55 protein-coding genes (1 of these 55 only partly in view) are annotated in these 55,761 nt (G+C 58.5%); 27 read left to right on the forward strand and 28 right to left on the reverse strand.

Annotation, left to right across the window (positions count from 1 at the left end; translation table 11 throughout):
- Positions 1–20: 20 nt before the first annotated feature.
- Positions 21–719, reverse strand: coding sequence for a ParA family protein (locus tag AC2D8O_RS13225; protein WP_484679317.1), 699 nt, complete (start codon positions 717–719; stop codon positions 21–23).
- Between the two features lie 791 nt (positions 720–1,510).
- On the opposite strand from AC2D8O_RS13225, the gene AC2D8O_RS13230 reads away from it, so the two are divergent.
- The 8 genes from AC2D8O_RS13230 (at position 1,511) to AC2D8O_RS13265 (ending at position 14,499) form a co-directional block, all read left to right on the forward strand.
- Positions 1,511–2,233: a Crp/Fnr family transcriptional regulator gene (locus AC2D8O_RS13230; protein ID WP_484679318.1), complete on the forward strand. Its 723-nt coding sequence runs from the start codon at positions 1,511–1,513 to the stop codon at positions 2,231–2,233.
- Positions 2,234–2,539: 306 nt separating this feature from the next.
- Positions 2,540–5,725: a SusC/RagA family TonB-linked outer membrane protein gene (locus tag AC2D8O_RS13235; protein ID WP_484679319.1), complete on the forward strand. Its 3,186-nt coding sequence runs from the start codon at positions 2,540–2,542 to the stop codon at positions 5,723–5,725.
- 24 nt (positions 5,726–5,749) lie between these two features.
- Positions 5,750–7,570 (forward strand): RagB/SusD family nutrient uptake outer membrane protein, encoded by a 1,821-nt coding sequence (locus AC2D8O_RS13240; protein WP_484679320.1) that lies wholly within the window; start codon positions 5,750–5,752, stop codon positions 7,568–7,570.
- Between the two features lie 75 nt (positions 7,571–7,645).
- Complete coding sequence (locus tag AC2D8O_RS13245; RefSeq protein ID WP_484679321.1) at positions 7,646–8,080, forward strand: DoxX family protein; 435 nt, start codon at positions 7,646–7,648, stop codon at positions 8,078–8,080.
- Between the two features lie 104 nt (positions 8,081–8,184).
- Positions 8,185–8,904, forward strand: coding sequence for a hypothetical protein (locus AC2D8O_RS13250; RefSeq protein ID WP_484679322.1), 720 nt, complete (start codon positions 8,185–8,187; stop codon positions 8,902–8,904).
- Entirely contained in the window at positions 8,901–11,441 is a 2,541-nt protein-coding gene (locus AC2D8O_RS13255) for a heavy metal translocating P-type ATPase (protein ID WP_484679323.1), read from the forward strand. Before AC2D8O_RS13250 ends, AC2D8O_RS13255 begins: the two co-directional genes overlap by 4 nt.
- A gap of 56 nt (positions 11,442–11,497) precedes the next feature.
- Positions 11,498–13,636, forward strand: coding sequence for a hypothetical protein (locus AC2D8O_RS13260; protein WP_484679324.1), 2,139 nt, complete (start codon positions 11,498–11,500; stop codon positions 13,634–13,636).
- Positions 13,633–14,499 carry a hypothetical protein gene (locus AC2D8O_RS13265; RefSeq protein ID WP_484679325.1) on the forward strand — a complete coding sequence of 289 codons (867 nt, stop codon included), beginning with the start codon at positions 13,633–13,635 and terminating at the stop codon, positions 14,497–14,499. Before AC2D8O_RS13260 ends, AC2D8O_RS13265 begins: the two co-directional genes overlap by 4 nt.
- A 293-nt stretch (positions 14,500–14,792) precedes the next feature.
- On the opposite strand, the gene AC2D8O_RS13270 is transcribed toward AC2D8O_RS13265, so the two are convergent.
- From AC2D8O_RS13270 to AC2D8O_RS13305, 8 genes are all read right to left on the reverse strand, one after another.
- Positions 14,793–15,881 (reverse strand): hypothetical protein, encoded by a 1,089-nt coding sequence (locus AC2D8O_RS13270; protein ID WP_484679326.1) that lies wholly within the window; start codon positions 15,879–15,881, stop codon positions 14,793–14,795.
- A gap of 325 nt (positions 15,882–16,206) precedes the next feature.
- Positions 16,207–16,839, reverse strand: coding sequence for an HmuY family protein (locus AC2D8O_RS13275; protein ID WP_484679327.1), 633 nt, complete (start codon positions 16,837–16,839; stop codon positions 16,207–16,209).
- Positions 16,840–16,875: 36 nt separating this feature from the next.
- Entirely contained in the window at positions 16,876–18,987 is a 2,112-nt protein-coding gene (locus tag AC2D8O_RS13280) for a TonB-dependent receptor plug domain-containing protein (RefSeq protein ID WP_484679328.1), read from the reverse strand.
- Between the two features lie 37 nt (positions 18,988–19,024).
- Positions 19,025–20,110, reverse strand: coding sequence for a hemin-degrading factor (locus AC2D8O_RS13285; RefSeq protein WP_484679329.1), 1,086 nt, complete (start codon positions 20,108–20,110; stop codon positions 19,025–19,027).
- An 11-nt stretch (positions 20,111–20,121) separates the two neighbouring features.
- Positions 20,122–20,961, reverse strand: coding sequence for a heme ABC transporter ATP-binding protein (locus tag AC2D8O_RS13290; RefSeq protein WP_484679330.1), 840 nt, complete (start codon positions 20,959–20,961; stop codon positions 20,122–20,124).
- A gap of 5 nt (positions 20,962–20,966) precedes the next feature.
- Entirely contained in the window at positions 20,967–22,034 is a 1,068-nt protein-coding gene (locus AC2D8O_RS13295; RefSeq protein ID WP_484679331.1) for a FecCD family ABC transporter permease, read from the reverse strand.
- A 35-nt stretch (positions 22,035–22,069) separates the two neighbouring features.
- A complete protein-coding gene (locus AC2D8O_RS13300) occupies positions 22,070–22,924 on the reverse strand; it encodes a heme/hemin ABC transporter substrate-binding protein (protein ID WP_484679332.1) in 855 nt (284 codons plus the stop codon).
- A 779-nt stretch (positions 22,925–23,703) separates the two neighbouring features.
- Complete coding sequence (locus tag AC2D8O_RS13305; RefSeq protein WP_484679333.1) at positions 23,704–23,982, reverse strand: hypothetical protein; 279 nt, start codon at positions 23,980–23,982, stop codon at positions 23,704–23,706.
- A gap of 398 nt (positions 23,983–24,380) precedes the next feature.
- Between AC2D8O_RS13305 and hemN the strand changes: the two genes are divergently transcribed.
- The 4 genes from hemN (at position 24,381) to AC2D8O_RS13325 (ending at position 28,568) form a co-directional block, all read left to right on the forward strand.
- Positions 24,381–25,742 carry an oxygen-independent coproporphyrinogen III oxidase gene (gene hemN / locus AC2D8O_RS13310; RefSeq protein WP_484679334.1) on the forward strand — a complete coding sequence of 454 codons (1,362 nt, stop codon included), beginning with the start codon at positions 24,381–24,383 and terminating at the stop codon, positions 25,740–25,742.
- 113 nt (positions 25,743–25,855) lie between these two features.
- Entirely contained in the window at positions 25,856–26,167 is a 312-nt protein-coding gene (locus AC2D8O_RS13315; RefSeq protein WP_484679335.1) for a hypothetical protein, read from the forward strand.
- 72 nt (positions 26,168–26,239) lie between these two features.
- Positions 26,240–28,033 carry a hypothetical protein gene (locus AC2D8O_RS13320; protein WP_484679336.1) on the forward strand — a complete coding sequence of 598 codons (1,794 nt, stop codon included), beginning with the start codon at positions 26,240–26,242 and terminating at the stop codon, positions 28,031–28,033.
- Positions 28,034–28,097: 64 nt separating this feature from the next.
- Positions 28,098–28,568: a hypothetical protein gene (locus AC2D8O_RS13325; protein ID WP_484679337.1), complete on the forward strand. Its 471-nt coding sequence runs from the start codon at positions 28,098–28,100 to the stop codon at positions 28,566–28,568.
- A 60-nt stretch (positions 28,569–28,628) separates the two neighbouring features.
- On the opposite strand, the gene AC2D8O_RS13330 is transcribed toward AC2D8O_RS13325, so the two are convergent.
- From AC2D8O_RS13330 to AC2D8O_RS13340, 3 genes are all read right to left on the reverse strand, one after another.
- Positions 28,629–29,285: a hypothetical protein gene (locus tag AC2D8O_RS13330; protein WP_484679338.1), complete on the reverse strand. Its 657-nt coding sequence runs from the start codon at positions 29,283–29,285 to the stop codon at positions 28,629–28,631.
- Positions 29,286–29,370: 85 nt separating this feature from the next.
- Positions 29,371–30,069, reverse strand: coding sequence for a phosphoribosylformylglycinamidine synthase subunit PurQ (gene purQ, locus AC2D8O_RS13335; protein WP_484679339.1), 699 nt, complete (start codon positions 30,067–30,069; stop codon positions 29,371–29,373).
- 51 nt (positions 30,070–30,120) lie between these two features.
- Positions 30,121–31,290 (reverse strand): OmpA family protein, encoded by a 1,170-nt coding sequence (locus AC2D8O_RS13340; protein ID WP_484679340.1) that lies wholly within the window; start codon positions 31,288–31,290, stop codon positions 30,121–30,123.
- Positions 31,291–31,437: 147 nt separating this feature from the next.
- On the opposite strand from AC2D8O_RS13340, the gene AC2D8O_RS13345 reads away from it, so the two are divergent.
- A complete protein-coding gene (locus tag AC2D8O_RS13345; RefSeq protein ID WP_484679341.1) occupies positions 31,438–31,938 on the forward strand; it encodes a Panacea domain-containing protein in 501 nt (166 codons plus the stop codon).
- Positions 31,935–32,429 carry a hypothetical protein gene (locus AC2D8O_RS13350; RefSeq protein WP_484679342.1) on the forward strand — a complete coding sequence of 165 codons (495 nt, stop codon included), beginning with the start codon at positions 31,935–31,937 and terminating at the stop codon, positions 32,427–32,429. The genes AC2D8O_RS13345 and AC2D8O_RS13350 overlap by 4 nt, the downstream gene beginning before the upstream one ends.
- 6 nt (positions 32,430–32,435) lie before the next feature.
- Here AC2D8O_RS13350 and AC2D8O_RS13355 read toward each other — a convergent pair whose 3' ends face one another.
- Both AC2D8O_RS13355 and AC2D8O_RS13360 read right to left on the reverse strand, forming a co-directional pair.
- Positions 32,436–32,960, reverse strand: coding sequence for a tetratricopeptide repeat protein (locus tag AC2D8O_RS13355; RefSeq protein ID WP_484679343.1), 525 nt, complete (start codon positions 32,958–32,960; stop codon positions 32,436–32,438).
- Between the two features lie 718 nt (positions 32,961–33,678).
- Entirely contained in the window at positions 33,679–35,841 is a 2,163-nt protein-coding gene (locus AC2D8O_RS13360; protein ID WP_484679344.1) for a protein-disulfide reductase DsbD family protein, read from the reverse strand.
- Between the two features lie 213 nt (positions 35,842–36,054).
- On the opposite strand from AC2D8O_RS13360, the gene AC2D8O_RS13365 reads away from it, so the two are divergent.
- The 3 genes from AC2D8O_RS13365 to AC2D8O_RS13375 all read left to right on the forward strand — a co-directional run bounded on the left by AC2D8O_RS13365 (position 36,055) and on the right by AC2D8O_RS13375 (position 40,948).
- Positions 36,055–39,093 carry an IPT/TIG domain-containing protein gene (locus tag AC2D8O_RS13365; RefSeq protein ID WP_484679345.1) on the forward strand — a complete coding sequence of 1,013 codons (3,039 nt, stop codon included), beginning with the start codon at positions 36,055–36,057 and terminating at the stop codon, positions 39,091–39,093.
- Positions 39,094–39,488: 395 nt separating this feature from the next.
- Positions 39,489–40,193, forward strand: a complete 705-nt coding sequence (locus AC2D8O_RS13370; RefSeq protein WP_484679346.1) for an Hpt domain-containing protein — start codon at positions 39,489–39,491, stop codon at positions 40,191–40,193.
- A gap of 23 nt (positions 40,194–40,216) precedes the next feature.
- Positions 40,217–40,948 (forward strand): LytR/AlgR family response regulator transcription factor, encoded by a 732-nt coding sequence (locus AC2D8O_RS13375; protein WP_484679347.1) that lies wholly within the window; start codon positions 40,217–40,219, stop codon positions 40,946–40,948.
- A 182-nt stretch (positions 40,949–41,130) separates the two neighbouring features.
- Here AC2D8O_RS13375 and AC2D8O_RS13380 read toward each other — a convergent pair whose 3' ends face one another.
- From AC2D8O_RS13380 to AC2D8O_RS13400, 5 genes are all read right to left on the reverse strand, one after another.
- Positions 41,131–41,646: a DinB family protein gene (locus tag AC2D8O_RS13380; RefSeq protein ID WP_484679348.1), complete on the reverse strand. Its 516-nt coding sequence runs from the start codon at positions 41,644–41,646 to the stop codon at positions 41,131–41,133.
- 75 nt (positions 41,647–41,721) lie between these two features.
- A complete protein-coding gene (locus AC2D8O_RS13385; protein WP_484679349.1) occupies positions 41,722–42,399 on the reverse strand; it encodes a hypothetical protein in 678 nt (225 codons plus the stop codon).
- A 102-nt stretch (positions 42,400–42,501) separates the two neighbouring features.
- Complete coding sequence (locus tag AC2D8O_RS13390; protein WP_484679350.1) at positions 42,502–43,041, reverse strand: hypothetical protein; 540 nt, start codon at positions 43,039–43,041, stop codon at positions 42,502–42,504.
- Between the two features lie 85 nt (positions 43,042–43,126).
- Entirely contained in the window at positions 43,127–43,624 is a 498-nt protein-coding gene (locus AC2D8O_RS13395; protein WP_484679351.1) for a hypothetical protein, read from the reverse strand.
- Positions 43,625–43,632: 8 nt separating this feature from the next.
- Positions 43,633–43,929 carry a hypothetical protein gene (locus AC2D8O_RS13400; RefSeq protein ID WP_484679352.1) on the reverse strand — a complete coding sequence of 99 codons (297 nt, stop codon included), beginning with the start codon at positions 43,927–43,929 and terminating at the stop codon, positions 43,633–43,635.
- A gap of 45 nt (positions 43,930–43,974) precedes the next feature.
- On the opposite strand from AC2D8O_RS13400, the gene AC2D8O_RS13405 reads away from it, so the two are divergent.
- The 8 genes from AC2D8O_RS13405 to AC2D8O_RS13440 are packed head-to-tail and all read left to right on the forward strand — an operon-like array spanning position 43,975 to position 48,351.
- On the forward strand, positions 43,975–44,457 hold the full coding sequence (locus AC2D8O_RS13405; RefSeq protein ID WP_484679353.1) for a hypothetical protein: 483 nt from the start codon (positions 43,975–43,977) through the stop codon (positions 44,455–44,457).
- Complete coding sequence (locus tag AC2D8O_RS13410; protein WP_484679354.1) at positions 44,454–44,912, forward strand: hypothetical protein; 459 nt, start codon at positions 44,454–44,456, stop codon at positions 44,910–44,912. Before AC2D8O_RS13405 ends, AC2D8O_RS13410 begins: the two co-directional genes overlap by 4 nt.
- Complete coding sequence (locus tag AC2D8O_RS13415) at positions 44,909–45,346, forward strand: hypothetical protein (protein WP_484679355.1); 438 nt, start codon at positions 44,909–44,911, stop codon at positions 45,344–45,346. Before AC2D8O_RS13410 ends, AC2D8O_RS13415 begins: the two co-directional genes overlap by 4 nt.
- Entirely contained in the window at positions 45,343–46,290 is a 948-nt protein-coding gene (locus tag AC2D8O_RS13420; protein WP_484679356.1) for a hypothetical protein, read from the forward strand. The genes AC2D8O_RS13415 and AC2D8O_RS13420 overlap by 4 nt, the downstream gene beginning before the upstream one ends.
- Entirely contained in the window at positions 46,283–46,726 is a 444-nt protein-coding gene (locus AC2D8O_RS13425; protein WP_484679357.1) for a hypothetical protein, read from the forward strand. The genes AC2D8O_RS13420 and AC2D8O_RS13425 overlap by 8 nt, the downstream gene beginning before the upstream one ends.
- On the forward strand, positions 46,723–47,154 hold the full coding sequence (locus AC2D8O_RS13430; RefSeq protein ID WP_484679358.1) for a hypothetical protein: 432 nt from the start codon (positions 46,723–46,725) through the stop codon (positions 47,152–47,154). The genes AC2D8O_RS13425 and AC2D8O_RS13430 overlap by 4 nt, the downstream gene beginning before the upstream one ends.
- Positions 47,155–47,172: 18 nt before the next feature.
- A complete protein-coding gene (locus tag AC2D8O_RS13435) occupies positions 47,173–47,586 on the forward strand; it encodes a hypothetical protein (RefSeq protein WP_484679359.1) in 414 nt (137 codons plus the stop codon).
- A gap of 51 nt (positions 47,587–47,637) precedes the next feature.
- Positions 47,638–48,351, forward strand: coding sequence for a tetratricopeptide repeat protein (locus AC2D8O_RS13440; RefSeq protein WP_484679360.1), 714 nt, complete (start codon positions 47,638–47,640; stop codon positions 48,349–48,351).
- A 598-nt stretch (positions 48,352–48,949) separates the two neighbouring features.
- Here AC2D8O_RS13440 and AC2D8O_RS13445 read toward each other — a convergent pair.
- The 9 genes from AC2D8O_RS13445 to AC2D8O_RS13485 form a co-directional block, all read right to left on the reverse strand.
- Positions 48,950–49,426, reverse strand: coding sequence for a hypothetical protein (locus tag AC2D8O_RS13445; protein ID WP_484679361.1), 477 nt, complete (start codon positions 49,424–49,426; stop codon positions 48,950–48,952).
- A 185-nt stretch (positions 49,427–49,611) separates the two neighbouring features.
- Positions 49,612–49,989: a DUF1493 family protein gene (locus AC2D8O_RS13450; RefSeq protein ID WP_484679362.1), complete on the reverse strand. Its 378-nt coding sequence runs from the start codon at positions 49,987–49,989 to the stop codon at positions 49,612–49,614.
- Between the two features lie 32 nt (positions 49,990–50,021).
- Positions 50,022–50,411: a hypothetical protein gene (locus AC2D8O_RS13455; protein WP_484679363.1), complete on the reverse strand. Its 390-nt coding sequence runs from the start codon at positions 50,409–50,411 to the stop codon at positions 50,022–50,024.
- A 26-nt stretch (positions 50,412–50,437) separates the two neighbouring features.
- A complete protein-coding gene (locus AC2D8O_RS13460; protein ID WP_484679364.1) occupies positions 50,438–50,818 on the reverse strand; it encodes a hypothetical protein in 381 nt (126 codons plus the stop codon).
- Between the two features lie 182 nt (positions 50,819–51,000).
- Positions 51,001–51,288 (reverse strand): hypothetical protein, encoded by a 288-nt coding sequence (locus tag AC2D8O_RS13465; RefSeq protein ID WP_484679365.1) that lies wholly within the window; start codon positions 51,286–51,288, stop codon positions 51,001–51,003.
- 143 nt (positions 51,289–51,431) lie between these two features.
- On the reverse strand, positions 51,432–51,833 hold the full coding sequence (locus AC2D8O_RS13470) for a hypothetical protein (protein ID WP_484679366.1): 402 nt from the start codon (positions 51,831–51,833) through the stop codon (positions 51,432–51,434).
- A gap of 16 nt (positions 51,834–51,849) precedes the next feature.
- Entirely contained in the window at positions 51,850–52,197 is a 348-nt protein-coding gene (locus AC2D8O_RS13475) for a DUF1493 family protein (RefSeq protein WP_484679367.1), read from the reverse strand.
- Between the two features lie 647 nt (positions 52,198–52,844).
- Positions 52,845–53,249: a hypothetical protein gene (locus AC2D8O_RS13480; protein ID WP_484679368.1), complete on the reverse strand. Its 405-nt coding sequence runs from the start codon at positions 53,247–53,249 to the stop codon at positions 52,845–52,847.
- 118 nt (positions 53,250–53,367) lie between these two features.
- Positions 53,368–53,889, reverse strand: a complete 522-nt coding sequence (locus tag AC2D8O_RS13485) for a hypothetical protein (RefSeq protein WP_484679369.1) — start codon at positions 53,887–53,889, stop codon at positions 53,368–53,370.
- Positions 53,890–54,164: 275 nt separating this feature from the next.
- On the opposite strand from AC2D8O_RS13485, the gene AC2D8O_RS13490 reads away from it, so the two are divergent.
- Both AC2D8O_RS13490 and AC2D8O_RS13495 read left to right on the forward strand, forming a co-directional pair.
- Complete coding sequence (locus tag AC2D8O_RS13490; protein ID WP_484679370.1) at positions 54,165–55,082, forward strand: aldo/keto reductase; 918 nt, start codon at positions 54,165–54,167, stop codon at positions 55,080–55,082.
- Positions 55,079–55,761, forward strand: the 5' portion of a protein-coding gene (locus tag AC2D8O_RS13495) for a Gfo/Idh/MocA family oxidoreductase (protein WP_484679371.1). 223 nt of this gene lie beyond the right edge of the window; 683 of the gene's 906 nt are visible here — the first part of the coding sequence; the start codon lies at positions 55,079–55,081; its stop codon lies off the right edge, out of view. The genes AC2D8O_RS13490 and AC2D8O_RS13495 overlap by 4 nt, the downstream gene beginning before the upstream one ends.

Consider the following 55,761-nt stretch of genomic DNA (forward strand, 5'->3'; position numbering starts at 1 on the left):
CTTGGCGGCGGCGGTCTTGCTCATTTCCGGCGGGCGTTAGGGGTGAGTTTGCGGGTCAGTTCTTTTACCAGGGCGTCCAGGTTTTCCTGCGCTTCCTTCTGGTCGGTCAGGGGCTTCAGGGTCGAGAGGTTGCGGTCAAAGGCCACGTAGTTGCGCACCACGGTGGTAAGCACCTGCATGTCCAGGGCTTCGGCCGCGCCTTTGATCTTCTCGTATACGAACTTGTTTTCCGTCTTCTGGGTAAACTTGTTCATCAGCAGAAAGATGTCCATGCCCAGACCGAAGCGCTCCTGCTTGATGCGCCGCAGGTCGGAGATGAACTTGATGAACTCGAGCGTAGAGTTGAAGTCCAGCTTGTTGGCCACAATGGGAATCACCACCACGTCGGCCACCAGGTACAGGTTCAGCAGATTGGCCTGGCCTATCGAGCCGGGCATGTCCAGGAAGATGTAGTCGTACTGGCCGTTGTAGTCTTTCAGCAGCTCCACGGCCTCTTCGGGGCTGGCGCCTACTACAGGAAAGAGGCCCTCGGGTGCTTCGTCGCCGGCCTCCATGAGGTCCATGCGGCGCTGCTTCACCAGGCTCTGCTGGTAGTCGCAGTCAAACACTGCCACTTTGCTTTTGCCGCTGAAGTGCATCAGCGTGGCGGTGAACACCGTCAGGGTGCTCTTGCCGATGCCGCCTTTCTGGTTGGCGAAGGTGATAACGCGCGTATTCATGCAGGTGTGCAGCTATGCAGATGGCAAGGTTCGTAGTTGACAATCAGTACAGGTGTGCATGTGTGCAGCTTTACGGCTTAACAGTTACATAGCTATGCTTGTGCAAGCGTTGGAAGTCAGACAGCTGTTTGCATGTATAGATACATAGCTGTGGGTCTGACAAGTTTTGTAGCTGTGCATTTGGCTGGATACGTGCTTGTATGCTTGTGTAGACAGACAGTCAGGCGGTTGTGCAACTGCCTGTGTGCTTACGCGGCTGCCTATATAGTTACGTGCGTGGCTGATTGTTTAAATAGCGATTTGCTCAGGCAAGTATACAAAGAGATAAACAGTTGCGCAAGCGTGTAAGCAAAAAAATGTGTGCGTGCGCAGATGGTCAGTCAGCAGCCTGCCCAATTGTTCAGTTATGCACGTGCATAGCTTTATATGTGCGTACGCAATTCTCCGCTTGTGCACGCATAAGCGCTTGTACATATAAGCATGCATCCTGGTGCATGGTTATGGCTTTACGCGTGTGCAGATGTGAATGTATGAGCGTGCGTAAGCGCTGAGTATGCACACTTGAATAGCAGCATGCTTTCGCATATTCATACGCTTATGCATATGCAGTTGTGTGGCTTTGAATATGTGCACGTGTGAAGCTGCAACGCCGCTGGTGGGGTAGGCCGCCCTTTTCTCCTTCAGCGCCTTTTTCCTACCGCTCGCCACCCCTTTCTGCACAAATCGGCCTACAAGTAACGACTGTTCCAGCCCTTTCCGTAACTTCATATCACTTTTACTCCTCCCGGACGATGAAACGCATTGCCTTGGCCTGTGAAACCTGCGAGTCGCGCGAGCACTCGCTGTTCTCCTGCTGTCGTCAGGTGGAGCTTGAGACGCTCACCGACAACAAGGCCACTTCCCAGTTCAAGAAGGGACAGGTGATTTACTTCGAGGGCAACAAGCCCCTCGGCCTGTTCTGCGTCAACCAGGGGGCAATCAAGCTCTACAAAACCGGGCCAGACGGCAAGGAGCAGATCCTCCGCATCGCACAGGCTGGCGACTTCCTCGGCTATCACGCGCTCATTGCGCAGGAGGCCTACCACGCTACCGCCGAAGCCCTCGAAGACTCAGTCGCCTGTTTCATCCCCAAAGAGGTGTTCATCGAAATGCTCGATCGCCAGCCCGAGCTCTCCCGCATGATGCTCCGCACCCTGGCACACGACCTGGCCATCGCCGACGAGCAGCTGCTCAACATGGCCCAGAAGTCGGTGCGCGAGCGCATGGCCGAAACCCTCCTGCTGCTCTTCGATACCCTCTCCAAGCGCCCCCACAGCAAGCAGACCGCCGACAGCAACGTCATCCCCGTGCAGTTGCCCCGCGAAGACATCGCCAACCTCGCAGGCACCAGCACCGAAACCGCCATCCGCTTCCTCAGCGAGTTCAAGGAAGACGGTCTCATCGACCTCCAGGGCAAGCAGATCCGCATTCTCAAGCCCGAGGCCCTGCGCAAGGTGGCCCGCGCCAACGCATAGCAATACTACCTTATATATAGGTTAACATCGGGTAGGGGAGTAGCCCCCCTCCGTTCCCGCCGCCAGCAGGCCCCTCCTACGAGGGGCCTGCTGCTGTTTAAATTCTGTATGAACTAGCCAATCCTGGCTTTCGATTTTTACGATTCGTTAACAGTATGACGGCTTTTCGATACATATTTTAAGATTTTGGCTGTTCAAAAGCGCCTTTTTTCAATAGTCAACAACCTGAGTGTTAAATTTTGCCGTGTTTTAACCTAATAAATCATAATATTTCCTAATATTGATGTTATCAAAATCCCTTTTCACATGAAGCAGTCTTTGATTCTCTGTTTGATGCTTCTGGCCGCCGGTAACCTTGTGCATGCACAGGGCGACGTGCGTTCCAGGGGTACGCAGGGTGACGCACAAGCTGCGCCTGCTGCCCGGACAGTCACCGGGAAAGTCACCGACAAGGATGGTAATGCACTCGTAGGTGCTACTGTTTCCGTTGTGTCGCGTGTCACAGGCCAGGTTGTTGGCGGCACCTACACCGACCAGGATGGTAACTTCTCCGTCTCAGTCACCGATCCGGGCAACCGCGTCGTTCGCATTTCCTATGTGAACTTCGCCACCCGCGATATCCCCGCTACCAGCGACGCTTCGGCGTTCTCTGTAACCCTGCAGGAATCCGCCGTGAACCTCCAGGAAGTAGTCGTAGTTGGTTACGGTACCGTAGCCAAGCGTGACCTCTCCAGCTCTGTTGCCCGCGTGGAAGGTGCTTCCATCGCCAACGTACTGGTAGGCTCGCCTGACCAGGCCCTCCAGGGTCGTGCCTCTGGTGTGCAGGTACAGCAGAACTCCGGTTTCCTTGGCTCCACTCCTACCATTCGTGTACGTGGTGTCAACTCCGTTACCCAGGGCACTTACCCGCTCATCGTAATCGATGGTATGCAGGTACCCGCCGGTAACAACTCCGGTGTTGCACTCTCCAACATCCTATCTTCCCTCAACGCCGACGACATCGAGTCAGTAGAAGTACTGAAGGACGGTGCTGCCACCGCTATCTACGGTTCGCAGGCTGCCAACGGTGTTATCGTGTACACCACCAAGCGTGGTAAGGCTGGCAAGGTGCAGGTTAACTACAACGCCCAGTTCGGCTGGTCGTCGGTTTTCCGCAAGTTCGAAGTGCTGAATGCCCGCGACTTCATGACCCTCATCAACGAGGAGCGTGCAAACAGCGGTCTGGGTGCTGCTGCATTCCCCCTGCCCATCGATCCAGGTAACCCCAGCGGTCCTATCTACGACACCGACTGGCAGTCGTACATCTTCCGCACGGGCTTCCAGCAGGCGCACACCCTCTCCATCTCGGGTGGCAACGACAAGACCCAGTACTACCTGTCGCTGGGCGCCCAGCTGCAGCAGGGCCATATCCAGGCCAACGACCAGAACCGCTACAACCTGCGTCTGAACATCGACCACAAGGTGAACAAGTTCGCCAAGGTCGGTACGTCGCTGATGTACGCCAACTGGGAGACCACTGGTCTGACCTCTGGTGCAAACAGCCTGAGCGGCAACACCTATGCTGCCCTCAGCCAAATCCCGAACGTACCTGCCTTCTTCGCTGACGGCCGTTACAACATCACCCCCAACGGTGGTTCGCTCGGCACTGGTAATAACCTCCTGGGTCATGCTACCAACGCCTCGCACATTGTATACGTACTCCGTAACAATACCTTCCTGGCCCGCAACAACCGTGCTCAGGGCAACATGTACCTGGAAATCGAGCCCCTTCAGGAGCTTGGCCTCACCATCCGCTCGCAGTTCAACTTCGACCTGGTGAACACCGAGGACTTCCAGTACCTGAACCCCTTCCACGGTGACGGTCGTGGCTCGCAGGGTATCGTATTCCAACAGTACGTTCCCTTCTACCGCTGGATCTGGCAGAACTATGCCAACCTGAACCGCACCATCGCTGAAGACCACAACATCAGCCTGACGGTGGGTATGGAATATCAGCGCGAACAAGGCCGTTCGTTCTTCGCCCAGGGTGCACAGCTGGCTGACCCCTTCTTCAACCAGAACCTTGTTTCCGGTACCTTCATTACGCCTACCGCTGGTGGTGGCTCTACGCCCGATGGCCGTGATGGCTACTTCGGCCGTGTCAACTACAACTACAAGCAGCGCTACTACTTCGGTGCTTCCGTACGCTACGACCGTCTGGCCTACCTGGCCCCGGATGTTCGTGGTGGCTGGTTCCCCGGCTTCTCGGCTGCATGGCGCGTGTCGGAAGAATCTTTCTGGCAGAACAGCACCATCCTCAGCAAGGTATCGAGCCTGAAGCTGCGTGGTAGCTGGGCTACGGTAGGTAACACTGCCTTCGGCAGCTCATTCCCTTACCTGTCTGTGTACAGCCCGGCTCAGTACGGCTCGCAGCCTGGTATCGGTCTCGGTCAGATTGGTAACCCCGGTCTGCTGTGGGAGAAGTCTACCAAGATTGACTTCGGTGTGGAAATGGGTCTCTTCGATGACCGTCTGTCCATCGAATTCGATTTCTATCGTAACAACCTCGACGACCTGATCTTCGCCGTTCCCTATCCTCCGAGCTTCGGTATCCCCGGCAACGCCATCACCCAGAACATTGGCAAGGCTTACACCCAGGGTATCGAACTCCAGATCCGTTCGGTGAACATCAGCAAGCCCACCAGCCGTTTTGAGTGGACCACCGACTTCAACATCTCTACCCAGAATGCTGTTGTAACCGCACTGCCCTTCGGTCGTGACATCATCGGTGCCAACACCATCCTCCGCGAAGGTGTAGCTCAGAACACCCTCTGGGGCTACCAGTGGTACGGTGTGAACCCTGCCAACGGTTTCCCCGTATTCCAGAAGGGCGATGGCCGTCTGGTTCAGGGCAGCCCCTTCACTGGCCAGTGGTCGCTTTTCAACCCCGAGAACCCCGCTCTGTTCACCAGCAACCCTGCACTCGCTCTTTCGGCTACTGCCGACAAGCGTGAGCTCGGCACCACGCTGCCCAAGTTCTTCGGTGGTATCCGCAACAACGTGACCTGGCGCGACTTCGACTTCGAAGTGTTCTTCACCTTCGCCGGTGGTCACAAAATCTGGAACGGTACACGTGCCAACAACCTGACCAACCAGTTCACCAACCGCCTGACGGAACAGCTCGACCGCTGGACTCCTACCAACACGAGCGGTCAGGTACCGATACTGGCTTCTGGTTCGCAGGACTTCGTGAACCGCCCCGCTGAAACCAACAGCCGTTTTGTTGAATCTGGCGACTTCCTCCGTCTGCAACTGCTCTCGCTGGGTTATACCCTCAAGCAGCCCTTCCTCGAGAAGGCTGGTGTAACAGGCATCCGTTTCTATGTTCAGGGCCAGAACCTCCTGGTAATTACTCCTTACCGCGGTATCGATCCTGACCTGGGTGCTGGTATTGACTACAACGTGAACCCCCTTGCCCGGACCTTCCTGGTAGGTGCTAGCGTTACTTTCTAATCCAACTTTTGCAGGTAAATCATCATGAAACGCACAGTTTCTCTTTACAATACACTGACCCGCACGCTCAAGGGTCTCGCCCTTACTGCGGGCCTTGGCGTGGCGGTTGCCAGCTGCAACGTGGTGGATCTCGAACCCGTGAACACCATTGGTGAGCCCAGCGCCTTCGCCACGGCTGCCCGTGTCGATGCTGCTGCTGCCGGCCTCTACGATGCCGCCCAGACTGGCCTTTACGACGGTGGTCCCCGTGGCTATCCCTTCGGCTCGGCTTACTCCCTGCTGAATGATGCCCGCGGCGAGGACATGATCAACACCCAGCAGTTCTTCCTCATCGTAGGCGAGAACACCCAGACCGCTGCCAGCCCCAACTGTCTGTGGTACTGGAACAACTGCTACCGTGTAATCAACCGTTGCAACGTCTTCATCAAGGGCCTGGCTACTGCCACCTCGATTGACGCCGCCACCAAGGAAGCTTACGAAGGCGAGGCCCGCTTCCTGCGTGCACTCAGCCACTCGGAGCTGGCGATCCAGTTCTGCCGTCCCTACGGCGATACCCCCGGTGCTACGCACCCTGGTGTACCCTACCGTACGGTGGCTATTGACAACCTTGCCGCTACCGATGCTGCCTATGCAGTGGGCCGTGGCACTGTTGCCGAGCTGTATACCAACATGATTGCGGACCTTGACTACGCCATCGACAAACTGCCGGTAGCAGGTTCCGCCCTGCGCGCAGGTTCCAAGGCTGTAACGCGTGCTACCAAGCAGGCGGCTATCGCCCTGAAAATCCGTCTGCAGATGCACATGCGTGATTGGGCTGGCGCACTTGCTACGGCCAACATCACCGGTGCTCGCCTGGTAGCTCCTGGTACTTCCCCCGCTACCCTGGCGCAGGCCCCCGACTTCACTACGCGTGTTGCTCCGTCTATCGTTACTGTTTTCTCTACCGATACGGACATTGAGAACATGTTCTCCATCGAGAACAACGCTCAGGACAACTCGGGTGTAAACGGTTCGGTATCTGCCTTCTACAGCACTAACGAAGCGCCGCTCAACGGTCGTGGCATTCTGGCTATCTCGCCTGAGTTCTACAACGATGCCCGTTGGCTCGGCTGCGACGTTCGCCGCACCCAACTGACCCACATCGCGGGTCACCCCGGTGCCGGTGGTCGTGCTGCACTGATCCGCAAGTACTCCAACGCAGTAGATCGCTCTGACTTCGTGCCCATCATCCGCTTCACCGAGGTACTCCTCAACATTGCGGAAGCCGAAATCCGGAACTCGGATCCCACCTACGCTGGTGCTCCCGATGCCCGTGCGCTCGCGCTGCTGAACACCGTTCGTAACCGCAACATTGCCGATGCCAGCCAGCACTTCACTGCGGCCAGCTTCGCCACCAACAAAGAACTCCTCGCGGCAATCCTCTTCGAGCGCCGTATCGAGTTCATCGGTGAAGGCAAGCGTTGGGGCGACATCCACCGCCTGGCGTTGGATGCCGAAGCGGATCTTGCTGGTGGTGGTGACAACGACCGTTCTACCTACAACGTATCGTCTACTTTCGGTCCTTCCGGTATTCCTGAAAAGTGGCGTCCATCACAGATGGTGGCTAACCCAGTTACTGTTGCCAGCGTTACCTACAACAACGGCTACTTTGCTGCGTCCAGCAGTGCTACCTGCGCGGTTGATCTTTCTCAGACCGCTCCGAAGCCCCCTGTGACCAACCCCACCTCTCGTGCACCGTACCTCACCCCCCAGCCGTACAACGACTTCCGTTTCCTCTGGGGTATCCCACCCACCGAGCTGACCGCCAACCCAACGCTGGCCAACGCTCAGAACCCTGGGTACTGAGAACACGGATCACAGAGCAGTTTCGGCTGACTCTGCCTGAAACCACAGCCGCCGGATTTTCCGGCGGCTTTTTTTATGCCCGCACCTCTCCTTGGGGAACACCAGCCGCCTCGCCCCGTGTTGTCGCTTCTGACAACCACCCACTCCCGTACCAACCGCATGACCACTTATTTCCTCTACCTCATGGCTGGGGCCTACATCCTGCTGGGGATCAATCACTTTGTGATGCCCAAGCTGTACCATCGGATGATTCCGCCCTATTTGCCCAATCCCCGCCTGTTGAATCTGCTGGCTGGCGCCGCCGAGGTAGTGCTGGGTGCGGGTCTGCTCTTCGACGCTACACGCTCGGTGGCAGCACTGGGCATTGTGCTCATGCTGGTGGCGTTCATGCCCGTCCACATCTACATGCTGCAAGACCGCAATGTCATTCCCTTTGCGCCCGGCTGGGCCCTGTGGCTCCGCCTTTTCTTCCAGCTGGCACTCATCTACGCGGCGTATATCTACATATAAAAGACCCGCTGGCTGATGAAAATCAGCTTTCCGCATGTGCGCCTCTCATAGGGTAGGGGGCGCAGGCGCAATACGTTTGTAGTGTACCTCAGTGCCCAAACGCCATGCGCAAGCTCCTGCTCTATTCGGCAGCCCCCGTGTTGCCTCAGCTGCTCAGGCAGGTGGCTGCCCAATGGGCCATGCTGGAACCCGGTCTGAGTGTAGACCTGCTGCTGCCCCAGCAGAACGATAAACCCCTGGTTTACAACCGACTGGAAGAGACCAGTCAGCGACTGCCCGGACAGAGCGTGCTTACCCGCTTTGCCCCCAGCCGTCTGCCACGCCTGCTGGAGCAGCAGACCACCTTCTGCGACCTCCTCGTTGCCACCCGCACCGATGTTCTGACCGAACTGCTGCCCCTGCTGCTTGAGCGTGCCGCTGCCGTCAGGGCCCCACTTTACATCCCCAGCGACGACATCCCCCCTGCATTGGCGCAGCGCGTGGTGTTGCTGGCCGATGCTGCCTCGCTCAGGGCCCTTCTGCGCTTCCGCACCGTCCTCATCCGGGAAGCCGAGGTGGTGGTGCTGGGCATGGGTGAGCACGAAGGCGCCGCCGAAAAGGCCCTCATGAGCTACGTGAAGGCTTATGTGCCTGCGCCAGCCTATTACAGTGCTCCCTGCACGGCCCAGGAAATCCGCCGCATGCTCATCAGTCCCGGCCTGCTGGCGGGCACCCTTGACCCAGACCTGCCCGGCGGCGAAGCCCTGCTCGAGCTTCTCAGTTCACAGGCCCAGCCCGCCGGACTTTCGTATCTTCTTCTTCCCAAACACGCACGCGGGGTATGAACAACTCCTCCTCCTTCACGCCCGCCGCACCGACAGCCACCCTGCCAACCGACGCTCACGACGACACCCCTGCCGCCCCTGCGCCCACTGGCTGTTACCACTGCGGTCAACCCCTTCCGGCTCCGGCCCTCATACGTCACGCCGATGGCCATGCCTTCTGCTGCGACGGCTGCCAGACCGTCTACACCCTGCTCGCCGACAACGGCCTCTGTGCCTACTACACCCAGGATGAAACCCCCGGCACCCCTCAGCCCGATGAAGTGCCCGCCGATGCCGCCTTCGCCTGGCTCGACGACGAGGCCCTTACCGCCAGTCTGCTCCTCTACCGCGACGCCAGCCGCGCCCGCATCGCTCTGCACATCCCCGGCATGCACTGCCGTTCGTGCATCTGGCTGCTCGAGCATCTCCACCGCCTCAACCCCCACATTCTCCGCTCGGAGGTGGACTTTGGCCGCAAACGCCTGACGCTCGACTACGCTCCCCAGTACCTGCGTCTCTCCACGCTGGTGGCGCTGCTGCATCGCATCGGGTACGCGCCGCTGCTCAACCTCGAGGCCTTGCAGGGCGGGGCAGGCAAGCGCACCCTCGATCCTGCCGCCCGCACCCTCTGGCTGCGCCTCGGCGTGGCGGGCTTTGGTCTGGGCAACCTCATGCTCCTGGCCTTCCCCGACTACCTTGCCCCCGGCGAGGTAGACCGCGGCCTGCATAGCCTCTTCGCCTGGCTCTCGCTCGTGATGGGCACGGGCGTGTACGTATACGCCGGGTGGGACTACCTCGCCAACGCCGTCCGCGGCCTGCGCTTCCGCTACTTCACCATTGACCAGCCGCTGGCCCTGGGCATGACGTCCATGTTCGTCCGCTCGGTCTATGAGGTGGTTACGGGCACGGGCGTCGGCTACTTCGACTCCCTGGCCGGCCTCATCTTCTTCCTGCTGCTGGGCAAGGTATTGCAGCGCAGCACCTGGGAGGCCCTCGCCTTCGACCGCGACTACCGCGCCTACTTCCCACTCTCTGCCGCCCGGCTCACCACCGACGCCACCGGCCACGACCACGAGCAGCGGGTGCCTGTCACGCAGATCGAGAAAGGCCAGCGCATCGTCGTCCGCACCGGCGAGCTCATCCCTGCCGACGCCTTTCTGGTGGAAGGGCAGGCCCTTGTGGACAACACCTTCCTCACCGGCGAAAGCGCCCCCGTGGCCTATCAGCCCGGTGATCTCCTTTATGCCGGAGGCCGCCAGACCGCCGGTCGCATCGTGCTGCTGGTAGAGCGCGCCGTCAACAACAGCCGCCTCACCAGCCTCTGGAACCACCCCAGCTTCGACAAGGCCCACACTGCCCGGCCCCTGCAAACCCGCATCGACCGCATTTCGGCGGTCTTCACCGTGGTGGTGGTGGTCATTGCCGTGCTCAGCGCCGCTTTCTGGGTGTGGCAGGGCGACACCGCCCGCGCCGCCGATGCCTTCACGGCCATGCTCATCATCGCCTGCCCCTGCGCTTTGGCTTTTGCCGCGCCCTTCACCTTCGGCCACCTGCAACGCCTGCTGGGCCGCGAGGGCCTCTATGCCCGCAATCCCGATGCCGTGGAGCGCCTCGGCGACGTAGACACCCTCGTCTTCGACAAAACCGGCACCCTCACCGACAACTCACCCGCTGCGCCTGACGCCGCCCGCCCGCAGCCGGTGGCGCTGACTGCCGGTGGCGAAACCGCCCTGCCCGCGCTGGTGTCCATCGCCAGCCAGAGCGCCCACCCCCTGAGTCAGCAGCTGGCCCAGTACTGGCCCCAGCACCGCCTGCCCGTCAGCCACCTCACCGAACAGCCCGGCAAGGGGCTGGAAGCCACCGTCCTCACCCCCGAAGGTCCCGTTACCTACCGCCTGGGCAGCGCCGTCTGGTGCGGCCTCGCGGAAGAACAGGGTGGGGCAGGGGCTGTGGTGGGTGCCCGCCACACGCCCGAAGGCTGGCTGCCGCTGCTCCGCTTCGAGACGCCCCAGCACTGGCGCACGGCCCTGGCCGACTGGCTGCCGGGTCTGCGCCCTCAGTATCAGCTGCACCTGGTGTCGGGCGACAGCCCGACCGACGTGCCCCGACTGGTACAGTGGATGGGCAGCGAAACCCACCTGCGGTTCCGCGCCCAGCCCGAGGACAAACGCCAGTACCTCGAAGCCCTGCAACAGCGCGGCCACCGCGTAGCCATGATCGGCGACGGCCTCAACGACGCCGGGGCCCTGCAACAGGCCGACTGTGGCATTGCCGTCACTGCGCAGGCCGGGCTGTTCACGCCCGCCTCCGACGCCATCCTCGACGCCCGGGCGCTGCCGCGCCTGCCGCGTCTGCTGCAACTGGCCCGCAGCGGCAAAGCCATTCTGTGGACGTGCTTTGCCGTCTCATTGCTCTACAACCTCACCGGCACGGTCTTCGCTGTCCAGGGAGACCTGCAGCCGGTGGTGGCTGCCTGCCTGATGCCCTTCAGCAGCATCGGCAGCATCCTGCTGGCCCGCGCCCTCACCAGCGCCGCTGGGAAGAGGGTGCTGGGGTAGGGGGGCTATAGAGATGCCTATATTTGTTAGAGAGGGGTAAACTTTTATATTGCATTATGTATCGAGACCTAGCAGACCTGTACGCCAGATATGGCTTCAAGAAAATAGTAGATGTAGATGATTACATGATGTTTACTATTAAATCAGGGATGTTCCATGGTACACACATCGTTAAAAAGAAGCCTGAAGCTGTAATCGATCAAGTTAAAAAGGGAATCAGTGAATTAGGGCATGCGTGTGATGTTAAGTATTATACTACAATTAGTGAAGCTCATTCTGAATTATTTAAAGGTAGTTTTGATATTGAGAATACAATTACTGAAAATCGGCGAAAGATAACAGATTTTGTTACTAATCGAACAAAATCATTGGGAACAGACTATGAATATATAAACGTGCCGTATCATAATACGCAATTAAAGCATAATGAAAAATATAATCTTATTTATGAAGTAGAAGAAATCATTAAAAAAGATAAGCCTCAACTGGTAATTTTAGAAGCTGCTGCAGGTTATGGTAAAACATGTACGGCATTTGAAATTCTGAATTCATTGATAAAAACTAATAATGAGAAAATTATTTTGCTAACCGAGTTATCTAAAAATAGGACGGCAACCAAATTTCGTTACATTTTACTTGATATTATAGATGATGAATTACCTAAAACAAATTATGAACTTGTTGTTGAGGAAATAAAGCAAGGAAATATAATCCTTATTATTGATGGGTTTGATGAGCTTTTATCTCGAGGCAGGACGCTTAAAAAGCAAGATGAATCGAATGATGATGATGAATATTTTGAGGACGTTAAAGGTTTACTCGAATCAATTGCGCTATTATTAGAAAATAAAGCGAAGATAATAATAACGACAAGAAAATCAGCAATGTTTCTTGATGGGGAGTTTTATAGTTGGGTTGAAAGGTATGAAAATACTTTTGATCTAGTGCAATTTACTCTTCAATCACCCGATATGAAGATTTGGCTTGGGAGTGAGAAAAATAACATCTTGGAATCTGAAAATTCTGAAACGACTTTATTTAGCAGTCCTGTATTGCTTGCTTTTCTTCGATCATTATCTATTGAAGAGTTTAGAAACCTAATTCAGTCGCCGCATAAAATTATAGATGACTATCTCCGAAGAATTATGAATAGAGAAATGTCAAGGCAAAACTTGACATTAAATCCAGAGGAGCAATTTAGGATACTACAAAATCTTGCTTTGTCTTTCAATGAATTCAATCAATCGGCATTTGATAGGATAGATATTATAGACTTTATTAAGGGTTATAATTCTGAGTTATTGAGGAATTGTATTGAAAGATATACCACTGACATACCAAGTATAGAAGAAATTTGTGATAACCTCTCAAACCATGCTTTACTTGATAGATCTGAGCACAATCTTAAGATTGGATTTATTAATGATTTGATTTATGGAATATGTCTAGGTGAGGGAATTATAAATATTGAAAAAGATAGCGAAAAGTATGTGAGTAACTATTTTTTAAATGTTGGTTCAATTGAAAAAACCCTGGCCGCTTTTAAATTGTTTGATGAAGTAAAAAGAGAGCGATTGCGTAGTAAAATAATTGATATTTATGACTTATTAGATGCAGATTTGAAAATACTCTTTGAAGCTAGTCTATCAAGGGTTGTTGCTGATGAATATGAGGATGTATCTTTTGAACAAATTAAGCTCAACAATACTTTAATTGACTCTAGTATAAATAGATCAACGTTTGTCAATTGTCATTTTAACTCTTGCATAATTAATAATGACAAAATGTGCGAAGTGTCTTTTATAAATTGTAAATTCAATCACTCAAGTTTTGTAAATTACTCGGTATTTGCTGACATCTTGTTCTTTGATTGTGAGTTTATTAATAGCGAGGAGATAGAGAATTATGCGGCTAGTTACTTTACATCAATTGACGAGCAACCTATAAATATTGAATTGGAATCACCTTACAGAAAAAAGATATTAAAACGTTTGTGGCCGCTTGGCAAACTCTCACCGTATCCATACAGACCAATTAATGCTATAATGTTAGGATTTGCTGATAACGAAAAGGATCTTGTTTATTCGGAATTGTTGAATTTGGCAAAGTCAGGTATTATAGAAGAAATTAATACTGATCTGTATAAGATTAGTAGAAACCATCTTAGTATTGTAAAATCCATCCTTGGGAAATGAGTTCTGTTTTAATGCCGATCGTCACTTTAATTGAAGGAAAACTTCAATCTCGTGGGATATTGTATAGAATATTTCATCGAGTCAAAGGTAAAAAATCGATAGAAGATAAAATAGAAAAGAAAAATTATTCATTACACAATAAGTTGGTTACCGATTATTATGGAATACGTATTATTTGCTATTTCAATGATGATGTTAGGATCGTTCGTGAAATGATTGAATCTATGTTTAATATTTTAGAGTCAACAATTGATGATTATAATTCAGCTACATTTCAGCCTCAGCGTCTTAATTTAGTTTGTTGTATTGATAATGTTGATCATTTTAAATCAGAAGTATTTGGCAGGCTTAATTCAAAAACATTAGCACAATTTATACAACCATCTTTTGAAGTGCAAATTAGGACAACATTGTCCGAAGGCTGGCATGAAATTGAACACGACCTTAGATACAAGGTTCCTTCGCACTGGGATAACCTTAATGAAGCATCTAGAATGTTGAACGGTATTCTTGCCTCGTTAGAGGTGGCTGACATGACTTTGATTAGTTTATTTGAATCAATTAGTCATACGTCTTATAAAAATAAGAAATGGCCTGCTATGATGTTATTTAAGTTTAGAATAAGGCTTCTTGACTCTAATATATCTAGTGAAATAATTAGTGTGTTAGACCAAAGGCCTGAATTTTCAAAATCTATAATTAAACTCGATAGAGGTGATGTTTTGAAGTCACTTGAATTTTTTAAACATCCTTTAACTATCAATAATTTATTCTATCATATTAATCATACATTTATACATGATGATTTGATAAAAAAAATCACTCCTAGCTATTTTTTTTTGGTTGGACAAGATAACAAGTAATAGTTCATTGGCTTGTAGCCACTAATCATAACGGACTTATTCCCCTTCCCCCGTTCGCTGGCGTACACCGCTGTCCGCTTCCGCACAGGGGCAACTGCCTCCACGCGCCCGCCAGGCCTGTTTTTCGCCTTTGGCATTCCCCTTGTGCAGGCGTCTGCTCTCACACTCCCTGTCTTACCTTATGGTGCGCAACCTTTTCTTCCTCGCCGGGCGGCTCTACGCCGTCCAAAGGTAGATTTCTCGCTGCGCTGGTGCTTGCTCGAAATGACGTGAAAGGACAAGCCTCCCCTCTCTCACTCCTGCACGCGCCATTGCTGGGCGCACTCGGGGAAAGGGTCGCCGAAGCCGATGAGGGCGGCTTTCTCCAGCGACGGCGGCGGGCAGGCGTCAAGCCCCTGGCCGTCGGCGCGAAGCAGCAGGTATTTCAAGCGCGTCAGGCGGGGCAGCCAGCCAAACCCGTCGCCCTCCATCATGTGGATTGACAGCTGCTCCAGCTGCACCAGATCACCCAGCCACGCCGGAAAGTCATCGCCTCGCTGCCAGCCGATGGACAGGCTGCGCAGGGCCTTCAGATTCAGGGGCAGGCGCTCCCAGTCTCCTCCCTTGCGGCAGTCCAGTACGCCCACTGACAGCGTTTCCAGCAGCGGGAAGCGGCCGAAGTCGGCAGGGGGCTGCACGCCGCTGAGGTCGAGCCAGCGCAGGGTGGGGGGCAGCAGGGGCCACAGTCCGGCTACCGACAGCGGCGCGTCGTCGCTGCACACCAGCCGCAGAGAATCAAGGGTTTGCAGCTGCACCTCCCAGTCGGCCGGGCGCACATCCAGCTTCAGGCTCAGGTAGCCGAGCCGCACGTTGGGTGCGCGCAGACTCAGGCGGCGGAGGGCGGTGCCGGCGGGGTAGAGCTCCAGGCGTTTCAGGGCAGGCATGTGGCCCACGAGTTGGCCCAGCGCCAGGCTGGGAGGTACGGCTGTGGGCGCCAGCAGCACGATGAAAGTCTGTATCTGGGGCAGCGCGACGGGCTGCTGTGCCAGCGGCAGCTCGCTGTTGATATGCAGAAGGCGGCAATGCTGGAGGCCCCGGTGCAGGGGGCGCAGGTCCAGTGAATCGGTGGGGGCGGCACCATCGGCGGCTTCTACGCGGAGGTAGCATTCGGTGCGGTCGGGGGCGGAGGTCAGCACGGAGTCGGCCTGGCGCAGCTGTTCGCGCCAGTTGCCCGCGGTGTACGACAGCGTCAGCTCGATCTTCCGGTAGCGGTCGGGATAGGGGTCGGCGCCGTCCAGTTCGTCATGGCCCTCGGTCACCTGATGGTGGTAGAGGTAGAATTTGCGGGTCTGGGCTGCGAGCAGTGCGGGCAACAGCAGCAGGGTCAGGAACAGGAGGCGCATGCCCTGAAGCTAGGCAAAGACCGGCAGGGGGGTGGTGCCGTGCAGACCGGGGCGGGCAAATTACCGCAGGCGGGGTAGCAGCCGCCAGAAGGCGCTTCAACAAAAAGCCCACGGGAAACCCCGCGGGCATGTATAGGAACAGAGGTGTTCAAACCCCTGCAAGGAAAATCCCCGACGGAATCGGGGAGTGCAAACATAACCAGAACCACCGACACAGGTGCCGGAATGGGCTACGGGCTGGCGGTGGATGTTGAGTGCTGCCCAAACGCCGCACGCCCTGCGGTGCGGCAGGGCGTGCTACTTACAGGGCAGGGAAAGTGATGGGTCAGTTGAGGCGGCGGGTGCCGTTGGTGTTTACCACGTAGCGGAAGGTGTAGTAGCGCGCGGCATCGGCGGCGGTGGGGGTGGCAGGCGCGTTCTGGTAGTAGCTGGTGATGCTCACTTTGGCGTAGCCACTGCCGTCGCCCAGCTTCACGACGATGGTGCGGCCGGGGGTCGGGTTGATGGTGGTGGTAGTGGGGTTGTAGGTGTACCAGCCATTGCCGCTGCCGGTGGGGATGGCGTAGTTGTTGGTGGCGACGTCGGAGCGGAGCTCGGCATCGGCGGGGGCCTCGGTTACGGCCTCAAACGCCTGTGTCACCACGAGGGCACGTCCGCTGCCGGGGCCGCTGATGCCACTGTTCACGCGGATGGTGGTTGACTTGAAGGCGAGGTCCCATTTGTTGGAGTTGGAGTCGCTCTGGGGCAGGAGCTGGCCCGTGCGCAGGCTGAAGTAGCGCCAGGGTTCGTAGCCGGTTGCGGGTGAGCCGGGTGCACCAGGATCGGCGGGCGCGTGGAGGTTGGTGTAGGTTTTCACTTCCAGTGCGGGGGTGGGGGTGTCGTCGCTGCTGTTGTTGCAGCCAAGAACCAGGCCAGCCGAAACCAGCAGCAGAAGCGCAGTGCGAATGGGAGAAAACATGTCTGTTGGGGTTTGAAAAGGGTGTTTGGGAATGTGTCAGGGGTTGAGGCGGGGCAGTTGCACCTGCACCGTGAGGTACCACAGCCTGCCGGGGAGGGCGGGCATGTTGGTGGGGTCGGTGTAGCCGAGGGCGTTGTCGAGTCCGGCCAGCAGGGTGAGCCAGCGGCCGAAGGTGTGGCCCACGTTGGCATCGAGGGTAGCATAGCCGGGGGCCAGCTGGTCGTAGTCGTCGAGGATGGCGTTGCCGTTGGTATCGCCCAGACCAAAGCTGCTGCGGTATATGCCCCGCAGGGTGCCCTGCCACCGCTGATTGGGGCTGTTGTAGGTGAGGCGCAGGTTGGCGGTATGGCTGCTGCGGTTTGCCAGGCCGCGGTATTCGCTGGCCTTGAGGGGCACATCGACGCCCTGGCTGTTGCGGCGGTAATACTGGCGGTTGGCAATGCCTTCCAGTACGGCTTCATCGCCCGTCTGCAAAAACTGATATCCGGCTTTGAGCGTCAGGCCCTTGAGGGGTGTCTGCCAGGCGGCGTCCACCTCGGTGCCCCAGGTGAAGATGCGGCTGAGGTTGCGGTAGCTGAATACGCTCTGCTCGTTGGTCTGGCGGGCAATGGCGTACGTCTCGATGAGGTTCTGGATGCGGTTGTAGAAGAGGTTGGCTGACAGGCGAAGGGTAGGGGTAGGCTGTAGGGTGGCCCCCAGATTGAAGGCCCACGACGACTCGGGGCGCAGGGGCTGGCCCAATGTGGTGGTGTCGACAAAATAGCCTGAGATACGGCCTGCGGCGGCAAGGGCGCGGAGGCGTTCTGCGGCCTGTGCGGTGCCAAAAACGGCGTAGCCAACAGCGCTGTTGCTGAAGTTGAGGTAGAGCTGGCGGAAGTCGGGTGCCTTGAAACCCGCGCTGACAGAAGCCGTGAGGCGCAGGGCTTTGGCGGCCTGCCAGTTAAGGCCCAGTTTGGGGCTCAGCTGATGCTGGTAGGCGCTGGGTGCGTCGAAGCGGAGCCCGGCCAGCAGCCCCAGCCGCTTGACCAGCTGCCAGTCGGCCTGGGCGTAGAGATAGGCGGTGTGCTGGCGCTGGCGGGTGTCATAGCGGGTAGCCTCTATGGCCTCGAAGTTGGTGCCTGCGCCAAGGGTAAGCGCCAGGTTGGGCCGGGCCTGCCAGTCGGCCTGCATCTCGGGGCGCTGAAAGGTCTGGGTAAAGTAGGTGTCGTCGTAGAGCGTACCCGAGGGGGCATAGCGCAGCACTTCGTTGGTCTGGTAGCCAGTAGCGTAGTAGCTGGCGCGGAGTTTCCACTGTGTGCCCGTCCAGGTGAGCGCCGGGCGTACGTTCCATTCCTTCACCTCGCCAGTGCCCTGCACCAGTGAGCCGTCGGCCAGGCCCAAGGCGCTCTGCTGGGTCTCGGTGTAGCCGCGCAGACTGACCTCGGCCTGGAGCCGGTCGCTGAGCCAGTGGCCCACCTTAAGCCCGGCTGTGTAGTGGGTGGAAGGGGAGACCGTAGCGCCGGGCGCCTGTGGGTTGAAGTCGTATCCGGCTGTTGAGTAGCGGTTTACTGTGGCCTGTGCCCAGGTACGGGTGCCACGCAGACCGACGTCCAGTCCGGTGTCCCAGGTGTGGTTGCTGCCCAGGCGGTTGCGAAAGAAGATGCTGCGCCCACTTGAGGGTTTTCGTGTGATGATATTGACCACGCCGCCGAGGGCTTCGGAGCCATAGAGACTGCTGGCCGGTCCTTTGAGAATCTCGATGCGCTCGACGTTCTGGACGGTGAGGCGGCTGAGGTCGAGGGTACCAGCGGTGCGGCCCACCAGGGGTTCGCCGTCGATGAGGATGAGGATGTAGTCGTCGTCTATGCCCTGCAGCTGCAGACCAGTGCCGTGGTCGTGTACGAGGACGACGCCCGTCTGCTGGGCCAGCACTTCGTCCAGACGCATGGCGCCCTGCTGGCGTATCTCCTGCGCGGTAATGACGGTAACGGGCGTGGGCAGCTGGTCCAGCCGGCGTTCGGTGCGGGTGGCGGTAACGACCAGCTCTTCCAGTAGCAGGGCTTGTGTCGAGTCGGGCGGCGCTTGCTGCTGAGCCCAGCCCCCGTAGGGGCCAAGCAGCGCAGCTATTAAAGCTGGACTAATTCTAAACAATGTAACAAACGTTCTCATTGTCTGGGGGTTCAGGATGGGAGAACGAGGGGGAAAATCAGGCAGGAACGGAGTCGGACGGCAGCTCAGCAAGCAGGGCGCGCCAGTCTTCGCGTTCGGGCAGGCCGGGCTTGCGCAGGCCAAAGAACTGCACGATGAGTTCGCCAACGCCATCGAAGCATTCGATGCTGGTGACGACACCGTCGCGGGTGGGTTTCTGGACTATCCAGGCGGTAGCGAGGCTGTCGGTGCGGAGGTGCATGTTGAAGTGGGGGTCCAGGACGTTGAGCCAGGGGCCCATGGTCTTGATATGGCGCACTTCCTCCTGATGGATCTGGATGTTGCCCTTGTTGCCTGCAAAGATCATGATGGGAAGGCGGGGCTCGGCGGCCACACGCAGCAGCACGTCTTCCAGCGCAGCAATGGCAATGCGACGGGTGAAGGTGCCTTCGGCCAGGCGAATGGCATCGAGGCGGTCGGCCTTGTGTTTGCGCAGCATTCCAAAGTAGTCGTGGGTGTCCTGCAGGGCGGCCCATTCGGCGAGGAAGGCGGTGCGGTCTATCTCGGCCAGAGGTACGATTTTGAGGGCGGGGACGGGTTGCAGGGCCAGTTCGGCGGTCTGTTCAGGTGCGCGGAAGCGGGCCACGAGTGCGGCATAGGCTTCGGGGTTGCCGTCGTGCTGGAGGTATACCTTCAGAATGGCTGTGCCGCTGATGTCAAACACCTGAATGCTGTGCATGGGCTTGCCGTTCTGGCCTACTGATTCAACCGCGAAAGCGAAGCCCCAGTGTTTGAAGAACACGCGCAGTTCGATGGGCCCGATGACGGTGGCCATGTCGCCGTGGGGGGCGCGGGTGATTTCCACACTGTCGAAGGTGCCTTTGTGCTCGAGGACACAGCCGTCGTTGCGGGTGAGGCACATGACGCGGCCCAGGGTGGTGAAGGCTTCGAGGAGGTCGGGCCAGCTGGGGGGTGCCAGGCGTACCACTTTGCCTTCGGCCATCTGGGTGGCGAGGAGCTCGGCCTCGGAGACACCCAGCTCAATGGCGGCTTCGCGTATGCGCATGCTGGGCGAGGCCTCGCGGAGGGCTTTCCAGCGTTCAGCGAGGGGGGCGTTGGGGTCGGGCAGAAAGGTGCTGTTCATAAGGAACGGGATTAGCAAGGCGTGGATAGGGAATGGGAGACAGAATGGGTGTTAGGCTGGCTGTGGTGGCAGTGGCCTACACAGGGAATGACAAGCGGGCGGCCACTGAGGGGGTGGGGCTGCACCAGCACGCTTTGGCCGAAGACCTGCTCTACGGTGCTTCGGGTAAGGGTTTGGTGCACCTCGCCGCAGCTGTGGCATATGCCGCCCTTGAGGAAGACAATGTGGTCGAAATAGGCGGCAGCGAGGTTGAGGTCATGCACCACAGCCACCAGGCCAGTGTTGGGTCCCAGGGCGGATTTGGCTGTGAGCAGGGCCTGATGCTGCTGCAGGAGGTCGAGGCTGGCGGTGGGCTCGTCGAGGAGAAGGTAGCGGTTGGCATCGGGCGTGGGCTGCCATAGCTGGGCAAGGACACGGCCCAGCTGCACGCGCTGCTGTTCGCCGCCGGAAAGTTGCTGATAGGGCCTACGAGCCAGCGGATGCAGGTTCAGCACTTCCAGTGCGGCTTCCACCGCCTGGCGGTTTTCAGTGCGGCTGGTACCCAGGGCTACGCGGCCCATGCCGATGACTTCTTCCACGGAATAGGGGAAGGGCTGAAGCACCTGCTGACTGAGCACGGCGCGGCGGCGGGCCAGTTCGGCTGGGGTGTAGGTGGCAAGTGGCTTGCCGTCCAGCAGTACGGCCCCGGTGGTGGCAGGCATGGCGCCAGCCAGCAAACGCAGCAGCGTGGATTTGCCCGCGCCGTTGGGCCCTACAATCGCCGTGCTTTCACCAGGGCGAATCTGGACCGACAGGCGCTGCAAGAGGGTGCGGCTGGCAGTGGCAAAAGAGAGGTGTTGGGCTTCCAGCATGTGTGTCAGGCGAAACGGGTGCGGCGGAACTCGCGGGTGACAATCCAAAGCAGGGTAGGGGCACCGATGAGGGCAGTAAGCAAACCGACGGGCAGCTCGGCCGGGGCCACGAGGGTGCGGGCCAGGCTGTCGGCCAGCACCAGCAGGGCGGCCCCAGAGAGCGCCGTGAGGGGCAGCACGCGCTGCTGATTGGCCCCCACCAGCAGGCGCACCATGTGCGGCACCGCTAGGCCAACGAACGCGATGAGACCGCTGAAAGCCACCGAGGTGCCTACGGCCAAGGCAATCAGCACGATAACCTGTGTACGTACCCTGCTGACCGACAGACCCATATAGGCGGCTTCCTGTTCGCCCAGGCTCAGCAGGTCCAGCTTGGGGGCCATGCGTACCAAGAGCGCCAGGGCGACGGCTAGCAGGGGGGCTGCAACCGCAAGCGTAAGCCACGTGGCACCGCCAAAGCCGCCCATCCGCCAGAAGGTGAACGTGCGCAGGGAGGCGTCGTCGGAGAAGAAGACAAGGATGCCGATGAGGGCTTCGGTGCAGGCGGTGATGCCAAGCCCGGCCAGCACCAGAAACACGCCGTTGATCTGCCCCATCCAGCGGGCCAGCAGAAACAGCAGCACGGTCATGAGCAGGCTGCCCACGAACGCCGACACCGGCAGCAGAAACGCGCCCAGTACCGTTGCCACCGAAGCCCCTGCCACTAGCGCCAGCAGTGTGAAGAGCGCCGCTCCACTGGATACGCCGAGGAGTCCGGGTTCGGCCAGCGGATTGCGAAGGAGGCCCTGCATGGCGGTTCCGGCCATGGCCAGGGCAGCGCCTGTCAGGCTGGCCAGCAGGAAGCGCGGCATGCGAATGTCCCAGAAGATGACCGCTTTGGTGGGTGCCAGGTCTGGGGTGTCGAAGCCCAGGCCGTGTAGCAGCGCCTGTCCGCAGTCGGCGAGGGAAAGGCCCCCGGCTCCGAGTGTGAGGGAGAGCAGCGCTGCCACCGCCCACAGCAGCAGCAGGCCGTGCACAGGCTTCAATTGGAAGCGGACCGTGGGCAACATGGCGTGTTTGGTGGCGGTGGGCATGGCTGGATGTGCAGGAGCGGGGGCGGGTGTGGCGCTTATTGGGCGTCGGGATGGGTGGCGCGTGCCAGCTCGAGGGCAGCCTGGGGCGCCCGGGGACCAAAGCCGAGAAGGTAGAGGTCATCGTAAGCCAGAACCCGGCCCTCGCGGTAGGCGCGGCACTGCGCAATGCCGGGGAATGCCTTCAGGCCTTCCATGCCACCGATGCTCTCAAGGCCGTTAAGAGTGAGAATGAGGAAGTCGGGGTCGGCTTGAAGGACGGCCTCGGGTGTGAGGGGCTTGTAACCGCCGAAGGGCACAGCGTTGCGGATGCCAGCAGCTTCCAGCATGGCGGCACCACTTGTGCCACTGCCTGCCACCTGCACCGTACCAGCGCCACGGGCGTAGATGAACAGGGCTTTGGGCTGTTGGGGATGGGCGGTGAGGAAGTCGGTGAGTTGCTGGCGCTGGTTGTCGTAAACAGCCAGCAGGCTGTCGCGCTGGGCTGGCCGATTGAGCAGGGTACCGATACGGACGATGAGTGCGCGGGTGCTGTCGAGGTGGCGGGGGTTTGCAAACGGGTGGTAAGCGAGCCCGGCTTTCTGAAGCTGGGCCACGGCCTCGGGCGGGCCAGCTTCGGTGGAGGCAAGTACCACTGTGGGGGTAAGCCCAAGTACGCCTTCGGGATTGAGGCTGCGGTAGAAGCCTACTTTGGGCACGTTGGCGGTAGCCTGCGGGAAGGTGGCGGAAGCGTCGAGCCCAACAACCTGACTGCCAGCATCGAGGGCGTAGACGGTTTCGGTGAGGGCGCCACCGAGGACGACGAGTCGGGCTTGCTGGGGTTGCCGCGGGGCTTGGGTGCAGGCGGTTGCCGCGAGAAGGAGGCAGATGGGAAGTGTGCGGAGTGCGAACATGCCGCAAACTTACACTATCTGGACTAAATCCAAATAAGTATAGAAAATTTTAAGGAGGGTAGAACCCGCCACAGGCTCTGCGGTGGGGTTTACAGCGGGCGGCGCAGTTCCAGATTCCTGGTGAAGACGCGGTGGCCGACCTGTCGCGGGCGTTCAACCGCCTGCTGGGGCGGCTAGACGTGGTGTTTGAGTTGCAACGGTCGTTCATTGCAAACGCCAGCCACGAACTGCGCACGCCACTGCGGTGATAGTGGGCGAGTTGCACCAGTTGTGGCAGTTGAGCCGCCTGGCTACAGGTTTTCTGCGAAGGCCACAGGTAGTCCCGATAACCGGGGTGTTCCAATTTCTCAGGAAGGCTCCGCCGACCTTCGAAATGACGTACTGGGCGGGGTGTCGGCCAGTCCTGTTCCCCTACTCAGTCTCCGCCTTTTTCGCCTTGCGGCGGCGCTGGAGTTCGAAAGCGAGTAAGACCGTCAGCAGCAGGGGCAGGAGCGTAAGCCAGTCGCGGATCAGCGTCTGTTTGATGGCGGGGTAGAGCGTCGCAAAAGGCAGCCGAAGGGCATGTAGGCGAAACGCCTCACCTGGTCGGCATCGTCTCGCTGGCTGAAAGGCGCTTCAACAAAAAGCCCACGGGAAACCCCGCGGGCATGTATGGGAACAGAGGTGTTCAAACCCCTGCAAGGAAAATCCCCGACGGAATCGGGGAGTGCAAACATAGCCAGAACCTCCGACACGGGTGCCGGAATGGGCAACGAACAGGCAGCCGGAAGGCTGCGGGCCTAGCTGGCCAACAGATTGCGGCGCTGCTGGCGGTACGCCGGAATGACAAGATCGCCGCGGCGGATTGCCTCTGCGTCCTTCTCGATCAGCGTAATCAATTGCTGCAGGTCCACATTCAGGAAGTTCGACAGGCGTTCCAGCTCGAAGCGGGTGAACGTCGTCGGGTTGCGCTGACGCGTAATCCAGGTGTGGCGGCTGATGTTCAGCAACTGCTCGAACACGGCCGACTTGAGGCCGCGGTTGCGGATAAACTGTGCAAATACTCCACGTTCGCTCATGGTGTCAAAGCTAGGGCAACTTGGCCCGCACCGCGCCGCCGGAAGCGCTACCATACCACGGGCTAGCCCTCAATTCTGAAACAGGCACTTGAAGTAATATGTCGTAAAGTATTGTAATACAATGTGTTAAACCGTTTTGTCTAGCTTTAGACGTGCGGGAGCCGCACTACCGCCATTTTTTGCACCCGCCAGAAACTTACCTGTCGTAGCAATGTGAATTGCTGTGGTTTCTTTCCACGCATCCAACCGCCCTGCCACAGCTGAAAACCCTGTTTCACGATGCCGTCAGCTAATCAGCCACCCACAATCACACCATTTCCTGACGCGCCTCATGTTTTCACAGCCCCGCCAGCCAAACCTTGCAATCGTCATCGGCCACTCCTCCAACTGCCGCTGTTATGTCTGAAAATCAACCTACTGCGCTGCCAGAACTCCTGGCCCGCTACGACCGCCCCACGCCGCGCTACACCAGCTACCCGCCAGTGCCCTACTGGACGCGCGCCCAGTTTCCGCCCGCCGACTGGCTGCCCCATGTGCAGAACGTCTTCCGGCAGACGCCTGACCCTGCCCTCGCCCTCTACGTGCATCTGCCTTACTGCGAGGCCCTGTGCACCTACTGCGGCTGCAACAAGCGCATCACCGTCAACCACGCCGTTGAAGGCCCCTATGTAGACGCCGTGCTGAAAGAATGGGCCCTGTACCGGGCGCAGTTTCCGGCCCAGCCCCGCCTGTACGAACTGCACCTGGGCGGCGGTACCCCCACCTTCTTTTCCCCCGGCCATCTGTATCGGCTGATAGCAGGACTGTTGGAAAACCTGCCGGTGGCCGACGCACCTGCCTTCAGTTTTGAGGCCCACCCGAGTTCCACTACGAAAGCCCACCTGGAGACGCTCTACAGCCTAGGATTCCGGCGCCTGAGCCTGGGAGTACAGGACTTCGATCCGATGGTGCAGTTCATCATCAACCGGCCCCAGACCGTGGAGCAGACGTGGGACGTAGTACGCAACGCCCGCGCTGTCGGCTACACCTCCGTCAACATCGACCTTATCTACGGCCTGCCCCGTCAGACCGAGCAGAGCGTGGCCGACACCTTCCGGCATGTGCTGGAGATGCGGCCCGATCGCATTGCCTTCTACAGCTATGCCCACGTGCCGTGGAAGAGTCCCGGCCAGCGCCGGTACACCGAGGCCGACCTGCCCAGTGCCGCGCTGAAACACCGTCTGCAACAGATGGGCCGCGACCGCCTGCTCGAAGCCGGTTACATCGAGATCGGCATGGACCATTTTGCCCTGCCCGACGACGAGCTGACACTGGCCCAGGCCAACGGAACTCTGCACCGGAACTTCATGGGCTACACCCCCACGCGCACACCCCTGCTCATCGGGTTGGGGGCTAGCAGCATTTCCGACACCGGCACTGCCCTGATGCAGAACCTCAAGGATGTAGAGCCCTATCTGGAGGCTGTGAACGCTGGGGTGATACCTGCGGAAAGAGGCCATGAGCGTACTTCCGAGGAGTTGCATACCGAGTCTCATATTCTGGACCTCATGTGCCGCTTTGCCAGTCGGTATTCCGGTGGTGTTTCCGATGAACTCCGACAGCGACTGCAACCACTGGCCGCCGATGGCCTGTGCAGCATTTCCGACGACACCGTTACCGTCACACCGCTGGGTCGTACGTTCCTGCGTAACCTTGCCGCCGCGCTCGACCCCCGCTACACACCACCCGCCGACGCACCGGTGTTCAGCCGCTCCATCTAGTGGCAAGTTGGTTGCTGGCAAATCGGTAAGCTGCACAGGCAGGCAGGTACGTACGGGCTACACCTTTGCCCCTTCGCACTTGTGCACGTGCAGTCTGTGGCCCAGCTTGCGGCATGGTCAAACGATTACCCGTGCCGCCAGAGACGCAGCGCCGCCTGCTGCGTCTGCTGGAATACCAGGTGGAGTGTATGGAGCACCATGTGGCAACCGGCAGCACCGAGGGCCTGCCCAAGCAGCTCATAGACGGTCTGAAGAACATGGCCACCATCCACCATATCTATGGTTCCAACTTTACGGCGGGGGCGGCGTCCGAGCTGCTGCGTCAGTTTACCGGCTACGTCAGCGCCGAGCATCCCGATCTCTCCGCCGCGTGCGTAGAGGCCGTGCAGAGCTTCACTGAGGCCCAGATGGCCGCCGAGCAGTAGGGGGTGGCGTCGCCGACGCCTGCTGCTTCCCATGCCTGGCCCGCACACCCGCCACGCCAACCTGCTGACAGCGTGCGTACTGGCATTGCCGTTCCCGTTGCAACAACCGTTGCGTCAGGCCGTGCGCCAGCGCCAGTACCCGAAGTGCTGAACGCCATTCCATTAACAGAAACCGCCATTTCAGGCCCGCTGAGTGGGGTGCCAAGGTGCGCCGTTGTGCCAGTTGGGGCCGTTACTGCGCCTGTTTCCTTCGTTTCCGACGCGCCGTTCGTCGATGCCACACTGGTGGACGACACTCCGCCGCCTCGCTTCGCTGCCTTCTGGGCACCTCTGTCGGTACCGGGTACGGCTGCCCTGCAGCGCGACCTCGCCCGTCTGCGGGCCCAGCAGCGCAACCAGCCCCGTCTTACTGCCGCGCCGCTTCCACCCGATGACGAAGCCGCCCGCGATGTCTACCGCAACGACTATGTGGCCTTCCTCCGGCGCTATTTTCCGCATTATGCTACCGTCGATCCGGCGCCCATGCACGTGCAGGCGGCCAATGCCGTCCGCGACAATCCGACATGGAAAGGGCTGTGGATGTGGTTTCGAGGGGCAGCCAAAAGTACACATGCCGATGTACTGCTGCCGCTCTGGCTGCTGATACAGAAACCGACACAGCTGCGCTTCATGCTGCTGGTGGGAAAGTCGGAGAAGGCTGCCCGCCGCCTGCTCGCCGACCTCCAGCAGGAGCTTACCGGCAACCACCTGCTCCGGGCCGATTTCAATATCGTTCCGATGAAAGGTCACTGGACCAAAGGCGAGTTTGCCACCGCCTGCGGGGCGTCGTTTGTGGCGCTGGGAATGGGGCAGAGCCCGAGGGGCCTCCGGCGCAACAGCCACCGGCCCGACTACATTGTGGCCGATGACCTGGACCACGCCCAGCTGTCGCAGAACCCCCGCCGCGTAGACCGGTATACCCGCTGGCTCATCGAGGACGTACTCGGTACGCTCGACGTCGGCCGTGGGCGCTTCGTCTTCGCCAACAACCTCTTCAGCCGCAACAGCCTGATGGCGCGGCTGTCTGACCGGGGCACCTTCGAGTGTCTGCGCCTCGACGCCTTCGATGCCGAAGGGCTGCCCACCTGGCCTGCCAAGTACGGCCCCGAGGGCCTGTGGCTGCGCGAGCGTCAGCAGCAGATGGGCTATCGCGCCTTCGCCCGCGAATACCTGAATACGCCCGTGGACGAAGGGGGTGTGTTTCAGCCTCACTGGGTGCGCTGGGTGCCTGCCCTGCCCTGGCAGCAGTATCGCGCGCTGGTGTGTTACATAGACCCCAGTTTCCGCCACGGCCCCCAGGCCGACTACAAAGCCGCCAAGCTCTGGGGCCTTACGGCCGAAGGGCAGTACCACCACCTGCGGGCATTCGTGCGACAGGCCCCGCCAGCCGAGCTGGCCCGCTGGTGCCATGCTCTGGCCGCCGAGGTGGCACGTGCTGCGCCCGAGGCCGCCATACAGTTCGTGCTTGAAGGCGGCTTCATTCAGGATGTTTTCCGCGACGCCTTTGAGATGGAACGGCCACTGGGTGCGCCCACCCTGCCCCTGCGTATCGACACCCGTAAAAAGCCGCCAAAGGCCTACCGCATAGAGGGGATGGCACATTTATGGGAGCAGGGCCGCACGGCCTATGCTGACTCCCTCCGCACTGACCCCGACACCCAAACCGGCCTGGACCAGCTCTACGCCTTTCAGGAGGGCAGCAGAGCCCACGACGATGGCCCTGACGCCGATGAGGGCGCTCTATATCTGTTGCAGCAGCTAGCCCGCACTGCCGATGCGCCAACACCCATTGTGGGTCCACGTATCACCAATCGGTGGTACGGATAAGACCATTCTGTTAAGGATTCTGAACCATGCGTCTCCTCCTGTCAGCCATACCAAAGGATTCCTTATGTTTGAATCAACCACACGGCGGTTTTATACCACCACTCACACGATCAACCCTGACGTTGCCACGCGCGACGCACGTACTGTCATGATGAACTTTATCCAGGGAGAAGGCTGGACACAGGATTTGCGCCTCACGAAGGACGGCAAACCTCTGCCCGTTGGCCCACTGGAAGTGGCAGAACGAACCGTCCGCTCCATCGAAACGGTCATCAAGGTCAACGGCCGCCTTCAGGCCCGCTTCCGCTGGCCCTACGACGAGGAAAACTACCCCTACCACGAGTTTCTGGAGGTAGACCTCTTCGACGCCAACGTTATCCGCATGAAGATTTCGCGCAACATGTCGCGCCGTTTCGAGCCCGGGTACCTCACCGTCTTTACCTACGTGGAGTATCTCGACGGCCGGCGCGATACCGTCGTGCAGATCATCGGCAACCTCCTCCGGGCCGATCTCGCTGTCCGCATGACCGGCTGATCGTCAGCCACGTAAGTCTCCCGTTTCTGTTTTCGAATCCCGGCCTGCTGTCTGCGTGCCTCAGTCTACGTAGCCTTCAAACACGATGCGGCTTACCACGCCTTCGTCCAGCAGAAACACCAGTGTACCGTTCAGTTCGGTATTGTCCACCAGCACGCGGTCGCTGTATTCGGTGCGGTGCAGGGGGTAGGCATCCAGCGCCTCTAGCAGTTCGGCCTGGCTCATGCCCACGCGCAGCCCGTCTTTCAGAATGCAGCGCTTGGTACGCAGGTCGGCGCTCATCAGTAGAAATTCGCCGCTCGCGCTCGACCGATACAGCCGTATCGCCGATCCCGCCTCAAACCGCAGCGAGTATACTGTGTCAATCTGGGTGCTGTCGTGGGCATTGTGCTGGGGCGTGCGCACTACCTCGAAGGGGGCCAGAATGGCTTTCGTATACGGCGCAAAGGTCTTGGCGTCGGCCTCGCTCTTGATGTCGGCAAACGGGTTCTGGATGAAGTCGCGCGCCTGCTTGGCCTCTGGGTTGCGCTCGTAGTCGTGCTGAATCGAGTTGTAGAAGCTGTCAATCGCCGCCCGGTTGTCGGCCATTGGGGTTTCCTCGGGCGTCATCAGCGCTTCGGGGGTGTCTGCGTCGGTGGCTTCGGGGGTGCCACAGCCGCCCATCAGGGCCGCACTTAGCAGGAGGGAGGCAGGCAAAGCCCGCACGCGCTGATACATAGCCACAAAACTAAACAGGGAATAAGCCCCCGCAAGGATGAAAAAGGGTATTCCGTCAGTACAAAACTACCAAACCGCCAGCCGGTTATACCGTCACTACACCAACGGCCTTCACCAGGGCGGCCAGCATGTCGCGGCCGTCGGTTTCGCCCAGCAGGGGGTCGGCGGCGCGCTCGGGGTGGGGCATCATGCCAAACACGCGGCGGTTGGTGCTGCTCACACCGGCTATGTTGTTCAGCGAGCCGTTGGGGTTGCTCTCGGGCGTTACGTTGCCTGCGGCATCGCAGTAGCGGAAAATCACCTGCCCGTTGTCTTCGATGCGCTTCAGGTCGTCGGCGCTGGCAAAGAACCGGCCATCACCGTGGGCAATGGGGATTTTGTAGGCGCGGTCGGCCAGGTGCTCGTTCACGGCGCTGTTGTGGTGAGCCGGGCGCAGGTGCACGTGGTCGCAGATGAAGCGTGTGCCGCTGTTGCGCAGCAGCGCCCCGGGCAGCAGGCCCGCTTCCGTCAGAATCTGGAAGCCGTTGCAGATGCCCATCACATAGCCACCCTTCTCGGCGTGCTTCACCACCTCGGCCATGATGGGCGAGAACCGCGCAATGGCCCCCGACCGCAGATAGTCGCCGTAGGAGAAGCCCCCGGGCAGCAGCAGAAAGTCGCAGCCTTTCAGGTCGGTATCCTTGTGCCAGAGGTGTTCCACGCGTTGGCCCAGCAGGGTGCCAAGGGCGTAGATGAGGTCCTGGTCGCAGTTGCTGCCGGGGAAAGTGATGACGCCGAATTTCATACGGAAAGAGCTTGCGGGGGGCTGTGCGCCGCAAAGGTACAAACCGCCGGGCTAGGGCTGGCGCACTCCCACCGGATTTCTCAGAATCAGCAGTTCCACCCTCCGGTTGCGGGCGCGGCCCTCGGCGGTGGTGTTGGGGGCCAGCGGCATGGCGGTTCCAAAGCCCCGCACGGTTACACGGCTGGGCGCGATGCCCTGTTTCAGCAGCCAGGCGCCCACGGCGTTGGCCCGCGCCAGCGACAGCTGCTGGTTATAGGCTTCCGTGCCCAGCGAGTCGGTGTGGCCCAGCAGCTGCACGTGCCAGTCGGGGTGTTCCTCCAGCTGGTACGACAGCTCTTCCAGCACGGGCAGGGCCTGCGTCTTCAGCTCGGTGCGGTCCAGATCAAACTGCACGTCGGGCAGGGCATAGCGTACGCCGGGGGTCAGGCGCGTGTCCAGGTCTGCCGTCTGAAAGGGCAGGGTCTCCAGTTCGGGCGCCCGCTCCGACGCCACCAGCGACACGTCGTCGATGTAGTAGTAGCACGACACGCCCACTTCCAGTATCTGGCCCTTGGCCGGTGCGCCGGTCACGTACTGGGGGGTCTGGTAATACTGCACCTGCTTGTCGGGGGCAAAAAGGCCCAGCACCAGCCACTGTTCGCCGCCGGTTGCGCGCAGCTCGGCGGTTACGCGCACCCAGCGCTTTTCGTCCATGAGGGGGCCGGGCGCCATGACGGGGGTGTAGGGAATGTCGGTGAGCTTGGGCTGCTGGTCGGCCTGGGGCAGGTCGGCCAGCAGGGCCGCTTCGAGGCCACGGGTCGCGAAACCGGCCCAGTCGGCGCGGCTCATGTACAGCGTCAGGCGGTAGTAGTGGTTGGCGTCGAGGGCGGTGGTCAGCTTGATGGCCAGGTACTCGCGGTACTGCTCCCGCAGCGACGAGAAGAGAAACAGCCCGGCATAGGCTTCGCCGCCGTGTGCTTTCTGGTAGCCTACGCGGTTGTCAGGTACGTGCATGCCGTTGACGCCACAGGTGTGATAGTAGTCGGGGGTGCCTTTGTTGGGGGTGCGCCAGCCGGTGGCCAGACCAATCTGGAAGTGGTCGTTGGGACAGTCGCCCTTGGTCTCGAAGCCGCCATTGGGCACGAAGTTGTAGGGCGCAACGGGCTGCGGGGTAGTGGCGGGCGCGGCAGGCGTTTGGCCCAGCACCCCCACCGGCAGCAGAAGCAACAGCCAGCGAATCATGGAGTAAAGATAGGGAGGGGAGCGGGTATTGCTCCCCACGGCAATGTTTTACAGAACTGTCAACCGCTTACGGCCATGATAGTAACTTCACTTTATCATATGCTAGCATCCCCGCACAATTCTGCTGCACCTGCCGTTTCGAATTATATGGCACGGAAGGCGAAGCTGCGTCTGGAAAACGTGGAGTATTATTTTCTCCAGCGGGCTTTTGCCCATGAGGCAGAAGATATGTCGCCTTCAAAGCTGCAAAAACTCCTCTATTTTGCTCAAGGATGGCACATGGCGCTGCACAGCAAGCATCAGCCGCTGTTCGAGGCCGATTTCGAGGCCTGGCAGCAAGGCCCGGTCATCCCCTCCATCTGGTGGAAATACCGAGGGCTTTCGCTTTTGCTCTACCAGAACTTTCCGGGCAACTGGGATAACCTCCTTCTGCCACAGACCGATGACCCCCAACTACTGGAGTTTCTCGATCTCATTTGGCGTATTTATGGCTCTAAATCTGCATTTGAACTGGCCGAACTGACCTACCGAACCGGAACCCCCTGGGATCTCACACGCGACGACACCGGCCAGAACCGTGTAATCCCCAAGTCGTTGATGCTGGAATACTTCAAGAGTCAGGCAACACAGACAGCCATTGCCGTATGAGTGCGCCACTGACACCGGAAGAAGAAGCAGGTCATTTGCAGAACGACGCCCTCCGAATCACGGACACGAATACTGCTCCCGCTACGGCCAATCAGCCACGGCAGCCCAAAACGGAGCCCCTGTACCTGAAAGAAATCAAGGACCTGCGTACCAAGCGTATTCAGCTGGAGTCGGCCAAGCTGGACGACCGCCTCGAAGACCTGAAGCTCAAGCGGCGCATTGCTGCCTATCTGATTTGGATTCTGGCCTCCAGTCTGGTGTTTCTTGGGGTTGCCATCATTCTCAATGCCATCTGGCTTATCGGTATATCCGACAGTGTTCTCATTGCCCTCATCAGCTTTGTGGGCGTAAATGTTATTGGGCTGGTGCTCATTGTCGTGAAGTACCTCTTCCCTACGGAGACAAACCACCAGGACGAGCACAACCCGAATTCCTTCCTCAATCGCGCAACCGATACCGTTCCTCCCGAAGAAGTGGAAAAGGCCGCCTAGCTCCCCTCACGTGTTGCGCAGGGCTAGGGTGTGGGCGCGCTGTGTTTCCTGCTCGGCGGCGGCGGTGTGGCCCAACTGGTGCAGCAGGGCGGCGTATTCGGCGCTGGCATCGGCGTCCACGCGGTTCAGGCGCACTACGTAGGAGTAGTCTTCCAGCGCGGCCTCGGGCTGGTTCAGTGCGGCGTAGGCCCGCGCCCGCACCAAGTAGGCACCGCTCAGCCACACGTTGAGGCCGATGGCTGTATTGCAGTCGTCGATGGCGCGGTGGTAGTTGCCCAGATGCAGGTGGGCGCGGCCACGCAGCCAATAGGCTACATCGCGGTTCTGGCTGTCGGGGTGCAGAATCTGCTCGGTGCAGAGGCGCAGGGTGTGGCGGTAGTTGCCTTCGCGGAGGGTGCGCTCGGCCTCGCCGAGGTGCTGCACAGCCCGCAGTTGACCGTCCGACAGGCGCCAGCGTTTGGCCTCGCGCCAGATGAGCCACCACACGTAGCACCAGAACACCACCCACGCGGTTTCAGCAACTATGGGCATGGATTAGAAACACAGAAGGTACATCCTATTCAAACGCCAGTGCCGCCCCGTGCCGTTCCCACTCCGCAGGCAGTTTCCGCAGCTTGGAACGCTTCTATGTACGGTGAGGGGTGCGCCTCGATGATTAGACTCTGGGCTACCGATTTCTCCGTCGCCCTCGAAATGACGTGCCTTTATTGCGTGCGCGCTGTATGACGTAGAAGCCAATCATGCGGCAATACTAGCAGGTGGTGGGGCTAATTACAAAGTGTGCAGTTGGTGGATGTGCAGATTGCCCCTGTACAGGGGCAGTTTGATACCAATGTACGGGCATTCCATAAAAAGCCACGTCATTTCGAGCGAGCGTCCGCGAAGCGAGAAATCTACTTTTGGGTGGCATCGGCCGCACAGTTAGGTGGTCCCGATGCACCAGGATGTGCCAATTTCTCAGGCAGGCCCTAAGGCAGCCTTCGAAATGACGTGCTGGGGAGGAGCGTTACGGGTACTCGGGTGACGTGCTCCATGTGGTCATGCCGAGCCCGCAAACCTGCTGTCACTTCGCAGCGAGGGCACCGAGCGGGGAAGTCTCCCGAGGACGCAGAGGGGATTTCTCCGCTTCGCTACGAAATGACAGTAAGGGGTAATGCCGCTACAGATTTCTTCGCTGTGCTCGAAATGACGTGCTTTTGGGGAATGGTGCAGCCTTCGAAATGACGTGCAGGGGAGATAAAGCCTTCCCTCACTTCTTTTGGAAGGCCGCGAGGCCCCTGCGGAGCCAGTCGCGGTAGGCGGCTACGTCGGTGTTGTGGGCGCGGGGCTCTACCAGCATCTCGGCGGGTTTGCCCTCCAGCAGCTGGGCGTTGCGGGCGGGGTCCAGCAGCACGTAATAAGGCTGGGCTTGCGCGTTGAACACCGTCTCCTGGAAGTGGAGCCACTGGTCGCCGATGGTGCGGAGGCGGCGTCCGTCGGGGCGGTCAATGGGCTTGGGCAGCGGCGTGCGGTCGTCGACGTACAGCGAAATCATGACGTACTCGCCCGTGAGCAGGGCTTTCACCTCGGCATCGGGCCATACGTTGGCTTCCATGTGGCGGCAGTTGACACACGAGTGACCGGTGAAGTCGAGAAACACGGGCTTGTTGACCTTGCGGGCATAGGCCAGCCCTTCTTCCAGGTCGTAGAAGACGCAGAAGCCGGGGGGCGTGTGGCGTGCGAAGATCTCGGCGTACTTGCGGGGCGTGTTGCAGACCTCCTTGCCGGGGGTGGCAGCACCGGTTCCGCCAAAGCCGTCGACATAGCCAGCGGGCTTCACGCCGATGTCGCCATTGACAGGGGGCAGGAAGCCGGAGAGCATGCGCAGCGGCGCACCCCAGAGGCCGGGCACGAGGTAGAGGGCAAACCAGAAGGCGCCCACGGCCAGCAGGAAACGCGGCACCGACACGCGGCCCGTAGCGGGCGAGTCGTGGGGGAAGGTGAGCTTGCCGAGGAAGTAGAGGCCGAGCATGACGGCCAGGACAATCCAGGCGGCGAGGTAGATTTCGCGGTCGAGGAGGCCGAGGTGCCAGACGAGGTCGGCGTTGGAGAGGAACTTGAGGGCCAGCCCCAGTTCCAGTATGCCCAGGGTGATTTTGACGCTGTTGAGCCAGCCACCGCTTTTGGGCAGGGAGTTGAGCAGGCCGGGGAAGAGGGCGAAGAGGCCGAAGGGCAGGGCAAACGCCAGCGAGAAGCCCAGCATGCCGATGGTGGGCCCTAGGTAGCTGCCGCGGGCGGCCTCTATAATAAGGCCACCTGCCAGCGGGCCGGTGCACGAGAAGCTGACCAGCACCAGCGTGAGCGCCATGAAGAACGTGCCTGTTACCCCGCCCTGACTGGCTCGGCTGTCGGCGGCGTTGCTCCAGCGGCTGGGCAGGGTGATTTCGAACCAGCCGAGGAAGCTGAGCGCGAAGAACACCAGCATGGCGAAGAACAACAGGTTAACCCACGGGTTGCTGGCGAGCTGGTACAGCGCAGTGGAGCCAAACAGGGCCGTGATGGCCAGGCCCAGCGCCACGAAGATGAAGACGATGCTGCCCGAGTAGATGAGGGCGTTGCGGATGCCAGTGGCGCGGTTGGGGCTGTTCTTGGTGAAGTAGCTGACGGTGAAGGGAATCATCGGGTACACACAGGGCGTGAGCAGGCCGATGAGGCCGAAGGCGAAAGCTTCGAAGAAGAGCCCCCAGAGCGAGCGGTCGGAGGAGGAAACGGGAGCCGCGGACACAGGCTGGCGACTGTCACCTTCCGTGGGCGCAGATGTGGCAGGTGTAGTGGTTGCGGCAGTGTCGGTGGTCGTGGCAGGCGTGGTTGCCGGAGTAGCGGGTGTGGCCTCGGAGGTACCGGAGGTGTTGGCGGGGTTAGCAGTGGCCTGTGCGGCGGGCTGGGCCTTGAGGCTGATACGGACGGTGTAGTCGCCGGGGATGCAGGACGAGGAGTCGCAGACCTGGTAGCGGACGCCGCCGACAAGCTGCACGGTTTCGGCGGTGAGCTTCACCTTTTGGGTGAAAACGGCCGTACCCTCGAAGTAGCCTACGTTGGTTTCGAAGATCTCGTCGTACTTGGTGTGGGGCTTTCCTACGTCGACAAGGGCGCCTACCAGCTGGGCACCCCGGCTGTCGGGGTCGAGCTCGAAGGAGGTAGGCGTGGGGCCCGGCGGATTGGGCTCTACGGACGAATAGATGTGGAAGCCCGGGACGATTTTGGCGGTGAAGCGCAGGGTAACGACGTCGCCGACACGGTAGCCGCTGGCGGGCATTACCTCATGGCTCCAGGAGATTTTCTGGGCGATCTTGGGGCGGGGCAGCTGGGCGGCAGCCGAAAGGGCTGCGCTGAGGGCCAGCACCAGCCACAGGCCGGAACGAAGTAGTTTCATCACGTTGCAAGAATACGAAGAAGCCAACATGCCCACCGGAAGCAGGGTTCCGGGTTAACAAAGTATTGGGGTGGGTGTCGGAGAGATGACAGTGGGCAGATGCGCTGTAGCGAGTGGGCGGTGGCTGTAGGTTTGCGACAATCTGCATCAACGAGGCTGAATCGTCGGTTTTTTGTAAGGGCCACCTCGGACGGGCACAGTAATCTTGCCAGCATGTCAAGTTCTGTGCTGCACACCCTACGCCAATGGGCTATCCCTGTGCTTCTGCTGTTTGCGGTTACGGCTTTTGTGGCCTGTGACCCGGAAGAGGAAAGTAAGCCAACGCCCACGCCAGCTGGGCCCTCACGTCCCGAAATCCGCACGGTTTCGCCCCAGCGCACGGCCGCGGGGGCGCTTCAGACACTCCGGGGCAAGCATTTCGGGGCCAGCAAGGCGCTGAACGAGGTGAGCTTCTATGCAGCCGGTTCTACCACGCCGATTGCCCTGCCAGCGGACAGCATCAAGTCGGCGATGGACACGCTCCTGACGTTCCGCCTGCCGAGCACCCTGGGGGTGGGCGTTTATGCGCTCCGGCTGAATGTGGAAGGCCGTGCCGACACGCTTGCCGGCGCCTTCGAGGTGTTCACGCGCCCGGTGGTGAATGGCGTTGAGTTTGCCCAGGTAGTGCCGGGGCAGAGTTTCAAAATCACAGGTGCCAATTTCTCAGCCACGGCTGCCAGCAATCTCGTGACACTCAACACCCATGCCCTGACGGTTACAGCAGCTACCCCTACCGAGCTGACGGTTACGGTGCCGACGACGGTTCCGGTGGGCAGCTATCCGGTAGCGGTAACGGTGAACTCGGTAACGAGTCAGAGCAATCCTTCAGTGGCCATTGTGGCTGCACCGACGATACGCAGCTTTACGCCAGGCCAGGGCAGTGCCGGTACTGCGATGACCATCAGGGGCACAGGCTTCAACAGTCCGGCCGTACTGATTGGCACGGTGGCGGCAACGGTTACCGCCAGTACTGATACGACCATTACCTGTACGGTGCCCACTGGCCTTACGGCAGACCAGTCGTACTCCGTAAAAGTGACGAGCAACCGGGTTCAGGTAACCGCCACTGCCAACTTCACCTACCGCCTGATGTCCGTGCTTTCCAGTACGGAGTACACCACCTACGTTCCGTGGCAGACGTTGAAGATTTTTGCCAGTAACCTGGCAGCAGTACCTGCCAGCAACCAGATCAAACTGGGTACTGCCACGCTGACAGCCAGTGCCGTGAGTGTAGGCACACCCAGCTTTGTGGAAGTGACAATCCCAACGGGCACGCCTGTCGGCACTCAGTCGGTTTCGCTAGTGGTGAATGGCATTTCGTCCAGCAACAGCCTCAATATCAACATTACCGCTGCCCCCACTATTACCAGCTTCACGCCCACACAAGGTAGCGCTGGTACGACCATGACGATTGCGGGCACGGGCTTCAACGGACCGACGGTACTGATTGGCACGGTAGCGGCCACAGTTACTGCCAGCACGGCTACGAGCATCACCTGTACGGTGCCCAGTGGGCTCACGCACAACTCGGCATACCCGGTGAAAGTGACCAGCAATCGCCACCAAGTAACGGCTGCGGGTAACTTCACCTATCGATTGGCACCTACCTTAAGCAGCACAGAGTATGCGAGCTACATAGCTGGCCAGCTCTTGAAGGTGTATGCGAACAACCTGTCTACGACTGCCAGCAACAATCAGATCAAGATTGGCACCACTACTGTAACTGCCACCGCAGTGGGCACAACCACACCCACTTACGTTGCGGCAGTCATTCCGGCGGGTGTGCCGCTGGGCAACCAGACAGTATCGTTGATCGTGAACGGGGTTCCTTCAACGAACAGTTTGAATATCACGCTGAATGACGCTCCGACCATTACCTCGTATACCCCGGCAATTGCCGCTGCCGGGGCTACGCTGACCATCACGGGTACCCACTTCAGCAATCCGACGGTTAAGATAGGAGGCGTATCAGCCCCTATGACCAGCAGCACGGGCACGACCATTGTCTGCACGGTTCCTTTCGGATTGGAAGTTGGCACTGCCCAGGAGATTCGTGTTACCAGTAACCGCTACGACGTAGTGGCGTCTTCCAACCTACAGATTAGCCAACGGCCACAGATGGGGGCATGGGAATACACTGCCTATGTACCGGGCCAGACCGCTCAGTTGACCGCCTACAATGTTTCCTCGACGGCAAGTGAGAACGTACTGAAGGTGGGGTCGGTGCATATCCCTGCCAGTTCGGTAACACCTGGCACCCCTGCATTACTGACATTTACCCTGCCTGCGGACTTAGCCACGGTGGCGTACAGCACACAGCTTCTGGTGAATGGGGCTACCTCCAGCAACAACGTGGTACTGAATGTCGTAGCCGCACCGACCATCAGCAGCGTAAGCCCAACCCGCGGGGGGATAGGAACCGAGGTTACCATTCAGGGGGCCAACTTCAGTTCCCCGATTGTACAGTTTGGTTCTGCAACGGCCACGGTGTTGTCCAGCACATCCAGCAGCATTACCTGTACAGTACCTGCGGGCCTGACACTTGGTATGAACTACCAGGTGCGGGTTACGAGCAACCGTGCGGTGGTGACGGCAGCTACCCAGTTTACGATGTCGGAAGCGTTCAGCATCACTTCGATTACGCCAGCCAACGCACAGTACATGGGGGAACTGATTACCATCAACGGCGTGTCGCCGGCGTCGGGCAATGCGTCCAACACGACGGTTACAATCAATGGTACGGTTGTACCCATTGAGACGTACTCGCCCACCAGCCTGACAGTACGTCTGCCTAATATGGTGTACGGTAAATACCCGATTGTGGTCAATATCAACAATGTGCCCTCCAATACGGTCAGCTACACGGTATCGGGTTACTTCCTCTCGCTGTCGGCAACACAGGCCGCGCCGGGTGATATTGTCACCATCAACGGACGTGGCTTCAATTCGGATGCTGGTGGCTATAATGTCGCGATTTATTATTGCTCGGGGGGTAGTTGCTCTCTCAAGGCCCATTCGGTATCGTATGGAATGTACCTGCCGATTGAAATCGTATCGGTCTCCAATACACACATCAGCTTCCGGATGCCTTCGGGCCTTGTACCCGGCTTAACGTACTTGATTGAAGAGCGTGTGCTGGCTCCGGGAATCGGCAATAGCAGACTTCCCAATCGACCGGGCTACTCGGGTTCGTCTAACCTGATTGCCAGATAGACGTGGAAATCGTACGCCAGTACTGCCCGCTCCTGCCAGAGTGGGCAGTACTGCGTTGAGGGGGCTTGTGCATCCCGCGGCATTAAAAAACCGCCCAGGGGACTGGGCGGTGTGTGTGTTACGTGCCGAACACACCAAGAAGCACTCCTATAGTAACTAGACCCATGGCACGTCGGCATACGGGAGATACAGCGACGTGGATGTACTGTAAAGAAAATACCTGGTGGCCTGCGGGGTACCGGGTTGGTGACGAATGGGCAGAATGGCGGGACAAATACCCCAAGTGCCGCCACGAATGGTTAGGGCGCCAGGGCCAATAAGGGGACAATCCCTCAAATGGGTTGGAGGTGCAAGGGCTATTGTCTAATTTGTCTTGCAACAACAAACCTACTGGCATGCGCACACTGGTATTGTCGGGCCCGGTGGCAGGGACGCCACCGCAACTGCTGCAACATACCCGGCTGACGCTGGGCAACGAAAGCGCCGCAATGGCGCTGGGCGAGCGCCCCCCCATAGCGGTGGTGGTGCTGGACCACAGCAGCCAGTGGGGCCCTGTGACTACCTGCCGCGACCGTCACCCACAGGCCCTGCTCGTGGCCCTGGCCCCTTCGCCCACACCCGACGACCGGCTGGCCGTTTTCCAGGCCGGAGCCGATGTGGTGCTGCCACACACCGCCCCCGCCGAGCGCTGGGACGCCCTGCTTCTGGCCCTGGCTGAGCGAAAGGAAGCTTTTCTACATCAACTTGATGACCAGATTCCGGAGGTGCTGGACGCCGTGCAGGCCTATCTGCTGGGCGACAGCTCGGATGGTGAGTTCTTCGACATCTTCCAGCGGAATGTGCTCACCTCGCTGACCGAACTCGAGACCGCCTATGCCCAGCGCCATCTCAACACCGTGGGCACTGTGCTGCATGGCATTAAAGCAGGTTTTCACTATTTTGGTTTCGAAGCACTTTTCGAACAGGCCAATGAGTTGGACCACAGGGCCCGCGCCATCGACCCCGGCGCGGACTTCGATCCGACCTTCGACCGGTTGCTGTTGGATATGATCGAAAGCCTTTGGGCCGTGCGCGCGGCCCGCGCTGTGTATCTGCATTGACCCATCCCGACCTATCTCCCGCCATGTCCGCCCACTTCCTGCGCTGTACCATTGTAGACGACGACGAGCTGTCGCGGCGGGTGTTGCAGAACTTCATCGAGCAGACGCAGACCCTGCAACTGGTAGGCTGTTTCGACGGGCCCGCCCCGGCGTTTGACCACCTGCAGAACGGCTCCACCGATCTGGTGTTTCTTGATATCGAGATGCCGGAGATGACAGGCATTCAGCTGCTTGAGACGCTGCGCAACCCTCCGGCGGTGGTCATTACGTCGTCGAAACTGGAATATGCACTGGACGGCTACCGATTTGGCGTGATTGACTACTTGCTGAAACCTATTACCCCGGCGCGCTTTTTCGAGTGTGTGAACCGCGTGAGCGAGCGCATCGAAGCGCTGCGGGCGGCAGCCCAGCACGCCGAGCGGCTGGACCCCCAGCAGGCCGATGACCGCCTGTTCATCCGCCGCGACAACCAGTTCATCCCCGTGAACTTCAGCCGGATACAGTATGTGGAGGCTGCGGGCAACTACGTGCGGCTGGTGACGCAGGACGGCGAGTTCATGCTGCACACCCCGCTGGCCGAGGTGGAAGCGCGGTTGCCACAGAGCGTGTTTGTACGCGTGCACCGGTCGTACATCGTGAACCTTCAACAGATCACGCTGTTTCAGGGTAACTTCCTGGCCGTGGGCAACAAGCCAGTGCCTGTGAGCAAAAACCACCAGGGCACGCTTGAAACGCGCCTCAACCTGCTGAAGTAGTAGGGCTTGGCCCGGCGCCAGCCTTCCGGCATTTCAATGTGGCGTGCTACTTTGCCATATACCCTTCTGCCTTTATAACCTGTGTATACTGGTGGTGATGGGCTTGATGCTTCCCAGAGGCGTAACGGCTGCCCCTGTACAAGGTCCTGCCGAGGCACTTTGCTGATGGCTGTAGCGTTACGTCACATTTTCCGCATGACGGAGAGGTGGTGGTCATCGTGCTCGGCGACGAAGTAGAGGTGGTCGCCGAGGGAGAGGGCGGCGTCGAGGCGGGGGTGGCGCAGTTGCTTCTGCCACTGGGCGTCGGTGAGGGTAGCGATCAGCGACAGCGTGTGTGCGCGGGCTTCGGTAAATGCCTGCACGTGCTGCGGCAGTTGGTGCTGGGGATAGGTGCCATTGGTAACGGCGGCGTTGGTGAGGTCGGCTACGGTGAGGGTGGTGGCGTCGGCCAGAAAGTCGTGGAGGCGTTGCTGCCACAGCTGTTCGATGTCGCGGAGGTGGATGACGTGGTGCTCGAAGGTCCAGCCGCCACCAGGCTGAGCGGCATACCAGTGGCCGGGTGCATATTGCTGCACCAGGTGTTGCAGGCGCAGGGGAGTGCCGCGGAGGCGTTCGCGAAGGCCAGGCAGGCTGTGGGCAATCTGCGTGAAGGGAAACTGGCGCTGGAACCAGGGGGTGAGGTCGGTGGGGAAGGACATGTGAGCGAAGTGAGTATGATACCAATCGGTATCCAATGTAGGATGCGCGCGGAACAGAAGCAAGCGGCGGGCATCTCAAGGCTGCTGGAGCAGCCGCAGGACATACTGGCCGGGGTAGTCGCGCAGGCCCAGCCAGTTGCGCAGGTCGTCGGAGGCCAGCACCTGCTGGCGTAGCGCCTCGGTATGGGTGGTGTCGGGACCTTTGCGGCTGTAGGCCCAGGCGAAGAGGGGGTTATGGGGCTCCAGCGCATGGGCTTTGGCCAGCAACTCGTAGCCTTTGGGCAGGCCCTGCAGGGAGGGCATATCGGGGTTGCGGCCACTGGGGACAAAGAGTTTGTCGGAGATGATGCAGCCGGCGAAGAAGAGATACTCGGGGTTGTCGGCGAAACGCTGCCACGACTCGGCGAAGTAGACGTACCGGTAGTCGATCATGTCCTGCACGTGGGCAGGGTCGTGGGTGCCCTGGCGTTTGAGGGCTTCGATACACTGTTCGGACAGATACAGGGCCGTGATCCATGCCCAGGGGTTGGCCGCATACTTTTCGATGACGAGGAGGAGGAAGCGGAAGACCTGGTCCCATTGGTCGGTGGCGATCATCTGGTGCAGACGGATGGGCCAGTTGTCGCCGGGCTGCTCCATCTGGGCCAACTCCTGTTCAAAGCGCTGGGCGCGGCGGTTTTCCTGGAGTTGGCGCCAGAGGTGCCAACAGAAAGCGCCAACGAAGAGGAACACGGGGATGAGAAGACTGTACATGAGGGCAATCAAAGAATGTGAGCGCGAGGTATCTTCTTGGCCTTGAGGGCTTCGGTATTGGTGGCGATGCGAGCGAGGAATGCCTCGCGATGGGTGGAAAGGTCAGATACGGGATTTCTTCAGGGCCAGTGCGTACCGGAGTTGTAGCGCGGGGCTGCGGAGTTCGGCGGGTATGTGCTTCAGGCAGTTTACTACCTCCTGGTACTGCTGCTGCTGCCAGGCAGCATCGGCCTTTCGGAGCCACTGCGCCTGAATTTGCGTTGTGGTGTAGGCGGCGCTTTCAGCCTCCACATAGGCTTCCAGCGCCTGCTGCAACGGGTCATCGGGGTCTTCCAGTAGCAGGTGCCCTTCGTTCTGGAGGAAGCGCCCCACCGCTGGAAGGAAAGCCGCAGGGTCGGTGCGGGGCAGGTCGTAGGGGGTGTGGAAGAAGTGGCGCAGGAGGTGGTCGGTGAGTTCGATGCCTTGCGTGGGGCGGTAGCCGAGCCAAAGGGTGTGGGTGAATTCGAGGGGGTTGTGCACCAGTGTCAGCCGCTGTTGCTGACGGACGTAGGTAACCGAATGGGGTTCGGGCGGCTGGGCCGCAAAGCCGTGTTCGGCCAGCAGGTGCGTGAGGGCTTCCAGTTCGGCGGGCAGAAAGGGCATGGGCGTCAGGGGGATTCAGTAAGAGAGCGGAAAAGCGTCGGGCTGTTGAAGTGCCGCACCAAAAATCAACTGGCTCTCATTCGCACTAATGGTTGGGATAAATGGAGCGGGCGCAGGAGTCGCCATCCGGGACACTCACCGTCAGAAAGGCGGAGAGAATTTCAATTTTGGAATGAGTACACGACAGCTTATTAAATTCAATATTGTATATTATTTCATTATTTTCAACTAATTTTCTTTTCATAAAACTGTCTGTCAGTATCACTGATTCTGATTTAGTGCAAATGGCGTTATTTTCTCTGTATGTGATATTCAGATTGCTGATTATCAAGGAATCCAGAATGCCGGAATAGAGTAAGCGGTAATTTACCAGCGTGAAAGAGAACTGAATTGAGTCCAACGCAGATAATTTCTGTTGCGAAGTGTCCCTTGTAATTCTTTGGTTGCCCGCCCATGCTGTCCATCGAGGGTCTATCACCACCTGTTCGCACAATTCATTGTTGGTTCTCGTCTCAGGGGAAGCGGCGAGCGTCAGCAGGAAGGCGGGCAGCAGCAGCCAGTGGCGGAATCGGGTGGGGGGCATGTGCGTGTTCAGGAGAAGAGCGAGAACGGGAAGGGCTTCGGGGGCGTGGGGTTGCTGATGGTGCCGACGTGCGCTATGAATCGGGCGGCGAGCTGCGGAGTGGGGAGCAGGGCCTTGAAGCGACGGAGCGTCTCGAGGATGAAGGCGTCGGTAACGGGTTGCAGGAGCACCAGTTGGAAGCTGGCGGACAGTTCGTCGAGGACGGGGAAGATGGCGGCCTCATCGGGGGTGGCATGGCGGTCGAGGTAGAGGGCGTCGCCGCCGTGGCGGATCCAGCGTTCGAGCAGGGCGGGCGTAAGATGCATCTGTAGGGGGCAGCAGTAGTTGCCCAAAATACTGTACTTTTCGGCATGCGCTGGAACGACTTTCTGCAAAAAGTGGTGCTGAGCCTGCTGGCCACGTGGGTAGTAACGGGTGTACTGATTGCCGCTTTTTCAGGGTTTCTGTTTTTCTTTTTCCCGGGCCAGTACTCTGCACCAGCGCTGTCCGTAGGCGCGTATCTGGAGCATGTGTTGGGGTATCTGTTTTGGTATGGTCTTATCACCGGGATCTATGTTCTGCCAGTGTTTCTGGTGATACGCCTGATTGGCTGGGCTCTTGGGAGGCTGACGGTCAACTGGCTGAGATGGGAGTTTGGCATTGTGATAGGGCTGCTTCTGCTGCCTCAGATCCTTGCTTATTTCAACGATTCGAGCGCCTATCCCCCGAGAGAACACCGCGACAATCTGATTCACTTTGTAGCAGGTGCATTGGCCTATGCTATGGGCCAAGTGGCTGCGGCAAAGGTGCTGGGCCAACCGCATCCCTTTCAGGCTAAGAAACTTGAACGATGAAGACCATCCCTTCTTTCTGCCGCTCGGTGTGCTGCTCGGTGCTGGCCACGTGGCTGGTGAGCTTGCTGGTGTTTACGGTTCCTGCCAGCATCATGAGTTTCCACAGTCGACTGACATACGCCGACACGTGGTCTACGGGAGGGTATATCCCATTAGCCTGGGCGATGTTCTGCTACCTGGGCGTGCTTTCGCTTCCTTTTGTGTTGGTGCTGTTGCTTGGGCGGGTGGTGGCTTATGGTTACCACAAACTAAATTCCAGGTGGTTGGTGTGTGAATTTGTGACGGGTCTGGTTGTCTTTACACTGATAATGGCTTCCGGAGGGCAACTAACGTTTTGGGAGATTGCAGGAGGCGTCCTGTTACTGGCATTGGCCTATGCTATGGGCCAATGGGCGGCGGCAAAGGTGCTGGGTCAGCCTACTGCACCCACTAAACCAGAGGAGGTGGCCCCATGACCTTCTGGCAGTGTCTGAAGATTGCCGGGCGCTCGATGCTGGCTACCTGGCTGGTGAGTCTGCTGGTGTTTGCAGTGTTGGCCAGCATTGAACACCAATACGACCCGCGTATCATTCGCAGCAGCAAGTCTATCGACTACCTCTACGCGGTCACCGCCTTTTTGGTAGGGGCGATGTACTCGCTGGTTCCAATGGTCATTCTGCTTCTAGTGCGGTTTCTGTTGTGCGCGCGCAATCAGTTGAATGCAAAATCGCTGATTATCGAATTCCACATTGTTATTGCGATTTCTCTCCTCATCTCCCACGGCGTCGGGGGCTGGAAGGAAGTGGAGGATCTGTTTCCGGAAGGGGTCATCTTCCTGCTGCCCTATTATATGGGCCAATGGGCGGCGATACGGACGCTGCCGAAACGGAAGGAGGAGGTGACCCAATGACCTTGTGGCAGTGTCTGAAGATTGCCGGGCGCTCGGTGCTGTATACCTGGCTGGTGAGCCTGCTGGTGTTTGCCCTGTTGTACAATCTGGTTACCAGTTGGGGAGACCGGACGGCGCTGGCGCTCTTCACGACCAGCGGCTACCCATCTCGGCTGCTGGGAACGCTGGTCATGCTGCTGCCATTGTCGTTTCTAGGCGCGCTGGCGCTGTTGGTGGTGCGTGTGGTGGCCTGTTACCTCCATCGGCTGACCCCCAGGTGGCTTGTGTGGGAGTATGGCATCGTGATGGGAAGCTGGCTGCTGCTGGGGATCATCGGCAACCTGACGTCGCAACCGGATGGCCATTCGCTGACGGAGGTCGTGCCAGTGATGGTGGTAGTGCTGCTGGCCTATGGCATGGGCCAATGGGTTGCGATACGGACGCTGCCGCAGGAGGCACCTGTTCAACCGGAAGCGGCAGCCCCAAGGACCTACTGGCAGTGCTTCTTAATCGCCAGTCGCTCTGTGCTGTATACCTGGCTGGTGAGCCTGCTGGTGATGGCTGTTCTGGCCGCATTGAAGTTGGAATTGGATGATTCCGTCATTCGCATCAGCCATCCCCCCGATTTCAGTGCGCACCTGAAGAGCTTCATCGACCAGGTGTTTCGAGTGTTTATTGTTATAGGGATTTACTCGGTGATTCCTGTGGCACTTGTGTGGGTTGTGCGGTTTTTCGTGTGCGGCTTTGGCCTGCTGACGCCCCGGTGGTTCTGGATGGAATTTCTGCTCACCGTGGGCGTTGTCCTCTTCATATCCCGTATTACCCGCGGATGGGAGGAGGTGGAAGACCTGTTTCCGACGGGCGTGATGTTCCTGCTGGCCTATGTGGTAGGGATGCTGGTAACACCGGGGGCCTTGTTGAGGATGCCTGCCTCCCCACCGCTTAACCCGCATTCCAATGGCTAACAGGCAGTCTTTTGATGTGGTGGTGACCTCGGTGCTGACTACCTGGCTGGTGAGTCTGCTGGTGTTTGCCGTGCTGGGCAGCATTGCAAGCCAATACGACCCGCGTATCATTCACAGCAGCCATTCGATAGGCCTATTCCTTGCAATGGTGTTCGCTGGCATTTTAATGGGAGCAGTGTACTCGCTGGTTCCAATGGTCTTTCTGCTTGTAGTGCGGTTTCTGTTATGCGCGGGCAATCAGTTGAATGTAAAATCGCTGATTATTGAATTTCACATTGTTATTGCGATTTCTCTCCTCATCTCCCACAGCGGTGGGGGCTGGGAGGAAGTGGAGGATCTGTTTCCGACGGGCGTGATATTCCTGCTGGCCTATGGCATGGGCCAGTGGGCCACCTTGCGTATGCTGCCGAAACGGAAGGAGGAGGTGGCCCCATGACCTTATGGCAATCGCTGCGGGTGGCATGGCGGACGGTGCTGTACACGTGGGGAGCGGGAATACTGGTGTTTGCTATGCTGGCCAGTGTGGTAGATTCCTTCACCGGCTCATCACACGATCCTTACATCGCCCGTCTGGTAGGCGTCTTTCTGGGCGTTCTGTTTTACTTCGGGGTCTGGGCGGCTCCGCTGATACCTGCGCTGCTGCTGTTGCGGGCACTGGCCAGTAGCAGGGGCTGGCTAACCCACTCCTGGCTGGTGGCAGAATGCCTGTTTCTGTCTGGGATTTTTGCCCTGACCCTGCTGGTGGACAGTGTCAGATTATTTGTCTGGGGGCCAATTGATGTCAGTTGGAATGCAGTTGCCATTCCGGTGGTGGGCTACATCGCAGGCCAATGGGCGGCGATACGGACGCTGCCGAAAAACTAGTTCCCCATTCAACTCCTGATGCGGCGCATTTACCTCTTCATCATTGTGTTCTGCCTGTTGGAATTGCCGGTATGGGGGCAGCAGCGCAGCAACTTCATCGTTCAGGCGGACGACGACATCTGCATGAGTTCACTGGCTGTGAGCCTGTGCGACACCAACGGCGTGGTGCTGGCGACGGGTTCGTACAGTCCGGGCGAACTGACCTACACGGCCCTGCCACCCACATACGCAGGGAAAGCCATACTCCTCGCGTTTATGCTGCCGGAAGGGTACCTGCCTGTGGCCATTCGGTTGAATGCCAATGCCCTAGAGTCTGGTTTTGTATTATCCGAATCTACCCTGCCAACGGGAAGCACCGCCGTATTTATGCGTTTGGCGAAAGCCGCTACGTGTATGCCCTCCACACCAGCGAGTTCAGCGCAATTCCAATAACCAAAAGCCGTGGAAGGACGCCATGAGTCGGGGAGCGCCTATCTTGGCGGCATGAAAGGAAATTGGAGTGTGCGGGTGCTGGCCGCCGTGGCGTTCGTGAGCCTGCTGGCAGGCTGTGGGCAGGAGGAGCCAGCCGAAGGGCAGCAGCTGATTCGTGCAGCGTGTCAGCCGCTCTTGGATTCTGCCAGCTTCTACTATACCCGCCACGTGAACATGGAGAGCCAGTTTGCGCTGGATTCGGCCATTCTGTATTACCGCAGGTCTGTCGCCTGCGACAGCCAGTCCATTGCCGCGCACATGTACCTGGCGGCGGTGTTGGCAGGCAAGCGAGACACGCAGGCGGTATTGGCGCTGGCCGACCGTGTGGTGCAGCTGGGGAAGCACGACCCCGGATATCTGTGTTACCGGACAGGGCAGCGGATGTGGGCAGGCGATACGGCTGGGGCCCGCACCGACCTCCAGCTGGCCCGCAAAGCCGAAGACCAGCTGCTGGCCGCGCACCCCGACAGCATCGTGACGGATGGTGCAACGCTGGCGATGATGGAGCTCCTGTACGGAAAGGACGCAGCATTGGCCACGGGCGACAGTCTGCTGCGCCTGTACCCCCGGCAACTGCTGCTGCGCTACACGGTAGTCTCCATGCGCGAAGGCCCCACGAACGTGCCGGACAGTCTGGTGAAGGAAGTGGAGGCCTACTACCGGTCGAAACGCCCGAAGGCCGATGCGGGCCTGCCCATGCGCCAGATGCTGACGCCGCTGATGTAAGGGGCGGCGGGCCTGTGCGGTTAGCGCCAGAAGGGTGCGGTGGTGTGCGCTGAGTAAGATGCTAACCCAGCCGGTGCAGTTGGGCGAGGTACTGCTGAATGCGTCATGCCTGGATTTGCTGGCCAGCTTCAGGCTTTCCTTTTTGCAAATAAAAAGCGATTACATTTGCAAAGAACCATATATTAAGAGCAGTTCTGAATATCCTTTCATTGAAATATATTTCGAGAGATATACTGCTGATGGTAAATATAATTATATCTATCAGCACTATCAATGGCAGCTGATTGATGAATATAGATGAGAGCGTTCTAGTAATTCCTGTTACGATGATTATAGGCAGAGAAACAATCATGCCATATGTGATGAAGCCTAAAAATGTCCAAAGTAAATCAGTAATTAAATTTAAAAAACTGATTGGACGACTTAATGTATGTGAAATATATAAAAATAAAAAATATGACAAAAGATAGATCAGTACTGATCTTTTGAAATGTTGTAGGATAAATCGGGTCATTGCATGCTGGTCGGCTAATCTTTGAGCACAGGGGGTGTCATTGCCGTATACCGTGGCTACGCCTGTAACATCTCCAAGGTAAGACTATTTCCCATTTGACGACAGAGATTGCTCCAGCCGGTGCAGGTGGGCGAGGTACTGCTGAAAGTAGCTGTTCTGCTGGATTGAGGGAAAGGATTCCAGTATTTCTGCTGTCAGTGTATGGGCAAATACTTTCACGGCCTCGGTGAGGTCAGTGAGGGTGGTGTCCATTACGTCGCTGGAATAGGTGAAGTACAGGCGCAGTGCTGCACCCGTGCGCACGAACTGGATTTCGTCGCCTGATTCGGTGAACTCGAAGGTGGCAGTCGCATCCGGGGCTGCGGTCAGGGTGTCGAGAATATGGAGAAGGCAGTCGGCGAAGTCGAAAAGGGGAATCCAGTCCCAATCCATGTCAATGCGCTGGCCGTCCTGCTCCAGCCGCACCGAGCCGGGGAAGCAGTAGTAGTGCAGCGTTGTCTGGTGTTCGGCAGAGAGGTCTTGAGGCGCCCAATGCATGTGGGAGTAGTGGATGTGCAGCATGGGGGTGACCTACGGGATGGGCTCGACGGTGAGGCGGGCGGCGGTTACGTACGAATGTCGGTGCTGTGCTGTCCCGTAAAGTATGGTGCAGCGCATAAACGGAGGCTGGTGCGGCAGCAGTGGCTCAGTCAATGCCGGGGCCTTGCGGTTCCGCATGGTGGAGAGAGCTGATTTGGGGCCTTGGTTCAGTTCTCAACCGAGAGCTTACCCGGTTTGTACACCACGTTCGGGGGATCGAACCATTCGCCGCGCTGCACCACATCGGCGAGGTGGCCCAGCGTCAGCCGAATCTTAGGGCCCTTCGTGTATTCATGGTACAGGTTGATGATCCAGGAAATAGGAGGTATATCGTCTTCGAAGTAGCGGTAATAGTCGAAGTTGTCGTAGCTGATGTTATGGCGCGTGAAGTAGGTGGTGAAGAAATCCTCAAGATCCTCTGAAAACATGCAGAGGTCCTGTATGGCATCTTCCTCTATGCCAATGTTGAAGTGCGTGGTTTCGTTCAGGATCTGCCGGATGTCCGCCAGAATCTCGTCGCGTAATTTTGTGGAAGGTGCGGCCATGGGTTGGAAGTGAATGTCGGGTGTATTCTTTTTCAGACTCTGAGAAGCGCATGCCCGAGCAGCAGGCGCAGGTCTTTGGCCTGTTTCAGCAGGCTGCGCTCCAGCGACGTGGAGGCCGAGCAGGTGGCAAAAGCTTCGTGGTTTGCCTGTTTGGCTTCCAGGCTGATGTCTGGCATGTACTGCTGGTTCAGCTGGGCCAGCGTAAGGCTATCCGGCACGCCCGGTTGTGGATACAGCGTCACCGTCAGATGGTCTTCCACGTTCTCATACGAGATGGCGAGGGTGAGTGCCTCTTTCCGGTACCGGCAGGAATAGAAGGCGTTTCCATTGGCTGTCTGCTCCATCAGCCTGAAGTGAAATTCGGCCTCCAGAAAGCCAAAATAGGTGCTGACGGCTGTGAAATAGTCAGGAGCTGAGGTCATGTTACGGGTGTTTGCGGAAAGCGCCATCAGTCCCAGCCCACGGTGTAGACAATCCAGTTGGGAGACAGCTGTTTAACAATATACCCTGCGTTTTCAGTGTACGGGTAGCCGTTCATATACTTAGTGTAGACATAGCCCTGGCTGAGAAACCCCTCACTGGCAGTAAATCTGAATATCAGGTCGTTAAACTGGCTGTCATGAAATACATAGATAGAATCGGAAGTCATCTGCGCACCACATTTCTCAAGCACATATGCTGGAATTACATACTGGCTATCTGGTTTGATGTGGTGGTAGAGCGAGTCGGCAACGGCATCGCAGGCGGGTGGAATGTCCATGTGCCTGGCGCCGCAGGCAGAAAGCAGCAGTGAAACCAACAGGGCCAGCACGGCCTGGGTTCTGCTCATGGGTCGGAGTATTGCTGTGCGGGTCATCAGTTGATTTTCACAGGGCGGGCTGGCACAAAGTCTTTCCCTTTTCGCAAGGGTATTCGGTACCTGTCTCCCGATATTTTCTTCCTGTGCTGCTTTCAGGAATGGAATGGAGACGCATTGAGATAGCATGTTGCTTCAGGCGGAGGAAGGAAGGGTCAAGGCTGCATGTGGTCATAGTTCAGGCATCGGTCCTGCGTCAGGATTGGATAGGCCTTGTCGCGGTGTTCAATGGTGAACAGGAACGAGTTGGAGTCCTTCCGAATGGTCAGAGAGCAGGAGTCCTGAATGCCTGCCAGTATTGCCCGCTGGATGCTGTCCAGATACACGTGATACTCAGTAGAGTAAGCAGTCAGGAGGACGTAATAGTTTTTGCTTTTCCATATACTGATAAGCTGGGTATTCAGCTGACTGACATAGATTCTGCATTTTCGGGCCCGGTCCATCGGCCTGACATAGAAAAATCAAAGGAATATAACATCAGCAGAAACGTAACTATGTAGTAGAGTTTGATCAGATTTCCATTTGCATTTGAGGTCGGGAGCATAGAATCCGGGGGTATGTGTTCTATGGGCTGTGACAGCCCCTTTTATTGTTTCTGCGGACAGGAATAGAGGCCGTGCAGTGCCGGTGATTGCCGGAGTTTCTTTTGGTAAACCACCGAGGCGGGTAGCGCTACCTGGCTGCTGAACCTGAAATAGACTTCGGGTTCGGTATAGTAGCGGGGGAACGCATTGTAAATCGGAATCAGATACATGCCCTCGGGCCTGATGCGGACACACTTCCTGCGGTCGGGACAAGTGCGGTCCACTTGCGACAGAATCCTCAGCGTGTCGCCCGTCAGCATGTCCACGGAGGTAATCCGGTAGCAGTCATTGAATCGGCCAATGGAGAGTACCCGCACGGCGCGAACCGAGGCGATTCCGGTTTCGGCAGAGGTGAGGCCAAGAGCAGGAAGCAGGAGCAGCAGAAGCGTCAGGCGGATTCGCATGGGCGCAGGTACGGTTTTATTGAGCTGCCGGAGGCGGCGGGTCGAACCATCTGCCTTTTTCGGCTACATCCAGCAGATGCTGATAGGTGAGCAGGCGCTTCGGCCCTCGGCCCTTCGCTCGGTCAATCAGGTCGAAGATAATACCCCACAGGCCTGTCTCTTCGTCGAAATAATCGCTGAAGCGAAAGCCTTTGGGATCTATGTTCAGGGTAGTGAAATAGTCATCAAGGAAGCTATCGTAATCTTCGGGGCAGGCATGGTTTTCCTGCAGGGTATTGGCCAGGGCAAACCGGTCGGTGTCGAAATGCCGGTCTGATATTGCCCTCAGCTGTTCCATTAACGGGATGTCTGGCTTCTGCGTCATGGGGTAGGGGTTGAAGTGCGCAGCAGGCTTTCCGCGGGCAATTTTTTGTTACGGATTCCGCGATTCATCACATTTGGCTTTTTCTGTATAGAATGTGTATGCGTATCCATTTGATTTTATATTGATAATGGTTGAATTAGCCTCTTTGGAAATGGTATCCCGCCGCCATAACCCCAGCTCAATAAATGAATCCAGTGATTCTTGCCTTTCCATATGGATGATAAAATTTTTGCCAGACTCAAGGTATAGAACATGCCCCCTTCTTTCCTGTGCGAACGAGGAAATAGGCTCGTTCAGTTCTAGTCTGTAAAATGCACATACTTCTTCACGTTTTTTTACGATCCTATCAATAGGAGATGGAAGTGGCACTGTAATAGCCGCTATTAGAATTAATATAATTACGAACAGCCACAGATAATTCAGATCTTTCTCCTTGGAATAAAGCATTTTTGAAATATAAAATTTATTTGAGGCGTCTGAGTCCGCGTGGATATAGAGGCAATATAAAGTTAAATGTTAAACTTTACAGTATCTGGCACCATTTGTCGGTGCGGTAGTGTTGGCAGCATGCTGTGCCGTTGTATGCTGTAAGGAAAAGAGGGCCAGCCGATAGGGCACAGCATGGCGAAGGGTGATGCGTGGCAGTTTCATGGCACGAGTGCGGCAGAAGTGAGCAGCAGGCGCAGGTCTTTGGCCTGTTTCAGCAGGCTGCGCTCCAGCGGCGTGGCGGCCGTGCAGGCGGCAAAAGCTTCGTGATTTGCCTGTTTGGCTTCCGGGCTGATGTCTGGCATGTACTGCTGGTTCAGCTGGGCCAGCGGAGTACCCAGACGGGCGGAGGCGGCTTCTGGCGAACGAAGGTCGTAAACCGTCACCTGAAGGAACTCAGCCACATTTTCCAGTGCAATCTGTATTTCCAACCTGGCATTGCCATACCGCAGGGTGTAGAAGGCATTCCCATTGGCCGTTGCCTCTTTCACCGCAAACCGGAATTCAGTTTCCAGAAAGGAGAAGCAGGCGTTGCAGAAAGCAAAAAAGGCCTCGGGAGACATCATGGACGTAGACAGAGAATATGAGCAGTGGAATAGGGGGGCGTCGCGAGGTTACAGGCCCTGTTCTTGGCAGCCGCTCCGATAGCTGCAGGTTGTGGCGGTGGGGTGCAGGAGGGTGGGGTTATTCATCGGCGGCATCAGGGGTGAGCAGCTGCCACACGGTTTCGTCTTCATAAATCAGGCGGACGGCCAGGCGATTGGCGACAGGCCTGGCGTTCTCGGGCAGTTGCAGTTCGAGGATACCGCCCGGGGCGTCCCTGCGAAAGGTGGTGTGCTGGATGCAGAATTCCTGTGTCAGCCGCCAGGCCCTGTTTTCCGGCTGGCCCTCCAGAAAGACGAAGAGCTGAAGGCGACAGCTCGGAAACCGGAGATCGCCAAGGGCAGCTGTGTCGTCAGTGTAGGCCAGCCGTTGGTTACCGATTTCCAGCCGCAGGATGTTGCCGGCTGTCTGGGTGCGGCCAGTTAAAAGGGCGTAGAAAGTGGGGGCGTCATCAAGGGTGTCAACCTCCACAAAGTCGGGGGTGGGTTCCGCGCGAAAGCGCTGTTGGTAGTTGGTGGGCAGAAACAGCAGCGTGTGGCAGGACTGTGCGGCCGCGGTGGAGCCCCACTGTAACCAAAGGGCAAGAACGAGGAGTGCTCTCATGGTATGGCAGCCAATATAGATGGCTGTTTTTGACAAAACAATCTGGCGTACAGACCCGCCCATCTGACAGTATACTACCTGCGTGATGCGCCAGCCGACAGGAGCAGGGGTTTCCGGGCCATCAGAAGGCGAGGCTTTGCCACCAAGATGCGATTATTTGCACATCGGCACCCACACTACGGGCAGCGCCGTTTCTCCCTACCTTTACGCGCCCCAATGCGGGGCCAGACATCGCTACGATGAACGTTTACCCCCACCGCAACGCATAAACCGTCATGCCTTACGCAACGATTGGGCTGGGCGCGGTACAGTTTGGGCTGGACTATGGCATCGCCAATGACCGTGGCCAGACCCCTGCCCCGGAAGTAGCCCGCATACTGGACCTCTGTGCCGCCAGCGGCCTGACGGTGGTGGATACTGCCGCTGCCTACGGCACCTCGGAAGAAGTGCTGGGTGGACTGTGGCAGCAGCACCTGCCACAAAGCCGCCTCATCAGCAAGCTGCGCCCGCCCCGCGAGGGCTGGGACCCCGCCGCCGAACTGGCCGAGACCTTCCGCCGCCTACAGACCGACCATCTCTATGGCTACATCTACCACGACTGCGAAACCTACTTTCAGGTGCCGGAGTCGCTGGAGGTACTGCGCGCGGCCAAAGCCGCTGGCCGCATCCAGAAGATCGGCTTCTCGGTGTACACGCCCGAACAGACCGAGCGCCTGCTGGCCCAGGCCCCCGAAGGCTGTTTCGACCTCATCCAGATTCCCTTCAGCGTCTTCGATGGCCGGTTTCTGCCGCTGCTGCCCCAGCTGAAAGCCCGCGGCGTGGAAGTGCACGTGCGGTCGGCGTTTCTGCAGGGCCTGCCCCAGCTGACGGAAGCCGAACTGGTGTCGCTTTTCGGCTTTGCCCCGCCCCAGCTGCTGGCCTTCCAGCAGATGTGCGCGCAGGAAGGCTGGAACCTGTATCAGGCTTTGCTGGCCTACGTAGCCGCTACGCCCGGGGTGGATGTGGTGGTGGTGGGGGTGGTGGACGCCGCCCAGCTGGCCCTGAACCTCGAACACCGTGCCCTGCTGCCGCTGGTGGCACCGCGCTGCGCCGAATGGGCCCGCACCTATGGCATCGCCAACGACGAAGTGGTGCTGCCCTTCAAGTGGAAGAAGAACAAATACCTGGAAGCCAAAAAGCAATCGGCACAATGATACGACTCGGCGTTATCGGCATGAGCGAGGGCAACGGACACCCGTACTCGTGGTCGGCCATCTGCAACGGCTATGACACAGCGGCAATGGCCAGCTGCCCGTTTCCGGTGATTCCGCAATATCTGGCGCAGCAGCGGTGGCCCGACGACTCACTGGGGCACCGGGCCACCGTCACCCACATCTGGACGCAGGACGAGGCCATGAGCCGCGATGTAGCTGCTGCCTCGCGCATTGCGCACGTAGTGGCCCAGCCCGAAGACATGATCGGCCAGATAGACGGCCTGCTGCTGGCCCGCGACGATGCCCAGAACCATTACCGGTTTGCGGCTCCTTTCCTCAAGGCGGGCATTCCGGTGTACATCGACAAGCCGTTTGCCCTGAGCCGCGCCGATGCCGAGGCGCTGCTGGCCCTGCAACAGTATCCCGAGCAGATCTACACCTGTTCGGCCCTGCGCTATGGCGCCGAGCTGCAACTGACCGATGCCGAGTGGGCCTCGCTGGGCGAGCTGAAGTTTGTAGACGCCGTGACGCCGAAGTACTGGCCTACCTACGCAGTGCACATCATAGAGCCGGTGGTGGCGCAGCTGCGGCAGCGGGGCCTGATGGGCCAGGTAGCGGCACATTCCAGCGCCACCGTAGGCACCAGCACTACCCTGGCCCTTACGCTGGACAATGGCAT

The organism is Pontibacter sp. T17 (genome assembly GCF_057219875.1).

Bases quoted from the DNA above. Each gene is read 5' to 3' on its own strand.
- AC2D8O_RS13225 (WP_484679317.1), bottom strand. From the start codon at position 719: ATGAATACGCGCGTTATCACCTTCGCCAACCAGAAAGGCGGCATCGGC.
- AC2D8O_RS13230 (WP_484679318.1), top strand. From the start codon at position 1,511: ATGAAACGCATTGCCTTGGCCTGTGAAACCTGCGAGTCGCGCGAGCAC.
- AC2D8O_RS13235 (WP_484679319.1), top strand. From the start codon at position 2,540: ATGAAGCAGTCTTTGATTCTCTGTTTGATGCTTCTGGCCGCCGGTAAC.
- AC2D8O_RS13240 (WP_484679320.1), top strand. From the start codon at position 5,750: ATGAAACGCACAGTTTCTCTTTACAATACACTGACCCGCACGCTCAAG.
- AC2D8O_RS13245 (WP_484679321.1), top strand. From the start codon at position 7,646: ATGCCCGCACCTCTCCTTGGGGAACACCAGCCGCCTCGCCCCGTGTTG.
- AC2D8O_RS13250 (WP_484679322.1), top strand. From the start codon at position 8,185: ATGCGCAAGCTCCTGCTCTATTCGGCAGCCCCCGTGTTGCCTCAGCTG.
- AC2D8O_RS13255 (WP_484679323.1), top strand. From the start codon at position 8,901: ATGAACAACTCCTCCTCCTTCACGCCCGCCGCACCGACAGCCACCCTG.
- AC2D8O_RS13260 (WP_484679324.1), top strand. From the start codon at position 11,498: ATGTATCGAGACCTAGCAGACCTGTACGCCAGATATGGCTTCAAGAAA.
- AC2D8O_RS13265 (WP_484679325.1), top strand. From the start codon at position 13,633: ATGAGTTCTGTTTTAATGCCGATCGTCACTTTAATTGAAGGAAAACTT.
- AC2D8O_RS13270 (WP_484679326.1), bottom strand. From the start codon at position 15,881: ATGCGCCTCCTGTTCCTGACCCTGCTGCTGTTGCCCGCACTGCTCGCA.
- AC2D8O_RS13275 (WP_484679327.1), bottom strand. From the start codon at position 16,839: ATGTTTTCTCCCATTCGCACTGCGCTTCTGCTGCTGGTTTCGGCTGGC.
- AC2D8O_RS13280 (WP_484679328.1), bottom strand. From the start codon at position 18,987: ATGAGAACGTTTGTTACATTGTTTAGAATTAGTCCAGCTTTAATAGCT.
- AC2D8O_RS13285 (WP_484679329.1), bottom strand. From the start codon at position 20,110: ATGAACAGCACCTTTCTGCCCGACCCCAACGCCCCCCTCGCTGAACGC.
- AC2D8O_RS13290 (WP_484679330.1), bottom strand. From the start codon at position 20,961: ATGCTGGAAGCCCAACACCTCTCTTTTGCCACTGCCAGCCGCACCCTC.
- AC2D8O_RS13295 (WP_484679331.1), bottom strand. From the start codon at position 22,034: ATGCCCACCGCCACCAAACACGCCATGTTGCCCACGGTCCGCTTCCAA.
- AC2D8O_RS13300 (WP_484679332.1), bottom strand. From the start codon at position 22,924: ATGTTCGCACTCCGCACACTTCCCATCTGCCTCCTTCTCGCGGCAACC.
- AC2D8O_RS13305 (WP_484679333.1), bottom strand. From the start codon at position 23,982: ATGAGCGAACGTGGAGTATTTGCACAGTTTATCCGCAACCGCGGCCTC.
- hemN (WP_484679334.1), top strand. From the start codon at position 24,381: ATGTCTGAAAATCAACCTACTGCGCTGCCAGAACTCCTGGCCCGCTAC.
- AC2D8O_RS13315 (WP_484679335.1), top strand. From the start codon at position 25,856: ATGGTCAAACGATTACCCGTGCCGCCAGAGACGCAGCGCCGCCTGCTG.
- AC2D8O_RS13325 (WP_484679337.1), top strand. From the start codon at position 28,098: ATGTTTGAATCAACCACACGGCGGTTTTATACCACCACTCACACGATC.
- AC2D8O_RS13330 (WP_484679338.1), bottom strand. From the start codon at position 29,285: ATGTATCAGCGCGTGCGGGCTTTGCCTGCCTCCCTCCTGCTAAGTGCG.
- purQ (WP_484679339.1), bottom strand. From the start codon at position 30,069: ATGAAATTCGGCGTCATCACTTTCCCCGGCAGCAACTGCGACCAGGAC.
- AC2D8O_RS13340 (WP_484679340.1), bottom strand. From the start codon at position 31,290: ATGATTCGCTGGCTGTTGCTTCTGCTGCCGGTGGGGGTGCTGGGCCAA.
- AC2D8O_RS13345 (WP_484679341.1), top strand. From the start codon at position 31,438: ATGGCACGGAAGGCGAAGCTGCGTCTGGAAAACGTGGAGTATTATTTT.
- AC2D8O_RS13350 (WP_484679342.1), top strand. From the start codon at position 31,935: ATGAGTGCGCCACTGACACCGGAAGAAGAAGCAGGTCATTTGCAGAAC.
- AC2D8O_RS13355 (WP_484679343.1), bottom strand. From the start codon at position 32,960: ATGCCCATAGTTGCTGAAACCGCGTGGGTGGTGTTCTGGTGCTACGTG.
- AC2D8O_RS13360 (WP_484679344.1), bottom strand. From the start codon at position 35,841: ATGAAACTACTTCGTTCCGGCCTGTGGCTGGTGCTGGCCCTCAGCGCA.
- AC2D8O_RS13365 (WP_484679345.1), top strand. From the start codon at position 36,055: ATGTCAAGTTCTGTGCTGCACACCCTACGCCAATGGGCTATCCCTGTG.
- AC2D8O_RS13370 (WP_484679346.1), top strand. From the start codon at position 39,489: ATGCGCACACTGGTATTGTCGGGCCCGGTGGCAGGGACGCCACCGCAA.
- AC2D8O_RS13375 (WP_484679347.1), top strand. From the start codon at position 40,217: ATGTCCGCCCACTTCCTGCGCTGTACCATTGTAGACGACGACGAGCTG.
- AC2D8O_RS13380 (WP_484679348.1), bottom strand. From the start codon at position 41,646: ATGTCCTTCCCCACCGACCTCACCCCCTGGTTCCAGCGCCAGTTTCCC.
- AC2D8O_RS13385 (WP_484679349.1), bottom strand. From the start codon at position 42,399: ATGTACAGTCTTCTCATCCCCGTGTTCCTCTTCGTTGGCGCTTTCTGT.
- AC2D8O_RS13390 (WP_484679350.1), bottom strand. From the start codon at position 43,041: ATGCCCTTTCTGCCCGCCGAACTGGAAGCCCTCACGCACCTGCTGGCC.
- AC2D8O_RS13395 (WP_484679351.1), bottom strand. From the start codon at position 43,624: ATGCCCCCCACCCGATTCCGCCACTGGCTGCTGCTGCCCGCCTTCCTG.
- AC2D8O_RS13400 (WP_484679352.1), bottom strand. From the start codon at position 43,929: ATGCATCTTACGCCCGCCCTGCTCGAACGCTGGATCCGCCACGGCGGC.
- AC2D8O_RS13405 (WP_484679353.1), top strand. From the start codon at position 43,975: ATGCGCTGGAACGACTTTCTGCAAAAAGTGGTGCTGAGCCTGCTGGCC.
- AC2D8O_RS13410 (WP_484679354.1), top strand. From the start codon at position 44,454: ATGAAGACCATCCCTTCTTTCTGCCGCTCGGTGTGCTGCTCGGTGCTG.
- AC2D8O_RS13415 (WP_484679355.1), top strand. From the start codon at position 44,909: ATGACCTTCTGGCAGTGTCTGAAGATTGCCGGGCGCTCGATGCTGGCT.
- AC2D8O_RS13420 (WP_484679356.1), top strand. From the start codon at position 45,343: ATGACCTTGTGGCAGTGTCTGAAGATTGCCGGGCGCTCGGTGCTGTAT.
- AC2D8O_RS13425 (WP_484679357.1), top strand. From the start codon at position 46,283: ATGGCTAACAGGCAGTCTTTTGATGTGGTGGTGACCTCGGTGCTGACT.
- AC2D8O_RS13430 (WP_484679358.1), top strand. From the start codon at position 46,723: ATGACCTTATGGCAATCGCTGCGGGTGGCATGGCGGACGGTGCTGTAC.
- AC2D8O_RS13435 (WP_484679359.1), top strand. From the start codon at position 47,173: ATGCGGCGCATTTACCTCTTCATCATTGTGTTCTGCCTGTTGGAATTG.
- AC2D8O_RS13440 (WP_484679360.1), top strand. From the start codon at position 47,638: ATGAAAGGAAATTGGAGTGTGCGGGTGCTGGCCGCCGTGGCGTTCGTG.
- AC2D8O_RS13445 (WP_484679361.1), bottom strand. From the start codon at position 49,426: ATGCTGCACATCCACTACTCCCACATGCATTGGGCGCCTCAAGACCTC.
- AC2D8O_RS13450 (WP_484679362.1), bottom strand. From the start codon at position 49,989: ATGGCCGCACCTTCCACAAAATTACGCGACGAGATTCTGGCGGACATC.
- AC2D8O_RS13455 (WP_484679363.1), bottom strand. From the start codon at position 50,411: ATGACCTCAGCTCCTGACTATTTCACAGCCGTCAGCACCTATTTTGGC.
- AC2D8O_RS13460 (WP_484679364.1), bottom strand. From the start codon at position 50,818: ATGAGCAGAACCCAGGCCGTGCTGGCCCTGTTGGTTTCACTGCTGCTT.
- AC2D8O_RS13465 (WP_484679365.1), bottom strand. From the start codon at position 51,288: ATGGACCGGGCCCGAAAATGCAGAATCTATGTCAGTCAGCTGAATACC.
- AC2D8O_RS13470 (WP_484679366.1), bottom strand. From the start codon at position 51,833: ATGCGAATCCGCCTGACGCTTCTGCTGCTCCTGCTTCCTGCTCTTGGC.
- AC2D8O_RS13475 (WP_484679367.1), bottom strand. From the start codon at position 52,197: ATGACGCAGAAGCCAGACATCCCGTTAATGGAACAGCTGAGGGCAATA.
- AC2D8O_RS13480 (WP_484679368.1), bottom strand. From the start codon at position 53,249: ATGATGTCTCCCGAGGCCTTTTTTGCTTTCTGCAACGCCTGCTTCTCC.
- AC2D8O_RS13485 (WP_484679369.1), bottom strand. From the start codon at position 53,889: ATGAGAGCACTCCTCGTTCTTGCCCTTTGGTTACAGTGGGGCTCCACC.
- AC2D8O_RS13490 (WP_484679370.1), top strand. From the start codon at position 54,165: ATGCCTTACGCAACGATTGGGCTGGGCGCGGTACAGTTTGGGCTGGAC.